Origin of the sequence: Streptomyces beijiangensis (assembly GCF_017315755.1) — a bacterium.
Classification (GTDB): domain Bacteria; phylum Actinomycetota; class Actinomycetes; order Streptomycetales; family Streptomycetaceae; genus Streptomyces; species Streptomyces beijiangensis.
In genome coordinates this window covers 1-46,249 of record NZ_JAFLRJ010000101.1, presented here as the reverse complement: position 1 = coordinate 46,249, position 46,249 = coordinate 1, and the positions used below count along the sequence as shown (strand labels likewise).

Sequence of the window (46,249 nt, the reverse complement as noted above, 5' to 3'; positions counted from 1 at the left end):
TACGCGGCCAGGAGCCCGCCACCAGCAGGGCGAGCGAAGCGGGCCCGGGCAGGCCGAAACGGAGCCGGGCCAGACGCCGGTCCTCCTCGTCGCCGGGTACGAAGCGCGGGTCGACGACCGGGCCGCAGACCTGCACGCCCGCCGCACCCAGCGCGTGCGCCTGTGCTGCCGGGACCGGGTGGACCGCGAGGTGGGCGTCGATGCCGGGCGCCACCCAGAGGCCGTGGACGGAGAAGTCGGTGAGATAGGTCAGCGCGAGTACGTCGAGGAGTCCGCGCAGCCGGAGCGCGCCGAGGACCTGGCTCGCACCGGGGTACGTGGAGATCACCGCGACCGCGCCGGGGCCGACCGCGCGGAGCGTGCGGCGTTCGGCGGCGCGCAGCAGGGCCCGGATCGCGGGGCCGGGGCGGTCGGCGGACTCCGTGGCCGCGTAGATCCGCTGGTAGATGGTGGGCGCCCAGGTCAGGAGGTGGTGGTAGCTGCCGGCGAGCAGGGCGCCGAGGCCGGCGGGGAGCAGGTCGAGGAAGTCGTGGCGGTCGACCTCGTAGCCGAACAGCCGCAGACGGTCGGTGAGTTGGTCGGCAGCGCCGTCGTGCCCCGCTCCCACGCTCGCCGAGATGATGACGATACGTCCGTGCACAGCCGATCAGCCTCCGGAGGGGTTTCGGCCTCGCACGCAGGGATCAGGCAGGAGCGTGGGCCGTCGGCCCGAAACTACTACACGTTGTAGAGCTTACGGAATACCGGACCGGCCGGCCCTGCCGGTGCGATCGGGGCGCACCCCCCGCCCAGTGCGCCGGGACTAGGCGGAATCACCTTGCTCACGGCGCGTAACTCTCCAAGTCGCCCTGTTCGATTCGTCGCCGTAGCGTCTGAAATGTCCTTATCCGCTCAACAGGGAGTTTGATCGTGAAGAAGACCCTCGCCCGCACCTTCGCCGTCGCCGCCCTTACGGCTGCCGCCGTGATCCCGCTGGCCGGCGCCGCAGAGGCTGCCACCCCCACGCACGCGACCGTGTCCGCCGCGAGCGCCCCGAGTGACGACGGCAACTGGGGCCACGACGGATACGGCGGCGGATACGGCGGCGGCGGCTACGGCGACGACGACGACGACGGATATGGCGGCGGATACGGCGGCGGATACGGCGGTATCGGCCTGAGTGTCGGCCTTGGCGTGCTGCTCTGAAAGCAGCAACAAACAGGCATGAAGATCAGCATTCCCCGCTGCCCGGGCACCGTCAACCGCCCCGGGCAGCGGTGCGGTGTCAGCGTCGCTCACGGTGCTCAGGTCCCAACCCGGCTTCAGCGGCGCCCGGTCCGCCCCGTCGCGGTCGGCCAGGCGGGCGATCCGGTTGCTCACCAGGTGGGACTTGCCGAGCCCGGACGGTCCCAGCAAGATCGGCCTCATGGACTACAGATATGCCCTTGCGGCGGACGCGCAAGTAATGGCCGACCTCTTCGCGGCCAATCACCACGACGCGCTCACGGAACAGGAGCGTGCACAGCAGGGCTTCGTGCAGGGTGCCCTCGACGTCGACACCCTCCGGTCGATGGCGGAGGACCGGAGCTTGCTCGTCGCGGACGACGAGGGGCGTCTCGCCGGACTGCTCGGGCTGGCCTCCCCGGAGAGCATGCCGAGTCCACCGCCGCCGGTCCAGGCAATGCTGGATGCACAGGACTCGCTTCGGTGGCGGGGACAGACACTCCGCTCAACGCCCTGGCTGCTCTACGGCCCGCTGGTGGTCGCTGCCGCATACCGCGGGAAGGGTGTGGCCCGGGGACTGTTCACCGCGGCACGTGAGGCGGCCTCCGTCCGCGCCGATGTGATGGTCGCCTTCATCGAACTGGCCAACCAGGCGTCCTGGAAAGTCCATGTCGACGGCTTCGGCATGACCCCGCTGGGAGAATTCACCCTCGGCGACCGCACCTACGGCGTCGTCGGCGGATCCACCACACCGTGACACCGGAAACCGGATCAAGCCCGGAATTCCGCTCCGGAGTGGGGCAGCACCTCGAAGAGTCCGCCACACCCGACCACCGCCTGCGCACTCCCCCGCCTCCCCGCCCGAGGGATCACCAGGTACGGAGCCTCCTGCTCCCTCGCCCTGATGCTGCTCCGGCTGGCGGGGCCCGTCCGGCCCACCCGGCGCGCACAATCTGCACGTGGCCAATCAGAGGACACCTCCCGAGGCAGGCATCTCTGTCCGTGAGGCCGAGGTCCTTGCCGCGCTCGGTGAACTTCTGACCACCGCCGAGATCGGCGCCCGGTTGTTCATCTCCATCCGCACCGTTGAGAGTCATGTCCCCTCGCTGCTCCGCATCCGGACGTGCTCCCCCGTCGTACGCCTCACACCGTTTTGATGCCGCCGCCGTCGATGACGTAATCGGCGCCGGTGATGCTCGCTGCGCGGTCCGAGGCGAGGAAGGTGACGACGGCTGCGACCTCGTCGGGTTCGACCATGCGTCCGGTGGTCATGCCCATCGCCGCGGGCACCCCGGCTATGAAGTCGCGGTGTCCGACGCCGTTCGCCTCGGCGAGGCGGGCGCCGAAGCCGTTCTCGTCCTCCCACATGCCGGTACGCGTCGGGCCGGGAGAGACGGTGTTCACGCGTACGCCCCGGGGGCCGAACTCCTCGGACAACGCCTTGCCGAACGCGTTGAGCCCCGCCTTCGCGGCGCCGTACTCGATCGGGCCGGTGCCCGGCAGGCGCGCGCTCATCGAGGAGATGTTCACCACCGAACCGCGGCGTTCCAGGATGCTCGGCAGCAGTCGGCGGGTGACCCGGACCGTGCCGAACAGGTTGACTTCGAAGCTATGCGCCCACAGGGCGTCATCGGTCGCGAGGAACCCCTGGAGGGTGAACGTGTCTCCGCCGCCCAGGTTGTTGACCAGGATGTCCACGCCCCCGAGTGCGGCGAGCGCCTGTGCCCCCAGCTCCTCGGCGCCTTCCGGGGTACTGAGGTCGGCCGCGACCGGATGGGCGCCGGTTTCCTTCAGTTCGGCCGTGATCGTTCGGGCCGCGCCGACTACGCGGACCCCCTCGGCGACCAGCTGTCGCACGATCGCCAGGCCGACGCCTCGGCTGGCTCCGGTGACGACCGCGGTCTTGCCGGCGAGATCGAGTTCCATGTCAGACTCCTTGGCATTTTTTTGAATTGCAGGTACAAAATGAGAGCGCAAAAAAGGGCCGACCGCCCACAGTGCTGACTACAACGACCCCATCGCCGCGTCCACGACCCGCCTCAACTGCGCGGCATCCACCGCGGTCTTGGCCAGTACGCGCATACCGATCACCGTCGCGAGCAACCAGGCCGCCACCGCAGCCGCGTCGCGGCCGGCGTCGATCTCACCGGCCCGCTGGCCCTGCTCGACGGTCGCCCGGAACGCACTCTCCGTACGCGCGAACATCTCGCGCACGGTGTCGGCCGTCCCGGCGTCCGAGGCAGCCAACTCGGCGGCGGTATTGACCGCCATGCAGCCGCGCCGGTCCTGGTCGCCCAAGTCGAGTTCCACCAGTGCCTCCAGCGCGCCCCGCAGCCGGTCCCTCGCCGAACCGGGATGGTCGAGGAGCTCCGCCAGCCATGCGGCCTGGGAGTCGCGGTAGCGTGCCAGCGCCCGTTCGAACAGCGCGTGCTTACTGCCGAAGGTGTTGTACAGGCTGCCCTTGCCGATGCCGATCTCGTCCACGAGGTCCTGAGGCGTCGTCGCCGCGTACCCCTTGCGCCAGAACACGCTCATCGCGCGCTCCACCGCGACGTCCGGATCGAACTGCTTCGGCCTGCCCATGGCGGTAACGTAACACCATTCTTGACCTTGGGGTCAAATAAATATGCTGTCCGCCAGGCGCCTGGTCGACGCCCGGCAAAGACCCTTTCACCACCTGGGGCCGTCCGCCATGAACACCCCGCCCCGTCCGACCGGCCCGAGGACGACCGGATAAAGTGCCCGACGGCAGCCTGGTTGCCCGAGGAGGGGAAGCGTGACCGATACCAGCGAAACCCGATCCGCCGACAGTGCGGCGCACGAGCCTCAGCAGAGCCGACTGCACCGCCTGATGCGCTACCTCCCTCTGATCGCCCCCGTCCTGCTGTGGACCGTGCCCTGCTGGCTGCTGCTGTACGCCGGCCAGCACTGGCCGCTCCCCGTGGCGCTGGGCGGCACCGCCCTGTTCGTCCTCGGCCTGATCACCATGCCGCTCGCGATGATGCGCGGTCACGGCCGGCGACAGCAGGACCGGGCGGCGATCGTCGGGGACACCCTCCTCGGGGCCGGCTGGGTGCTGTTCACCTGGTCCGTCCTGCTCGGCGTCCTGCTGCGGCTCACCCTGACCGTGACCGGCGTCGGCGACGGCCAGGACCGGGCCCGGATCGTCACCTGGGCGACCCTCGGCACCGCCGCCGTGCTGCTCGCCTGGGGGTACGCCGAGGCCCGCCGGGTACCACGGGTACGCCGGCTCGACGTACAACTCCCGCGCCTGGGTGCCGGGTTGGACGGCACGCGTGTCGTCCTCATCACCGACACCCACTACGGCCCGCTCGACCGCGCCCGCTGGTCGGCTCGCGTCTGCGAGACGGTGAACACCCTGGAGGCCGACCTGGTCTGCCACACGGGCGACATCGCGGACGGTACGGCCGAACGCCGCCGCGCCCAGGCCGCCCCGCTCGGCACCGTGCAGGCCACCCGGGCCCGGGTCTACGTCACCGGCAACCACGAGTACTACAGCGAGGCCCAGGGCTGGGTCGACCTGATGGACGAGCTGGGCTGGGAGCCCCTGCGCAACAGTCATCTGCTGCTCGAACGCGGTGGCGACACCCTCGTGGTCGCCGGCGTGGACGACGTCACCGCCGAGTCCTCCGGCCTCGCCGGCCACCGCGCCCACCTCGCCGGAGCCCTGCACGGCGCCGACCCCGACCACCCCGTCCTGCTCCTGGCGCACCAGCCCAAGTTCGTCGACCGGGCGGCGGCCGGCGGCGTCGACCTCCAGCTCTCCGGCCACACCCATGGCGGCCAGATCTGGCCCTTCCACCACCTGGTCCGCATCGACCAGCCAGCCGTCGCCGGCCTCAGCCGCCACGGCAGCCGCACTCTCCTCTACACCAGCCGCGGCACCGGCTTCTGGGGCCCGCCGTTCCGCGTCTTCGCCCCGAGCGAGATCACCCTGCTCGTACTCCGCTCCCCGCAGCGGCCCTCCACGCCGTAACGCTGGACGGTCCCGCGGTTCCGCCTCGGTGCGCGGGTCACAGTGCGGGCGGTACTCCGGCCTGAAGGCGGAGGCCCGCGAGAGTCAGCTCCAGCCCGGCGAGGAACTGGTCCTTGTCTTCATGTCCATCGAACTCGTCGACGATCTCGTGCACGAACGGAAACTCTTCGGGGTCGAGCGCACGCCAGGCCCGGGCGTAGCGGCCGAGGAATTCGTCGCGGCCCACCGTGCCGTCGAGCACCTCCTCGGGCGGCTCCTGCCCCAGGTCGGCAGCCGTACCGACGACCACGCCCACGATCGCCGACACGGCGTGGAAGCGCTGCCGTGGCGTGAGGTCGAGACGAAGCGTCTGCTGCCCCAGCTTCTCGTAGAGCCGCAGCGAGTTCTCCTGGACGTCGGTGTTGCGCATGAAGTACGTCGCCAGCCATGGCCGGTCCACGATCGCGTCGAACAGCGTCACGGCCATCCCGCGTAGGTCATCGATCGGGTCGTCACTGTCCGGCAGACCCTCGACGGTGGCCAGCACCGCACCGAGCACGTGGTCGGTGGCGCGGTCGTACAGCTCGTCCTTGCTCGCCACGTACCAGTAGATGCTGCCGACGCCGGTGCCGAGCCGGGCCGCGAGGGCACGGAACGTCAGCGCCGACTCGCCCGCTTCGTCGAGCAGGCCCACGGCCGCGGTGAGGACCGCCTCCAAGGAGTGCGAGGCACGGTGACGCCCCGGGGAAGGGCGATCGGCGGGTCGTGTTCGCGGGCGCGTCATGGCACATATCCAATCACAGCTTGCACATTTATCGAACGTCGTTCTATCGTAGAACGTCGTTCGATACTCGGCGGCATTCCGAAAGGAGGTCCACCATGACCGCCACCACTCCCCTTACGTCGCGCACCTACCCGTCCCTGCGCGCGGCATGGATTCCCCTGGCCGCACTCTGCTTGGCCTTCTTCGTCGAGATGGTCGACAACACGCTGCTGTCGATCGCGCTGCCCACGATCGGCCGCGACCTCGGCAGCGGCACGACCGCGCTGCAGTGGGTCACCGGCGCCTACTCGCTGACCTTCGGCGGTCTGTTGCTCACCTCAGGATCGATGGCCGACCGACTCGGACGCCGACGCGTGCTGCTGATCGGCCTCGCCGTGTTCGGCCTGCTGAGCCTGTGTGTCGTCGCGGTCACCACCACAGGGGAGCTCATCGCCCTGCGGGCCGGACTCGGCATCGCCGCTGCGGCGATGGCACCGATCACCAACTCGCTGGTCTTCCGGCTGTTCGACGACAAGGCACTGCGCATGCGCGCGATGACCCTGATGATCGTCGTCGGCATGTCCGGCTTCGTCCTCGGCCCTCTGCTGGGCGGCACCGCCCTGGCCCACGTGCGGTGGGAGTGGCTCCTGGTCGTCAACGCCCCGATCGCCCTGATCGCGGCCATCGGCGTCCGTCTCGGCGTCCCGGCCGACCGGCCGGAGGACCTGACCAAGGATGCGTTCGATCTGCCGGGCGCCGTACTGAGCGTCACCGCCATCGGCCTCGCCTGCTACTCGCTGACCAGCGGTGTCGAGCACGGCTGGCTCTCCACCACCACCCTCGCATCGGTCCTCGGCGCCGTGGCCGCGGGGATCGCGTTCGTATGGCACGAGCGCCGCAGCGCATCGCCCATGTTGGACCTCAGCCTCTTCTCCAACGGGACCGTCCGCGGCGCCGCCATCGCGCAGATCGGGACGTCCATCGCGATGGCCAGCGTGATGTTCGGGCTGATCCTCCACTTCCAGTACGCCTACGGGTGGAGCCCCGTACGGGCCGGCCTGGCGAACCTGCCGATCATCGTGACGATGATCGTCGCCACCCCCCTTTCCGAGTGGCTCGCGAAAAGGTTCGGCCACCGCATCGCCTGCCTGGTCGGCGCGGCCTGCCTGGCCGGCTCGCTGGTCGGCCTCTCCTGGGGCGTCGACCACGGGTACGCCGCCATCGCGGTCTGCATGGTCGTGATGACTGTCGGGCTGCGCACCGTCATGACGATCTGCGCCATCGCGCTCGTCGACGCGATGCCGAGCAACCGCACGTCGATCGGCACGGCGCTCAACGACACCGCGCAGGAGGTCGGGAGCAGCGTCGGCACCGCCGTGGTCGGCACCATGATCGCCGCGCTGGTCACCACGCAGCTGCCCGCAGGCACGTGGAGCAACGAACTCGTGGCCTCGTTCTTCCATGGCGAGCGGATCACCTACGCCGTGCTCGCGGTGATCGTCGGCCTGGTCGCGACGGCCGGTGCACTCACGCTCACCGACTCCCACGCCACCGAAGAGCCGGCCTGAGGACACCGGCCCCGGAGGCGGCGAGGGTCCGAACCTCCAGGCGAACAGGCGCAGCGCCCCGACGTCCATTCGTTCCGCTGCGATCTTGTGGGTACGGCTCACCCAAGCGGATCCGACCCACCCGCGCCGTCGAACAGGTCGCGGTCGCGTTCTTCGGGCGCGGCGAGCGAGTCGAGCAGCGTCAGATGCTCCCGGTCCTTGGCGGCGCTCGCGGAATCACTCGGCGAGAACGCCGGGAACAGCTCCGCGAGCCCCGCCGACACGGGCCCCTCCGGGGGCAGCATGCCCTGGCGCGCCTGCTCCAGAAGTACGCGCAGCTGTGCGCGCCGTTCCTCGATTGCGGCCTCCTGGCGGGCCGGATCCGCGTCCAGTTCCTCCAGGACCCCGGCCAGTTCACGACCCTCGTCGTCGACGAGCACATCGTGTACCTCGGGCAGCAGCCCGAGGTGGTGGTAGTGCCGCACGGCGGGGGGACCCCGGCGAGTGCGGCGATCTCACCGATTCGCATGAACCCAGCAGAAACCCTGACGCTGCGGCAAGGTCAAGCACCGCCCGCCTTCCTCGCGGGTCAGCCCTGGGCGAGTTCGGCCAAGGCGTTGAGACGGGTGGGCGTCCAACCGAGCTCGCGGCGCGCCCGGTCGCCACTGAACTGCTGGTCGAGGGCGAATGCCTCGGCGATCGGGCCCATCCGCTGCACGGCCTCCTCAAGGGTCAGCGAGTCGACCCGGCCTGGGCATCCGGCGGCATGGCTGAGGGCCCGGGTGACGTCCGCCAGCGGAACATTCTGGCCACTGGCCCCGGCGTAGACGGAACCGGCCGGGGCGTTCAGGGCCAGGACGTACAGCTCGGCGATGTCGTCGACGTGGACCAGCGCCCAGTGGTTGGAGCCGTCCCCGATGCAGGGCACTGCACCTGCTGTGCGCCCCGGTCCGACGAAGAACGACTGCGCCAGTCCGCCGGAGCGGCCGTAGACCAGCCCTGGCATCACCACCACCGGGCGCTCTCCGGTGACAGCCCGGGCGAGCACCCGCTTCTCGTTCTCCAGCCGCCAAGCGGTGATGTGCGGCGGGCTCAGCGGAGCGTTCTCGTCGGCGACCCCATCGGTGTCGCCGTACACCCACACCCCGCCCGTGTGCACATAGGCGCCGCTTCCCACGCCGTCCTGCAGTGCCTTGGCCGCCGCGCGGTCGGCATCCGCGGTGCCCTCGGCGTAGTCCACCCCGAGGTGGATGACTCCGTCGGCCCGGCCAGCGGCCTCATGCAGGACATCCGTGTCGCCGAGTTCCCCCGCGACCGGGGTGGCGCCCAGTTCCGACACGGTGCGCGCCGCGTGCTCGCTGCGCGCCAGCGCCGTCACGCCGATGCCGTGCCCGGTCAGTGCCCGGATGGTGGAGCGGCCGATGTAGCCGGAGCCGCCTGTGATGAAGATCTGCATCGCTCTCACGGTCCTTGTCGAGGGCGGCGGGGATTCCGCCGCTCCTCCACCCTGATCCCCGCGCCACGTGGGCGTCCAAGACCTCTTCTGTCAGCGGTGATGCCCCCAGGGCATCAGTGCTGGGCAGCGGCGATGTCAGCGAATTCCCGGAGCAGAGGAGAGCGGCGGACGGCGCTCCAGGCCAGACAGACCTCGCCGGGGCCGATGTCGTCGATGGGCACATGCGCGACATCGGTGTGGGTGTAATAGGCCGCGGTGGACAGCGGAAGGACGAGTACGCCCCCGGTCGTCGCGACGTGTTCCAGCTTCTCCTCGACGGTGGCGAACGAGGGCCGTGGCCCGGCACCCTCGCCGCCGGTCCGCTCGGGGAGGTCGCGCCACTCGGGGACGGCGTCGGGGTCCTGCAGCAGCCGTTCGGGCGCCAGATCCGCGATGACGATGGACTCCTTGCCCGCCAGCCGGTGATCCGCCGGCAGTACGGCGACGCGGGGCTCCCGGAAGAGCGGGCGCAGCTCCAGGCCGCGGCGGTCGACGGGCAACCGTACGAAACTCACGTCGAGAAGGCCCTCGTGGACCCCTTGGACCTGGTCGCTCCAGGAAGTGCGCACCACCTGCACACTCAGCTCGGGATGCCTGTCGGAGAACGCGCGCACCGCGCCGGTCACGGTGATCCCGGGCATGAAGCCGACCGTGAACACCGAAGACTCGTGGGCGGTCTGCTGGACCCGGCGGCACAGAGCCTGCGCGGCGGCCAGCAGGGGGCGAGCGTCCTCGAGCAGCTGACGGCCGGCGGCCGTCAGCTCGGTGGCCTGCTTGTTCCTGGTGAACAGCTGCACGCGCAGCTCCTGCTCCAGCGCGCGGATCTGCCGGGACAGCACCGGTTGCGTGATGTGCAGCCGCCCGGCGGCCCTGCCGAAGTGCAACTCCTCGGCCACAGCAACGAAGTAGCGCAACTTGCGCAGATCGACATCCACGACATCTCCCACCGTGCAGGCGCCGTGCGCCAGCCTAGTTCCTCCGGGCCGTGTCATCGGGTTGCTGTTTTCCTGCCGTCGCGGGACGGCAGCCAGGTATCGACCGCGGCCGCGAGCTCGCCGAGTCCGGTGAAGAGGTGTCCGTGCATACCGAGGGCCTGCGCTGCGCGGACGTTCTCCTCGCGGTCGTCCACGAACAGGACGTCGGCGGGGACGGCCTGCAGGGCGGCGAGGCAGTGCTGGAAGGCCGCCGGGTCCGGCTTCGCCGCCTTGATCTTTCCGGAGAAGGCGACGCAGTGCAGATTCCGCAGCCAGGGCTGTGCGGCGAGAAAGGCGTCCGCGTGGTCCGAGGGGATATTGGACAGCAGGGCAACCTCCGCGCGCTCGCGAAGGGACTGCGCGTAGACGACCATGCGCGCGTCCACACGGGACCAGCTCTCGATGTCGGCGAGCCGCAGTTCCTCGATCGTGTCGGCATCGGCGGGGCGGGACAGCCGTCGCAGTACGGCCGTCCAGTACTCGGGGGCGGAGTGCTGCGCGGCGTCGTAGGGCGGGCGGCAGGTCCAGTACGCCTCTACGAAAGCTTCGTCGGGGGCATCGCATCGGGCGGCCATCTCCGCCAGGGCACCGGGGCGTTGATGGAGGGCGATGACCCCGAAGAGGTCGAACAGCACGATGCGTCGTTCGGTGGACATTGCGGGAAGTTCTCCTGTTCAAGGGGTTTCCGGGTGTGGGGGCCTGTGCGGCACCGTGTCAGGGGCGGTGCCGCACAGGCAGTCAGTGGCTGATGCGGGCCGGCTCTCGAGGGCGGTCCGCATCGTGGGTGCGCAGGACACCGGCGGCGACGGCAGTGGTCGCGCACAGCACGGTCAGCAGCAGGAAGGTGTGGTTCAGCGCGGTGAGGTGGGTCAGCCAGCCGATGAGGGCGGGCCCGGCGAGCATCCCGAGGTAGCCCAGCCCGGCCACCCGGGAGACGTTGGCACCGGCGGCTGCGGGGTCGGCGTGGCCGGCCGCGCTGAACAGCTGGGGGACGCAGCCCGACAGGCCCAGGCCGAACAGTGCCAACCCGACGAACGCGCCCGCGATCCACGGGGTGAGGGCCACGATCGTGATGCCGACGGCGGCGGTGGCCGATCCGTAGCGCAGTACGGCCATGGCCCCGAACCGGGCGGAGACGCGGTCGGCCAGCAGGCGGCCGGCGGTCATCGCCGCTGCGAAGGTGCCGTATCCGAAGGCGGCGATGTCCGCCGGTGCCCCGAGGACGTCCTTGAGGTGCAGGGCGCTCCAGTCGTTGGCGGCTCCCTCGCACAGCATGGTCATCAACGCCAGGACGGCGAGGATCCGGATCTTCCGGGGAATGCTTCGCCGCTTGTCGGCAGGCGCGTGCGCAGTGTCCTTCGTCGTCGTGGCAGTGGCGTCGAGTGCCGGGGCGCCGGGCAGCAGGCCGCGTGCCGCGATCAGGGCGATCACGATGCCCGCTGCTCCTGAGGCGCCCAGGGTCACCGCCGTGCTCAGGCCGGCGCTCGTGGCCCCGGCGGCGACGAGCGAGGCGAGGACGCCGCCGACCGAGAAGGTGGCGTGGAAGGCCGACATGACGGGCCGCTGGTAGGCCTTCTCCACGTGCACGGCATGGGCGTTCATGCTCACATCCAGGCAGCCGTTGCAGAAGCCGAAGACCACCAGGGCACCGGCCAGCATCCAGGGACTGCGGGACAGGCCCGGCAACACCAGGGCGGCGCCGCACAGGACACCGGAGGCGGGGACCATGACGCGCGCCCCGAGACGGTCGGCCAGCCCACCGGCCACCTGCATCCCGATGAAGGCACCCAGGCCCAGCAGCACCAGCAGGCCCCCCAGCGTCGCGTGGCTGATGCCCACGCGCTCCTCGATGGCCGGGATGTGCACTACCCACGTGCCCATCAGGGTGCCGCAGAGGACGAAGTAGACGGAGGTCGCCACACGGGCGGATCGAAGCGAGTGGTCCATGCCAGTCACCATAACGAACATGAAGCATGTTTGAAAGTCGTCTTTACGAACAGACTTCTTGTTTACTTCGAGATGGTGTTCAATCGCGGTATGAGCAATGCAGACCGTCACGGGCTGATCGCGCAGGCCGTCCGGGACTCGGGCAGCGTCACGGTCCAGGAGCTCTCCGAGCTGACCGGCACCTCGGAGATGACCATCCGGCGCGACCTGGACGCACTGGCCGCACAAGGCGTCCTCGAACGCGTGCGCGGCGGCGCCCGCACCCTGCTGCTCAGGGGCGAGGAGCCGCCCTTCGGGCTGCGCGCCCATGAGGCCGTCGAAGCCAAGCGCCGGATCGCGGCCGAGGTGTCCGCGCTCGTCGCCGACGGCGAGACCGTTCTCCTGGACAGCGGCACCACCTGCCTGGAGGTCGCCCGCCTCCTGCGCGGGCGGCCGGTGACGGTGATGCCCCTCTCGCTCCAGGCCATCCACCTGCTCAGCGAGACACCCGGACCGACCACGCTGATGGTGCCCGGCGGACGGCCCCGCGCCGCCGAAGGAGCCCTGACCGGCCCCCTCGCCCTCGCCTCCCTGGCAGCCCTGCGCTTCGACACCGCGATCATCGGCTGCTGCGGCCTGAGTGCGGCCGAGGGCCTGACCGCCTACGACCTCGACGACGCGGCAGTGAAGAAGGCGGCCATCACCTCCAGTCGCCGCATCATCCTCGCCACGGACGGCAGCAAGCTCGGCCACACCGCCTACGCCTACGTCGGCCCTGCCTCACTCCTGCACACCGTCGTCACCGACACCACGGCACCGACCGACGAAGTGGCCGCTCTCGAAGTCACCGGAACCATCGTCAAGACGGCCTGACCGCCGGGTCGAACCGCGCCGCGCCCCCGACATCGTTGTCGAAGGTGCGGCGCGCACGGGTCGCGGCCCTACGGGATGCGGCTGGCCCTGAGGGAGCACCACACGCTGGGGCGTTCGGTCGCCTCAAGGCGTGTACGTGGCGTCACTGCCGTACAGCTCCCTGGTGAACGCGGAGACGTCGGTGCTGCGATCGGCGCCGTCGAGGTTGTACGTCAGATAGACGCCGTATCCCTCGCTGACTGTGCGGCGGGCGAGGTCGGCGACGGTGCTCTGCGGGGTCCCGCCGATCTCGACGGCCGCCGGCGACAGCTTCGACTTGGGCAGCGCCATGCCGGGGACCTGCCAGCTGCCGTAGTACGGGTTCCAGGCGTAGTCGAACGTGGACGTGACGTCGACGCCGCCGTAGGAGAGACGCGACGCGGCCGGGCCGATGTTGTACAGGCTGATGATCTTGCCCGGCATGTTCGCGCGCAAGGCCGTCACCAGGTGCACGAACGAGCTGTCGTTGGGCTGGCCGGTGCCGTTGTTGCCGTACTCGGCGTACTCGTCGTCGAAGTCGATGCCGTCGAGGCCGTACTTGGTCACGGTGTCCGACAGTTGCTTCGCGAACGCCGAAGCCGCTTGCTGGGACGGGAAGTTGGCGAAGCCCGCGCCCTGGTGGTTGCCGAGCACCGAGAGGACGACCTTGATGCCCTTCTGCTGCAACGGCCGTATCTGGGTGGCGGCGTCGTCGAGGACGCGCTGCACGTTCTCGTTGAAGTACAGCTGCGCCGTCTTCGTGCCCGTGTCGTAGTTGATGTTCGCCGCGAAGACCACAGCGACGTCGAAGACGTTGCCGCCGCCGTTGGCGAGGGCGTACTTGCCGACGTTCAGCATGCTGTTGTTGTTCACCTCGACGTACGCCACCGAGGTCGGCCCCTGTTTCGCGGGAGCAGGGGCGGGGGCCGCTACCGCGCCGGTCGTGGTGGTCGCGCCGAAGGCGAGTGCCGCGACGGCCGAGAGCGCGAGTGCGGCCGTCCGCACTCTGCTCCGTACCAGAGTGAACATCATCTATAGGTCTCCCATCGCATGGGTCGGCGCCCGACCTGTTCGAAAGCGCCGAGTGAGCCCTCCGAGTTTTCCGCTCCCGTGACCGAATCCCGAGAGCCGTACGCGAACTCCTCACAACTCCCACGCACGTCGCGCCACAACGCGAGGGACGGTGCCCCCACCCGCTGGACTCGGCAGTTCCTGCCAAGTGGTTGCGCCTGCGGGAACGGGAGCCACCGCATGGGCCATGGGCTACGTCGCGCACTTCCGTCGCGAGACCGGGGCGTTCGAAGCCGCAATCCGCAGGGCGTCGCACGTTGCGGGGAACGACGGGCCGGCTGGTGCCGTCGTGCCCCAGGTGGTCCGTGGCCGACCTGATGTTCCACCTCGCCGCAACCTACCTCCGCCTCCTGCACGCCCGCGGTCTGCACGATGTCCTCGTCGTGGGCTCCTCGCTCGGCGGCTGGGTCGCCTCCGAGATGGCCGTACGCGACACGGAGGGCCTCGTCACCGGGCTCGTCCTCATCGATGCCGTCGGCATCCACGTCGGCTCCGAGCCGATCCGGGACTTCTTCGCGCTCGACGCCCGGGGCATAGCCGAGTACGCCTGGCACGACCCGGCCCGCGGCTACCGCGACCCCGCCCTCGTCCCGCCCGAGCAACTCGCCGTCCAGCAGGCCAACATGGCCTCCCTGAAGATCCTCGCGGGCGAGCCGTACATGCACGACCCCGAACTGCACGGCCGTCTGCGCCATGTCGACGTTCCCGCCCTGCTGCTCTGGGGCGAGAGCGACCGCATCGTCACTCCCGCCTACGGCGCGGCCTACGCGGACGCCTTCGCCGCGGGCCGGCTCCACGTCATCCCCCAGGCCGGCCACCTGCCACACCTGGAACAGCCCGAAGCCACCTTCGCCCTGATCGACGCCCACCTCCGCGATGGGGCCGCCCGATCCTGAGGGCCGGCCGCCCGGAGCCGCGGTCCGGTCACACACCACACGGCCCGGGATCGGCCCAACTCCCCTTACGCGAAGATCCTCTTGGGCTCCGTCCCAGGTCCGAACCGGGATCCACGGGGCATCGCCAGGGCACGCAAGGGCCTGAAGGGCGCCTGAGAAGCCAGGCCGATCAGCCCGCGGAGTCGCCTTTTTCCCATGTACTGCAAGGAATTTGCGTGTGCCCATCTTGTATGTGCACATCGCTCTCTCTAGGTTGGCCTCGTACCGGAGGTCCCCCGGCGCAACACCGGTGACCGACCGCACACTTCAGGGCACCCCACACCCCCCTGCGAGGAACCTTGAGCATCTCCAGACGCACCGTCCTCCTCTCCGCGCTCGCCTCCGGCGCCGTCCTCGGTACGGGATCCCCGGCCGTCGCCGGAACGGCAGCCGCGTCCCCCGTCGGCGACGTGGTGGGCAAGATCACCGTTGGCTACCAGGGGTGGTTCGCCTGCACAGGCGACGGCGCACCCATCAACAGCTGGTGGCACTACAGCCGCGACGCCTCCCGCGCCCCGTCCCCCGACAACACCACCCTCGTCTCCTGGCCCGACACGAGGGAGTACACGCGCACTTACCCGACCGCCTATCCGCAGCTCGGCGACGGCCGCCCGGCAACGCTCTTCTCGTCCTGGGACCAGCAGACCGTCGACACGCACTTCCGGTGGATGCGCGAGTACGGATGCGACACCGCCGCACTCCAGCGCTTCAATCCGTTCGGCGCCGAGGGGCCCACCCGGGACGGCATGGCGCAGAAGGTCCGGCAGGCCGCGGAGTCGTACGGCCGGAAGTTCTACATCATGTACGACGTCACCGACTGGACGTCCATGCAGTCGCAGATCAAGGACGACTGGACGTCCAAGATGAAGGCGCACACCGCGTCGGGTGCCTACGCCCGGCAGAACGGCAAACCCGTCGTCTGCATCTGGGGTTTCGGCTTCAGCGATCCGGGCCGCCCCTTCGAGCCCGCCCCCTGCAGGGACGTCGTCGACTGGTTCAAGGCGCAGGGGTGTTACGTCATCGGGGGCGTGCCCACCCACTGGCGTACGGGGACCGACGACTCACGCCCCGGATTCCTCGATGTCTACCGCTCCTTCGACATGATCTCCCCCTGGATGGTGGGCCGGATCAGCAACACCGGGGGCGCCGACCAGTTCCTCCGCGACCTCAACCAGCCCGACCTCGCCGACTGCGCGGCCCACGGAATCGACTACCAGCCCTGCGTCATACCGGGCGACCTGCAGTCCGGTCATCGCGCCCACGGCGACCTGATGTGGCGGCAGTTCTACAACCTCACAGGCATCGGTGTGCAGGGCTTCTACATCTCGATGTTCGACGAGTTCAACGAGGGCAACCAGATCGCGAAGACCGCCGAGACGAGTGCAGGCGTGCCCTCCGGGTCCGGCATCCGCGCCCTCGACGAGGACGGCACCGCCTGCTCGTCCGACTATTATCTGCGCCTCACAGCGGACGGCGGGCGCATGCTCAAGGGACAGCTCGCCCTCACCCCCGTACGGCCCACGCCTCCCCTGTCCGGTACGGACCCGCCGCCGCCTCCGACGGGGGACCTGGCCCTGCGCCGGCCGTCGACCGCCAGTGGCCACACGCAGACGTACGGTCCCGGCAACGCGGTGGACGGGAACACCGATACGTACTGGGAGAGCACCAACAACGCCTTCCCCCAATGGATTCAGGTCGATCTCGGGGCCGCACAGCCGGTCAGGCGCCTCGTCCTGAACCTGCCGCCGAGCGCCGCGTGGGGCAGCCGCACCCAGACCCTGGCGGTCACCGGCAGCGTGGACGGGACGAACTTCTCCCCGCTCGCGGGCTCGGCCGGCCGGGTCTTCGACCCGGCGACGGGCAACAGCACCACCATCGTGCTGCCGGCTGCCGTCAGTGCCCGGTACGTCCGCATACAGTTCACCGCCAACACGGGCTGGCCCGCAGGCCAGTTGTCCGGGTTCAGCGTGTACGCCACCCCCTAGGCGGCGAACCGCCGCCCTCACCTGCTGACTATTCATCAGTTCTCTGCGATGCTGCGCGCCATGGCGGACGGACCGGGCACAACGGGCGAGGCGTCTCACGGTGTACCGGATGTGCTGGCGCCGGCCCGGCTGGGGCCGCTGAGGCTGCGTAACCGGGTGATCAAGGCCGCGACCTTCGAGGGCGTCACCCCCGAGGCGCAGGTGACCAAGGAGCTCATCGACTATCACCTGCGCCCCGCCGAGGGGGGCGTCGCCATGACCACCGTCGCCTACTGCGCGGTGTCCGCGGAGGGCCGCACCGAGCGCCGCCAGGTCTGGATGCGGCCCGAGGCCCTGCCGGGGCTGCGCGGACTGACCGATGCGGTGCACGCCACCGGAGCCGCCGTCTGCGCTCAACTGGGTCACGCCGGCCCGGTCGCCGACGGCCGGTCCAACGGGGCGCCCGCCCTGGCCCCGATGGGCGGCTTCAACCCGCTCAGCATGCGCCGCAACAAAGCGGCCACCGCCGACGACATCGCCCGTGTCATCCAAGCCCACGCGGATGCGGCGCTACTGGCGGCCGAGGCCGGCTTCGACGCCGTGGAGCTCCACCTCGGCCACAACTACCTGGCCAGCGCCTTCCTCAGCCCCCGGCTGAACCGCCGCACCGATGCCTACGGCGGCTCCCTGCGCGCCCGGGCCACGGTGGCGCTGGGCATCGCCCGGGCCGTACGCGACGCGCTGGGCGACCGCATCGCCATCACCGCCAAGCTGAACATGAAGGACGGTGTGCCCGGCGGACTCACTCTGGACGAGAGCCTCCAGGTCGCGCTCTGGCTGGAGTCCGACGGCACCGTCGACGCACTCGAACTGACCGCGGGCAGTTCCCTGCTCAACCCGATGTACCTCTTCCGCGGCGACGCCCCCGTCACCGAGTTCGCGGCCAACTTCCCTCTCCCCCAGCGCCTGGCGATCCGGGCACTCGGCCGTAACTTCTTCCGCACCTACCCCTACCAACCGCTGTATCTGCTGGACGCCGCCCGCGAGTTCCGCGCCGCACTGCGGCTGCCGCTGATCCTCCTCGGCGGGATCACCGACCGGGAGGGCATGGACCGCGCCATGGCGGAGGGCTTCGAATTCGTCGCGATGGCACGCGCCCTGCTGCGCGAGCCCGACTTGCTGCACCGCATCGAGCGCGACACCGCCACCCGCTCGCAGTGCATCCACTGCAACCGCTGCATGCCCACCATCTACTCGGGGACCCGCTGCCCGCTGATCGACGAACAGGCCCACTGAGCGGTTCGGTGCGGATGTCAGATCATGCGGGGCGTACCGGACTCAACTGCGTTACGCACGAGCGCCGTTGCCGCCCCCGGTGCGAGGATCTCCGCCACCGCAGCGGCCGCCGTCCGGTGCCACACTCCGTACCGGCGCAGCATCGCGTGGCCGTCGCCCGTCACGACGAGCGTCGCCGTGCGCGCTCCGTCGGTACGGGCCCGCCGCATCAACTCGATCGACGCGCGCGGATCGGTGATGCGGTCCCGGTCGCCGTGCAGGACGACCGCTGTCCTGTCGCGCAGTTGAACCGTCGGTTCGCGCTCGGGACACCAGGGGGCGAGTGCGACCACGCCCCGCACCCGGGGATCACCGGCGGCGCGCAGTGCGGCCCGACCGCCCATGGAGTGCCCCAGCAGCACCACAGGTACGTCGCCCACCCGGTCCGCGAGTTCGGCGAGGGCCCGTTCGGTGTCGCGCAGGGGATCGGCGCTGCTTCCGTTCCAGCCCCTGCAGCGGTAGCGGACGGTGCCGACGAGGAGTCGTTCGTACGGCGCCGCCTCGCGTACGGCGGCGAAGAAAGGGCGCATACGCAGGGCCGCCAGGTGCCAGGGCCGGGCCGGCTCACGCCCGGTCTCCCGCCCGCCGTGCAGCACCAGTACGGCGGCATCGGCATCAGCACCACCCGAGACGATCCGCAGGGCTGAAGGCCCTGCATGCCCCTCGCGCGTACCGTGCATCCCAGTCATCTCTTCTTCGTGCCCTTCCGAGTCGGTGGACTGGTGATCCGTAGCCGGTCCGGCCGCGGATTGGCCCCGGGAGGTCCGATGTACACGTTGAAGTGGGGCCTCCCGTCAACGGGAGGCCCCACTTCAACGTTTGTCAGTCTCTGTGCAGGATCTTAGAAGTAGTGCCTACGGCCACCGACCTGGCGACCACTCGCGCCGAGAATCCACAGGACCGCGCCGACGACGACAAGCACACCACCGACGGTTGTCAGCAGCGAGACGCCGACCAGCAGGCCGATTATGAGCAGAATAGCGCCAAGAACAATCATGTCAGTTCCGATCTTCAAGTCTCTTCGGTGCGTACGGATCCTCGCCTCACTCGGATCCGCTGCACCCTCGTCCTGCCCGCCACATGGCCCGGGCCGGGTGAAATCCCGACCGGCCTCGCGATCGGCGGCCGCAGGATCCCTGTCGTGCAATCTCCGTGTGCCCCCGTCTCGGCGGCTCATGCATGCGCAGTTTTCCGGACTCGGCGATCAGCGCCCGACAGGAAATGGGTGGGGCCACCAATGACCATTGGTGGCCCCACCCATGTGGATCGGAGGATCAGTCCTTGAAGACGTCCTTGATCTTCTCCTTGGCCTCACGCGCATCACCCTTGGCCTGATCAGTGCGGCCCTCGGCGGTCAGGCGCTCGTTGCCGACGGCGCTTCCCGCGACTTCCTTCATCTTGCCCTTGGCCTGTTCGGTCTTGGCCTGAGTCTTTTCGTTGTCGGACATAGCACTCAACTCCTGAGAATCGCTGTGCGGATTCTGACCCTGGGACTCCTCACCGCTGTCCGATATCCCAAACGGCATCACCGGAATTTCCTGGGGCCCGAAATTTTCCGGCGTACCCGAATGCGAGTCATCGAATCATCTCGATGAGTGAGCCATTTCACGAGTGAAAACATCCGGGGCTACCAGCCGACTTCCGGGCCTGAGTCAGAGCAGATCGCGGGGCACCGTCTCGTTCCAGGTGCGGGAGAACACCCGGCGGTCGTTCTCGTATCCGTCGAGCGTGGCGTCCACGAGGAAATCGGTCTCCGTGCATCGCAGTACCGTGCGGGTCTCCACCCGTACGTCCCAGCCCTTCCGGTGGAAGCGCATGGTCCAGGCGGCCTCCCCGCTGACCGACGTCAGGTCGTCGGCGACGGCCGCGTAGCGTTCGAAGGCGCGCAGCCCCACGTCCAGGTCGATGCCCTCGTACCGCACCAGACCGCGGTCCTTCACGATCTCCAGCGCCGAGTGGTAGCCGATCAGGTCGCGCCTGACCTCCCAGCGCTGTTCCGGTGCAGTGAGCTGCGTGGTCGTGAGCGGCGTGGTGCCCTCGGGCTCGCCGAAGGGTTTCCCTGGCAGGTGGTCGGGCGCGCCGACAGGGCGCACCGGCAGGGTCAGGCTGCTGGTCCCCTCGCGCACGCTCAGCAGGACCGGCTTGGGCGGGGGCCAGGCCAGCGGCCAGTAGGAGGTGGACAGGGAGAGCCGGATGCGGTGTCCGGGCGGGAATGCCTGGGCCACGCTGTTGAGGTGGACGGTCGCCCGGTACCGCTCACCGGGTACCAGTGGCCGCGGGTCCTTCGATGTCCCGCAGTGGGTGAGGTTGAGCAGCCCGTACGTGACCCGGGTGGCGCTCCCGTCCGGGGCCACGTCGGAGATCCTGGCCGCGACCATCGCCACCGGTTCGCTTGCGGACAGGTCGAGTTGGACCGTGGGGGATCCCAGGATCTCCAGCTGCTCGGTGAGCTCGTCGGTCTCGAAGACGAGGGAACCGCCGTCCTCCTCACGCTGGTCGTAAGGGAGGTCGGGCGGCGCGTTGTACGACGCCCACTTGCCGGCGAACTGCCCCACCGACAGGGGCGACCGTACGGTCAGGGTGTCCGTGGCCCCGGGCACTTCCCCGGGCCTGCCGATGCGGTGCCGGCTCAGCGGGTGCTCGGTCGGCTCGATGTGCGGGGAGGGCCAGTCCGGTTCGCCCACCCAGCGGCCGGGCCGCTGCTCGTACGACGTGGAGGGCGGCACGCTCTCCTGCATCCAGGTCTGGAGCATGGGACCGTCCATGATCCCGTTGTCGACGCCCTTCAGCCAGTGGTCCCACCAGGCCACGACCTCCTGGAGGTAGCCGATGGCCGGGCCCGGCTCCCCCAGGTGCGGGAACTTGTGGGACCACGGACCGATCAGGCCCTTGCGCGGTACGTCCAGATTGCCCAGCAGGCGGGTCACCGCGTTGGAGTAGCCGTCGGCCCAGCCGCTGGAGGCCAGGACCGGGCAGCGTACGCGGGAGTAGTCCTCGCAGACCGAGGCGTGCTCCCAGTAGGCGTCGCGGTGCTGATGGCGCAGCCATTCCAGGACCCAGGGGCGGGTGTGCTCCATCCGTTCCTGCCACATCGCGCGCCACCGCTCCCCCACGACAGCGGGGTCGGGCGGGCAGGTGGCGTAGGCGAACATGGTGCCGGACTCGGCGAGGTTGTCGGACAGCATCGCGCCGCCCATGTAGTGCATGTCGTCGGCGTAGCGGTCGTCGGTGAAGGAGGAGATGACGATCGCCCGCAGGCTCGGCGGCTGCCTGGCGGCGACCTGCAGGGCGGCGAAGGCGCCCCACGAGATGCCCATCATCCCGGTGCCGCCGTCGCACCAGGGCTGATCGGCCAGCCAGGCGAGCACCTCCTCGGCGTCGGCCTGTTCGCGCTCCAGGTACTCGTCCGCGAGCACGCCTTCGGAGTCGCCGGTCCCTCGGAGGTCGACGCGGGCACAGGCGTAGCCGTGCCCGGCCATGTAGGGGTGGTGCAGTGAGTCGCGTACCGAGGTCAGATCGCGCTTGCGGTAGGGGATGTACTCCAGGACCGCCGGCACCGGCTCCGCGTCCGACGACACGGGCCGCCAGATGCGCGCGGAGAGGTTCACGCCGTCGGACATGGGGATGGTGACGTGTTCTTCCTCCGTGGTCTCGCAGGGCAGATTGCTCACGGAACGCATAGGGGTGTCAGCCTCCTGGTGCTTGCGGCGCTGTTCTGTCGGTGTGTCTGTCAGCCGGTCCCGGTCAGGCCGTGGTGCTGTCCTGGCCGGCGGGAGGGATTCCGTCGAAGGCCAGGTGCAGTGAGGCGACACACCGGTCGAACTTCTCGCGCATTTCTTCCTCGCTGTCGCCGCCGGTGAAGATGTGGGCCACTTCGAAGCTGTAGCTGTCCTGTTCGGGCATCCGTGACAGTCGCTGCCCCTCCTCGGGGACCATGTCGACCCGCACGCCCGGGATCTCCCGTTCGATACGGCGTACGGCCTCCTGGTCCGGGACTCCGTGGACGACGCCGTCGGCGAACCACCGGTAGTACCACTTGGCGGCCACCCGGTACGGGCCCGCGCTCCGGGTCACACCCGGGTCCTTGTCGAGGGCGAGGCTGATCATGTGGTGGTGGTTGGGGACTCCGTCCACGTACTCGAAGAGTTCCGCGTGCGACTGCGAGTGCCGGGGGTTGATCTCCAGGAGGTTGAGTGCGTCGGCGCCGGGATCGTAGAAGTACTCGATGCTGAAGGTGGCGGAGTCCATGCCGATCTGCTTGATCACCCTCTGCGAGACGTCGTGCAGGCGCTGGACGACCGGAGCGGGCAGCGTGGAGGGGTACTGGTGGCGCAGGAACGAGGAGCTGTCCGGGTAGTTGATGGAATCCAGGACGCCGTAGACGGTCACCTCGCCGTTGTGGACGTACCCCTCCACCGCCACCTGGATGCCAGTGAGCGACTCCTCGGCGAGGCAGACCTGTCCTCCGACGCCTTCCATCTCGGGCGGCAGGTCGAGCTGGTCGAGGATGTGGTCGAAGGGGCGTCCGACCCGGCTGATGCCGTCGCGTATCTCCGCGACCGCGGCACCGAACTCCTCCTGGTTCTTCACGCCGAAGGCCAGCTCGGATGAGTACGACAGCGCGGGCTTGAGCCACATCGGAAACGACATCCCTTCCGGGGGACGCGGGTCGGACGCGGACAGATCGACCCTGCCGAAGCGCGGGTGCTCCTTCACCGCCTTCTCCTGCTCCAGCCTGCTCCAGTACTTGTGCTCGCATTTGACGATGGATTCGAGGCTCGTGCTCCGTGTGCCGTAGCGCTCGGCCAGGAGCGGGACGAGGGTGCTGACCGGGAAGTCCCAGTAGCCGACGATCGCGTCGATCGTGCCGTCGAACGCGTCGAGTACGTACTGGGCCTTCTCCAGCAGATCGGGCACCGACACCTCGCCGACCTGGAGTTCGTCCAAGGTCAGCAGAGGAAGGAAGCGGTACTGCACGGCGTCGGGGACGGTTTCCAGCGTGCGCAGATTGGCGTCGCTCAGGCCGATGACGAATATGTTGCGCTTGCTCACCGTGTCTCCTCCGTCTTGGGGGCGCACCGGACCGGTGGGCTGCCGTACGAGGCACGCGGTCCGGGGGTCCAGCCCGACTACCCCTCTCAGCCAGGGCCATGCCGGGACAAAGCCGGGACAAAGTCGGGAGCATCCCCCGGGCATTGCTTCCCGCGCCGGGGGCACCCGGGAGGGCATGGGTACTGGAGCGGCAACGGCACGTGGAAAAGGACAGGCCGAACGCGCGGCGAACAGCAAAGCGGTCGCGGCGGGCGCCCGTGCGGGTTTCGTCGCCCGCGGGGTCATCTACGCGCTGATCGGGGTTCTCGCCCTCCGGATCGCTTTCTCCGGAGGCGGAGGCGGAGGCGGGCAGGCAGACCGGGGCGGTGCGATCGCCGAGATCGCCCACAAGCCCTTCGGCACCGTCCTGCTGTGGCTGCTCGGGGTAGCACTCGTCGGGATGTCCCTGTGGCGGCTGTCGGAAGCGGCCTTCGGGCAGGCAGGTCCCGACGGGAAGAAGCCGGGCAAGAGGGCGATGGCCGCGGGCCGCTGCGTCTTCTACGGGTTCGTCGCGTACTCCGTGCTGGCCTACGCGGCCGGGGACAAGAGCAGCGGCAGCGGCAGCTCGGACCAGAGCTCGCAGGACGTCACGGCGAAGGCGCTCGACTGGCCCGGCGGGCAGTGGATCGTCGCCGTCGCCGGCGCCGCGGTGGCCGGTGCCGGTGTGTGGATCGCCGTCAGGGCCCTCATGCGCAAGTTCCGGAAGCGTCTGAAGATGTCCGAGATACCGGAGAAGATGCGTCAGGCCGTCACCTTCGTCGGGGTCTTCGGCGGTACGGCCCGCGGGGTCGTCTTCGCCGTCGCGGGCGGATTCGCCATTGCGGCGGCCGTCCAGCACAAGCCCGGCAAGGCCAAGGGCATGGACGACACCCTGCGGTCCTTCACCGACACCCCGGCCGGACCCTGGCTGCTGGCGCTGACAGCGGTCGGTCTTGTGGCCTTCGGGGTCTTCTCCTGGGCCAGTGCCCGCTGGCGTGAGGTCTGACGGGCGTGTGTCAGGGCTTGGTCGCCGAGACCACGTACACCATCGGGCTCGCCGGGTTCGTCACGTCGACCGTGATGTTCACCGTGGGCTGCGGGTCCTTCTGGACATAGGTGGTGCCGGCCCATTTGCGGTCGTCGGGGAAGGTCCAGCCGACGACCGCCGCGTCGCTCGCGCTGATGGTGACCGCTCCGGCCTTGAGGCCGGCGGCCCCGGTGCCGACGCCCTTCAGGAACTGCTCGAGCCCGGCCGCTGTCGTACGGAACTGCGTGTAGAGACGGCTGACCTTCCAGTTGCTGGTCTCGTAGTACCCCGTGCTGGTGGAGCCGGCAGGGACGGGGACGTCGTAGATGGAGCGCTGGACCGTGGAGGGCCGCCCCGGGAGCAGACCGGTGGCCGCCGCCTCCTTCTCCTTGTCGCGGCCGCTCTGGCGGCTCTGCTCGGCGGAGATCAGCAGATAGCCGGCCGGTACGCCGACCAGGAGCAGGATGATCAGGAGCGTGATCACCCGGCGGCGCACCACATGGCGCCGGTCCTCGGGAGGCTTGCGGCCGGGCTCGTCCGGGGCCGAGGACTGGCGCGGCACGGATGCGGTCATCACGGGGATCCCTGGGTGGTACGGGAGGAGCGGGCGTAGCGCTCGTTGCGCTCCACCCGCCTCCGGTTGGCGCGCCGGAAGCGGCGGGCGATCAGTCTGGACAGGTCGGCGGCCCCGACCATACCGGCCTCGGGACCGAGCTCCGCCTTCACGATCCTCGCCTCGGGGCGGTAGCCGCGGCCGGTCAGCTGGCGCTTGAAGGCGTCGCGGGCCGGGCCGATGAGGAGGTCGTCGGCGGCACTGACGCCACCTCCGATCACGAAGCAGGCGGGGTCGAGGGCGGCGGCCAGATTGGCGATGCCGACGCCCAGCCACTGGCCGATGTCCTGGAAGAGCTCGATGCACATCGCGTCGCCCTCACGGGCGAGCTCGGTGATGAGCGGTCCTGTGACGTCACCGACGTTGCCCTTGACGCGCTCGATGAGGTTGTACGCGACCGGGGAGTCGGCGGCTGCGAGCTCGCGGGCCTCGCGGACCAGGGCGTTGCCGGAGCTGTACTGCTCCCAGCAGCCGCGGTTCCCGCAGGGGCAGCGGTGGCCGCCGGGGACGACCTGCATATGGCCGAATTCGCCGGCGACCCCGTACTTGCCGCGCTTGACCCGGCCGTCCTCCAGGATCGCGCCGCCGATGCCGGTGCCGAGCGTGATCATGACGAGGTGGTCCTCGCCGCGTCCCGCGCCGAAGCGCCACTCCGCCCAGGCGGCGGTGTTGGCGTCGTTGTCGACCATCACGGGGACCGCGAGGCGGGCCTGGAGCGCGTCGCGCAGCGGCTCGTCGCGCCAGGCCAGGTGGGGGGCGAAGAGGACGCGGGAGCGGTCGGCGTCGACCCAGCCTGCGGCTCCGATGCCCACCGCGTGGACGTCGTGGCGGTCGGAGAGGTCCAGTACGAGCTCGGTGATGACGTCCTCGACGACCTTGGCGCTCTTGGACTTGTCGGGCGTCTCGGTCTTGATCTTCTCCAGGATCACGCCGTCGGCGTCGACGACGCCGGCCATCACCTTCGTACCGCCGATGTCGATGCCGACCGTCGGCACCCGGGGTGCCGTGAGGTGGGATCGGCGCTCGCGGGTGCCGACGGTTCTCAGGACGGTGGCGCGGGCGGAGCCCCGGTTCGCGAAGTCGCGGTACGTACTCATCGGGCCGATTCTGCCATCCGCGACTTCAAGAGGCGTCCGGGAGCTCCCCGGGGAGCACCTGGGCGCGCTGCAGTTCGTGGCTGAGCTCCTCCAGCTCGCTGCCGCCCGCCATCTGGCGCGTCAGCTCGTCGAGGGTGATCTCGTCCTTGGTGTAGCTGCCGAACATGGCGCCGCGCTTGAGGAGGACGAACCGGTCGCCGACCAGGTGGGCGTGGTGCGGGTTGTGCGTGATCAGCACCACTCCGAGGCCCTGGTCGCGTGCCGCGGCGACGTATTTCAGTACGACGCCGGACTGCTTGACGCCGAGGGCCGCGGTCGGCTCGTCCAGGACGAGGACCTTGGCGCCGAAGTGGACGGCGCGGGCGATGGCCACGCACTGCCGTTCGCCGCCCGAGAGGGTGCCGATGGGCTGGTCGACGTCGCGCAGGTCGATGCCCATGCGCAGGAGCTCGGCGCGGGTCGTCTCGCGCATCTGCTGCACATCGAGGCGCTTGAGCGGGCCTGCGCCCTTCGTCGGCTCGGAACCGAGGAAGAAGTTCCGCCAGACCGGCATCAGCGGGACGACGGCGAGGTCCTGGTAGACCGTGGCGATGCCCTTGTCGAGGGCCTCGCGGGGCTTGGTGAGGGTGGTTTCCTCGCCCTCGATCCGGAAGGTGCCCGCGTCGTGCTGGTGCAGGCCCGAGATGATCTTGATGAGGGTGGACTTGCCCGCGCCGTTGTCGCCCAGCACGCAGGTGATCTCGCCCGCGTTGACGAGGAGGGAGACGTCTTCGAGGGCCTTGATGTTGCCGTAGAACTTGCTGACGCCGTCGAGTTCGACGAGTGCGGTCTGCTGGGTCGTCGTCTCCGTCATCGGGAAGCCTCCGCTCGCTTGCGTACCCAGGCGTTGAGCAGCGTGGCCAGGAGCAGCATCGCCCCCAGGAAGAACTTGAACCAGTCCGGGTTCCACTCCGCGTACACGATGCCCTTGCTGGTCATGCCGAAGATGAAGGCACCGACCGCCGAGCCGACCGCGGAGCCGTAACCGCCGGTGATCAGGCAGCCGCCGATGACGGCCGCGATGATGTACGTCAGCTCGTTGCCGACGCCCTCGCCGGACTGCACGACGTCGTAGCTGAAGAGCAGGTGCTGGCCGGAGATCCAGGCCGCGAAGGCCACACCCATATAGAGGCCGATACGGGTCTTGACCACGGGGACGCCGACCGCGCGGGCCGCGTCCGCGTTGCCGCCGACCGCGAAGATCCAGTTCCCGGCCTTCGTGCGCAGCAGGATCCAGGTGGCCACGACGATCAGCGCCGCCCACCACAGGATGGTCACCTTGAGGTTGACCGAGCCGATGGTGAGCTGTGAGGCGAAGAGCTCCTTCGCCGAGTCGAAGCCCTGCATGTTGCTGATGGACTTCGTGGAGACCGTGCCGCTGATGAGCTTGGTGAAGCCCAGGTTGAGGCCGGTCAGCATCAGGAAGGTGCCCAGCGTGATGATGAAGCTGGGGAGCTTGGTGCGGGTCAGCATGAAGCCGTTGAAGGCGCCGATGGCGAGCGTGACGAGGAGGGAGACGAAGACTCCCACCCAGACGTTCGCCGTCATCTGGTAGCTGAACATCGAGGAGATCAGCGCGGAGCTGGTCACCAGGACGCCGGCGGAGAGGTCGAACTCCCCGCCGATCATCAGCAGCGCGACGGGGACCGCCATGATGCCGATGGTCGATGCCGCGTACAGCACCGTGGAGAGGCTGGAGAGCTGCAGGAAGTTGTCCGCGACGATCGAGAAGAAGATGAAGACGGCGATCGCGCCGACGACCGAGCCGAGCTCCGGGCGGCCGAGGAACCTGCGCAGCGGGGAGGCCTTGATCAGCCGTTCGTCCGCCGGTGCGGCTGCTGTGCTCATCGGGTCCCCCGATCCGTGTACTTCTGCAGGGTTCCGGCGTCGTCCTTGGTGATGATCTGGGGTCCGGTGAGGACGGGCAGTCCGCCGCCGAGCACGTTCAGGTTGTACTTGTAGAGCCAGATGAGGTCCACGGCCTCGTACCCCTGGAGGTACGGCTGCTGGTCCACGGCGAAGCCGAGGGTGCCCGCGGAGAGCGCGGTGGCGACCTTGGAGTTGAGGTCGAAGGTGTCCACCTCGGCCGAGGAGTCCGCGGTCTGCTTGGCCTGGACGGCGGCGTCCGCGAAGGGCGCCCCGAGGGTCACCACGGAGTCGATGCCGTGGTCGGCCTGGAGCTTGGCCTCGATGGAGGCCTGGACGTCGGGCATGTTGGTGCCGTCGACGTACAGGTTCTGCATCGTGCCCTTGAACGTCTTCTTCGCCCCGGCGCAGCGCTGCTCGTGGCCGACGTTGCCCTGCTCGTGCAGGACGCAGAGCGCCCTCTTCTTGCCGCGCTCGTTGAGCTCGGTGCCGACGGCCTCGCCGGCGATCGTCTCGTCCTGGCCGATGTGGGTGATCGCGCCGAAGGCCTTGGACACCTCGGAGCCCGAGTTCACGGTCATCACCGGGATGCCGGCCTTCTCCGCCTTGGCGACGACGTCCTTCATCGCGTCGGGCTTGGCGAGCGTCACGATCAGCCCGTCGACGCCCTTGGAGATGTAGGAGTCGACGAGCTGCGCCTGCTCCTGCGCCTGGTCGCTGTGCGCGTACAGGAAGTCGATGTTGTCCTTGACGGCGGCCTGCTTGGCGCCCTTCTGGACGATGTCCCAGAAGGTGTCGCCATCGCCCGAGTGGGTGACCATGGCGACCTTCCAGCGGGGTGTGTCCACCGCCGCCTTGCCCGATGCGGCCTGCGCGGCCCGCTCCTCGGCGCGCTTGCCGCCCGTACTGCTGCATCCCGCGAGGGACGCCCCGAGCACCGCCGCCAGCACCGCGCTCACTGCGCGTACCCCTGTCCGAACCCTTGCCACGACGTGGTGCCCTTCTTGGTCTTCCGTACATCTCGTGCGGGCCAAGTATGGGTCACGTGAGGTCGCGGGGCCGTCATCGGGTACCGGCGGCGGTGTACTTCTCCAGTGCGGGTACGTCCTTCTTGGTGAGGATCGCGGGTCCGGTGAGGACCGGCTTTCCGCCGCCGATGACGTTGAGGTTGGTCTTGTAGAGCCACAGTTCGTCGATGGCGAGGTAGCCCTGGAGATAGGGCTGCTGGTCGACGGCGATGCCGATCGCGCCGGACTTCATGGAGGCGACGACCTTGGCATTGAGGTCGAAGGTGACCACCTCGGCCGTCGAGCCCGCGTCGCCCTTCGCCTTCACGGCGGCGTCCGCGACGGGCGCGCCGAGGGTGACCACGGCATCCGTGTCCTTCTCGGCCTGGAGCTTGGCCGTGATCGAGGACGTGACCGCGGGCGTGTTGGTGCCGTCGACGCTGAGGTTGGAGACCGTGCCCTTGAAGGTCTTCTTCACGCCCGCGCAGCGCGCTTCGAGGGAGACGTTGCCCTGCTCGTGGATGACACAGACGGCCTTCTTCTTCCCCTCGGTGTTGAGCTGCTCGCCGACCGCCTCGCCCGCGACGGACTCGTCCTGGCCTATGTGGCCGAGCGCGCCGACCTCGTGGGAGAACTCGGCGCCGGAGTTGATGGAGATGACGGGGATGCCGGCCTGGACCGCCTTCTTCACCACGTCCTTGACCGCTTGGGGCTTGGCGAGGGTGACGACGATCCCGTCGACCTTCTGGTCGATGGCTGCCTGGATCAGCTGGGCCTGCTGGCCGCCGTCCTTGTTGGCGGAGTACAGGAACTGCACGTTGTCCTTGGCGGCCGCCTGCTTCGCCCCGCTCTGGACGATGTCCCAGAACGTGTCGCCCTCGCCCGAGTGGGTGACCATCGCGATCTTCAGCCGGGGTGTCGACACCCCCTTGCCGCTGCCCGATCCGGACGGTTTCGGCTCGGAGTCCTTGCCGCCCGAGCCGCTGCACCCGGCGGCGGCGAGTGTGAGTGCGGCGACAAGGAGTGCTGCTGCTGTACGGGTCGTACGCATGGGGTCCGCCTTCGCTCCCGGCCGCCGGGTTGCGGCAGAGGAGTTCTAGCGGCGGGCGCGCTGCCCCGTCAATGGTTTGTCAGAACATTCTTACGACCCAGTACGGTCCTACGGGCGGACCAGGAGCTGGAACTCGAAGGCGTATCGCGAGGCCCGGTAGGCGTGGGTGCCGTATTCGACGGCCCGTCCCGTGGAGTCGAAGGTGGTGCGCTGCATGGTGAGCAGCGGCGCCCCGTCCGCCTCTTCGAGGCGTACGGCCTCCGCGGCCGAGGCGGCGCGGGCGCCCACCGACTGGCGGGCGCTGTGCAGGGTGATGCCTGCCGCGCGCATCATCCGGTAGAGCCCCGTCGCCTCCAACCGGTCGGTGTCCAGGGCGAGAAGGCCGGCGGGGAGGTAGTTGCACAGGTGCGCCATGGGCTCGTCGTAGGCGAGCCTCAGCCGCTCGATGTGCTGGACCTCGCTGCCCTCGGGGACCGCGAGCGCCGCGGCGATCCCGGCGGTCGCAGGGACGGTGTCGTTGCACAGGACGCGGGTGGTGGGGCGCTGTCCGGCGGCGAGGAGGTCGTCGTACAGGCTGCTCAGTTCGAGCGGGCGCTTGACCTGGCTGTGCACGACCTGGGTGCCGACGCCTCTGCGGCGTACCAGCAGACCCTTGTCGACGAGGGACTGGATGGCCTGGCGGACGGTGGGACGGGACAGCCCCAGACGGCCCGCGAGGTCGATCTCGTTGCCGAGGAGGGAGCCGGGGGTGAGCCTGCCGCGCTCGATGGCCGCCTCCAGCTGCTGGGCGAGCTGGAAGTAGAGCGGGACCGGGCTGGTGCGGTCCACACCGAGTTCAAGACTGAGGGCGGGATCGGCCATGGGTTTGGACACGGGGCGAGCGTAGCCCTCGTCCGGTTGTCCGGACAAAGGGTTGTCATTTCGTCGCCCCCCGGGTGAAGCCGTTGTAGATGTAGCGCTGCAGGAAGAGGAAGACGGCGAGGGTCGGCAGGATGACCAGCACCGCGCCGGCCGAGATGGTCTCCCAGTGCGCTCCGAAGGGGCCCTTGAAGCGGAAGAGCGAGGTGGAGATCGTGCCCAGGTTCTCGGACGGCATATAGAGGAACGGGATGTAGAAGTCGTTGTAGACGGTGATGCCCTTGATGATCACGACGGTGGCGATCGCCGGCTTGAGCAGCGGGAAGATGATCTTCCGGTAGATCGTGAAGGCGTTGGCGCCGTCCAGGCGGGCCGACTCGTCCAGGGAGATCGGGATCCCCCTGATGAACTGCAGGAAGATGTAGATCGAGACGATGTCGGTGCCGGTGTAGAGCGCGATCGGCGCCCAGCGGGAGTCGAAGAGGCCGAAACTGTTGACGATCTGGAAGGTCGCGACCTGGGTGGTCACTCCCGGCACGAGGGTGGCGACCAGGAAGAGTCCCACCACCAGCTTCTTGAAGCGGAACGTGAACCGGTCGATGGCGTAGGCCGTCATGGAGCCGATGACGACGGTACCGGTGATGGCGAAGAGCAGGATGAAGGCCGTGTTGCCGAAGGCCGTCAGCATGTGGCCGTCGCTGAAGGCCGTCGCGTAGTTGGAGAAGTTGAGCCAGTCGTGCGGCAGGGCGAGCGCCCCGCTTCCGTCCGCCATCTCCTTCGAGCTCTTCAGCGAGGTCAGGAGGATCCCGGCCAGGGGCAGCAGCACCACCAGCGCGGCGACGACCAGGGAGAGGTACGCCAGCGTCGGCGCGGTGGAGCGGCGCAGTCGGATGCTCATACGAGGTCCACCTTGTCGTCGGGTACGAGGCGGCGCTGCACCCAGGTCGCCGCCAGGATGATCAGCAGCAGGACGACCGCGGCCGCCGACGCCAGCCCCGTCTTGTTGAACTGGAAGGCGAGCTTCACCGTCTGGATCACAAAGGTCTCGGTGCCGGTCGCGCCGCCGGTCATGATGTACGGGATCTCGAAGACGGAGAGCGATCCCGAGATCGCCAGGATCACGCTGAGGCTGATCACGGGCTTGATGCCGGGCGCGATGATGTGGCGGAACTGCTGCCATCGGGTGGCGCCGTCGAGTTCGGCCGCTTCGTACAACTCGCCGGGTATGGACTGGATCGCGCCGAGGAAGAGCACGAAGTTCAGGCCCATGAAGCGCCAGATGGAGACCCCCGCGAGGGAGACGTTGGCGGAGGCGGGGGTGCCGAGCCAGGCGCGGTCGGTGGAGGCGCCGAAGAGTTTCAGTACGGAGTCCAGGGTGCCGCCGTCCTGGAAGAAGTAGAGGAAGACGAAGCCGATGGCGACCCCGTTGATCAGGTAGGGGAAGAAGAGGATCCCCTTGAAGAGGTTGCGGAAGCGGACGTTGAAGCTGAGGAGGGTCGCGAAGTAGAGCGCGACGGCGATCTGCACGACCGAGGCCGCGAGGTAGTAGACCGAGACGTAGAAGACCTGGAACAGCTCGGGACGGGTGAAGAGTTCGGTGTAGTTCTCGAAGCCGGTGTACTTCAGGTCCGGGCTCAGGCCGTCCCAGTCGGTGAAGGAGTACGCGATCATGTTGGCCACCGGCGCGTAGGTGAAGGTCACCAGGAGCGCCAGCGGCACCGCCATGAAGAGCCAGGGCGTGACGCCCCGCCACAGCCGCGCCCGCGAGGGGCGCGGCGCGGGGCGTTCCCGTACGGGGGCCGGGGCGCCGGTGCGCGGCGCCTTGTCGGCGATCTGGACCATCAGTTGCCCGCGCTCTTCTCGGCCGCGGACCAGCGCTTGGACAGGCCCGCCAGGAAGCCGTCCAGGGTGCCCTTCTTGGCGCCGCGCGCCAGATCGATCAGCTCCTGGCGGTAGTCCGGCTTCTGCAGGCCGATCTCCGACTCGTTGTCGATCTCGTTGACCTGGGCGGTCTTGTCCTGGTTCAGCTCGATGAACTTCGCACCCGCGTCCTCGTACGGCTTCAGGATGGCGGGCAGCGGTGCGCCCTTGACCGGTGAGAGGGCCAGATTGGTCACGGAGTAACCGGACTTGTCGGTGAACCAGTCGATCCAGGCGCGGGCCGCGTCCTTGTGCGCGGAGTGGATGTTGACGGCCTGGTTGTAGTCGGGGGCCGAGATCGCGCAGAACTTCCCGTCGACCTGGGCAGGGAAGGGCATGAAGCCGATGTCGTCCGGGCTGGTGCCTGCCGCCGTGGCGGCCTGCTGCATCTGGATGACCGCCCAGGAGCCGAGCCACATGGTGGCGATCTCGCCCTTGGCCAACTTGGGCTTGGACCCTTCCCAGTTGGTGGTGGTCGGGTCCTTCTCGGCGAGGTTCTCGTGCACGATGTCGTAGACGAGGGTGTCGATGGTGCGCAGGTCGCTGCCCTCGGCCCAGGGGTCGGTGGTGGTGAACTTGTTCTGGGCCTGGGTGTCACAGCTGACGGAGCCGTTCGCGGCGGTCCATGAGGTCAGCGGCCACATGTCCTTGAAGTTGGTGTAGTACGGCGTCGCCTTCGTCTTCGACTTGATCGCCTTGAGGTCGGCGATGAACCCGGCGGGTGTGGTGGGCCAGGCGGTGATGCCGGCCTCCTTCCACACCTTCTTGTTGTAGACGAAGCCGGGTGTGGTGCCGATCGGGCTCTGACCGTAGACCTTGCCGTCCACCGTGGTGAAGGCGGTGTAGTTGTACTTCTTGCTGCGCTCGGCCGAAGTGCCCAGCGAGGCGAAGAACTTGGGGTAGTCGTTCTTCTTCACCACCGAGGGGATCATGAGGACGTCGCCGTAGTTCTCCGTATTCATACGGATCTTGACCTCGCCCTCGTAGTCGGTGATGCCCTCGAACTTCACGTCGACGCCGGGGTAGATCTTCTTGAACTCGGCGGCGTACTTCTTGAGCGTGCCGTCCTGCGCGAGGTCGGTCCGCTGGGTGAGGACGGTGATGGCCCCCGAGACCTTCTTCGCGTCCGTGGGCGCCTTCGCGTCCGCGCCCTTGGTGCTGCCCCCGCTGCCGGTGCAGCCCGCGGTCAGCAGCGCGGTGGCGATCAGCGCTCCGGCGAACGCCGTTGTCCGTGTCCGTATCCGTATGTGCACCATGGCTGTCCCTAGCTCGTCGTGGCACGGATGGAGGGCCGAACGGTGGTCCGCGCACCGTCGGTGCCGTGAAATTAAGGGTGTGCGAAAGGCTGAGTCAATGCCGGTGCATTGCTTTTCTGCTGAGCGGTGTCCGACGATGTAAAAAATCAAACCGCCCCTCTAGCTGAACCGGATTAGTCGAAATGAATCGAACTCCCAGGTCCTGCCCGTGAAGCGGCCCACGATGGCGGACATCGCCCGCCGCGCCGGAGTCACCAAGGGCGCGGTGTCCTTCGCGCTCAACAACCGTCCCGGCGTCTCCGAGCCGACCCGCCACCGCATCCTCGCCATCGCGGAAGAACTCGGCTGGCAGCCCAACAGCGCCGCCCGCGCGCTCTCCGACGGCCGGGCCGGCGCGTTCGGTCTGGTCATCGACAGGCCCGCGCGCACGCTCGGCCTCGAACCCTTCTTCATGCAGCTGATCTCCGGCATCCAGTCCGAGCTGACCAGGGACGCCACACCGCTGATGCTGACCATGGCGGAGGACCAGGCGGCGGAGGTCGCGCTCTACAAGTCGTGGTGGGCGCAGCGCCGGGTGGACGGTGTGTTCCTGGTGGATCTGCAGGCCGACGACGCCCGGGTGACCGTGCTCGAACAGCTCGGGATGCCGGCCGTGGTGATCGGCGCGCCGGTCGGCACCGGGGCACTGCCCGCGGTCTGGAGCGACGACGCGGCCGCCGTGCGGGCGGTGGTACGCCACCTCGCCGACCTGGGGCATCGGCGGCTCGCACGGGTGGGCGGGCCCGCGCGACTGCGGCACACCGTGATCCGTGCGACCGCGTTCCACGCCTGTGTACGGGAGTTGGGTCTCACCGGCGTGACGGTGGAGACCGACTACAGCGGTGAGGCAGGGGCGGCCGCCACCCGGAAGCTGCTCTCGGGGCGTGCGGACGCGCCCACGGCGATCATCTACGACAACGATGTGATGGCCGTCTCCGGCCTCGCCGCCGTCCAGTCGATGGGGCTGCGCGTGCCCGCCGACATCTCCCTGCTGGCCTGGGACGACTCCGCACTCTGCGAGCTGGTGCACCCGCCGCTGACCGCCCTCAGCCGGGACATCGCCGGGTACGGGGCCCATGCGGCACGGCTGCTGCGGGCGGCGGCGGGCGGCCTGCCGGTGGCGGACAGGGAGGACCCGGCACCTCGGCTGACGCTGCGCGGGAGCGTGGCGGCACCGATCAAGTAAACCGGTTTACCGAGGGGTTGACGCTAAACCGGTACAGCGGTTCACTGATGCGGAAAGCGCGGCACGCCCGTCCGCAACGGGCCGCACACGTCATGCCAGCTGCCCTCAGTGTCCTCAGGGAGAATTCGCCGATGGAGCGTCCTGCTGCCCGCCTTTCCTCCGACCACTCCCCCGCCACCTGGCTCGGCGCCAATTTCTGGTCACGCAACGGCGGCCCGCTGATGTGGCGCTCGTACGACGGGGAGACCGTCGGCGATGAGCTGCGCGTCCTGCGCGAGCACGGGCTGAACATGACCCGGTCGTTCTTCTACTGGCCGGACTTCCACCCCGAGCCGCACCGCGTCGACGAGGTGCTCTGCGACCGCTACCGGGACTTCCTGGACCGCCACCAGGAGCTCGCCATGACCACCGTGCCGACGTTCATCGTCGGCCATATGTCCGGCGAGAACTGGGATCCCGCCTGGCGGGGCGGCCGCGACCTCTACACCGATGTGTGGCTGGTGGCCCGACAGGCCTGGTTCGCCCGCGAGATGACCCGCCGCTTCAAGGACCACCCGGCCGTGGCCGGCTGGCTGATCTCCAACGAGATGCCGATCTACGGAGCCGAGGGCGCCACCCGCGAATCGGTCGCCTCCTGGGCCCAGATCCTGGTGGACGCGGTACGGGCGGGCGGCGCCACGCAGCCCGTCTCTCTCGGCGACGGCGCCTGGGGCCTGGAGAATTCCGGCCACGACAACGGCTTCTCGCTGCGCGACACCGCCGCCCTCACCGACTGGCTCGGCCCGCACGTCTACCGCATGGAGGACGACGTGGTGCGCCAGCACTACGCGGCCGCCTGGGTCTGCGAGCTGACCGGGACCTATCGCCGGCCCGTGGTCCTTGAGGAGTTCGGGCTGACCTCCGCGTTCGCCTCGGGCGCGCATGCCGCGCGCTACTACCGCCAGGCCCTGCACAACTCCCTGCTGGCCGGGGCGACAGGCTGGGTCGCCTGGAACAACACCGACTACGACACGCTGCGCGAGCAGCCGCCGTACAACCATCACCCCTTCGAGATGCACTTCGGGCTCACCGACTCCGCAGGCACCCCCAAGCCCCAGCTGCGCGAACTCCGTGATTTCGCCGGGGTGCTGGAGGCGGTGGACTTCGAGCGGTGCACCCGCGCGGACACGGACACGGCCCTGGTGATCTCCTCGTACCTGGACACGCTCTACCCCTTCACCCGCCCCGAGGACCGCAGCCACGTGGAGCAGACCGGCCGGCAGGCGTGGATCGCGGCCCGGCTCGCGGACGCCCCCGCGGCGGTCGTGCGCGAGAGCAACGGGCTGCCGGAGGGGCACCGGCTGTATCTGGTGCCCGCCACCAAGCAGCTGCTCGCCTCCGGCTGGTACCGGCTGGAGGAGCTGGCGCGCGGCGGAGCGACGGTCTATGTCTCGTACTGTGCGGGCAGCCATGACGAACAGCGCGGTCCCTGGTACGCCCACCTCGACGAACTCTTCGGTGTGCGGCACCAGTTGGAGTACGGGATGGTCAATCCGATCGAGGACGAGGAGACCGTGCTGACCTTCCGGCAGTCCTTCGGGAACCTCCCCGAAGGCGCCACCCTGGCCTTCCGCACCGCGGGCACCGACAGCAGCAGGTCCTTCCTTCCCGTGGAGCCGGACGGGGCCGAGGTGCTCGCGACCGACGGGCGCGGGCGGCCCGCACTGCTGCACCGCAGCGTCGGCGCCGGCGGCATCGTGCTGTGCACTTATCCGCTGGAGCACATGGCGGCCGTCACTCCGAGGGTCAATCCGGAGGCGACGAGCAGGCTGTACGACGCGCTCGCCGCGCATGCGGGCGTACGGCGGCCCGTGACCGTCGACGATCCGCGCGTCGCCGTGGACCTGCTGGTCCATGAGGACGGGCACCGTTTCGTCTGGCTGGTCAGCCAGTGCCCCGACGAGCTCACGGTGAAGCCGGCGATCACGCCGGGGCACCGCCTTTCGGAGCCCGCGGGCGGCGAGGTGGACACGGTGGTGCTGCCGCCGTACGGGGTGACGGTGCTGCGCCTCGATGCGGTGGACGCCGTGTAGTTCATCGTTCATCGGGAGTTTGTCAGGACATACCGTTGACAGGACCGGGCGGGCGACGGCACGTTGGGGCCATGCGTATCGGACTTGTCGGCACAGGACGGATCGGCTCCTTCCACGCGGGGGTGCTGGGCGGCCACCCCGGCGTGGACGCCCTGGTGGTCGCGGACGCCGACGGGGCGCGGGCGGCGGAGGTGGCGCTGCGGACCGGTGCGACGGCCGCGCCCTCGGTGGACGAGCTGTTCGCCCGGGACCTCGACGCCCTCGTCATCGCCTCGGCCACCTCCTCGCACGCGGAGCTGATCGGCCGGGCGGCGGGCGCCGCGCTCCCCGTCTTCTGCGAGAAGCCCATCGCCCTCGACCTGACAGGGACCCTGGCCGCGCTGCGGGAGGTCGAGGCGGCAGGGACCGTGCTCCAGCTGGGCTTCATGCGGCGCTTCGACGCGGGCTACGCGGCGGCGCGCAGGCTCGTGAGGTCCGGGGCGCTGGGGCGGCTGCACACCGTACGGGCCATGACGTCCGATCCCGCGCCGCCGCCCGCCGCGTATCTGCCGCTGTCGGGCGGCCTCTACCGCGACTGCCTGGTGCACGACTTCGACATGCTGCGGTGGGTGACAGGTCGGGAGGTCGTGGAGGTGTACGCGACGGGCTCGGACGCGGGGCCCGCCATGTTCCGCTCCGCCCAGGACATCGACACGGCGGCAGCCGTGCTCACCCTGGACGACGGGGTGCTCGCCACGGCCACCGCGACCCGGTGCAACGGGGCGGGTTACGACGTCCGCATGGAGCTGGCCGGGGAGTTGGACCAGATCGCGGCCGGGCTCGATGACCGTACGCCGCTCACCTCGGCCGAACCTCAGGGCCCGCCGCCCGCCGCCAAGCCGTGGGCCGGCTTCCTGGAGCGCTTCGCACCCGCCTACGAAGCCGAGCTCGACGCCTTCCTGAAGGTCGTACGGGGAGAGCTCGCCAACCCCTGCGACGGCCGGGAGGCGCTGCACGCCCTGCGCATCGCCGAGGCGTGCGAGCTCTCACGGCGTGAGCACCGCCCGGTCCGGGTGGACGAGATCCCGGGGCTGTCTACCAGCTGACGGGGAGGGTGTGCGGGCCGCGGATGAGCATGCCCGTACGCCAGGAGATCGCCGCCGGGTCTATCTCCAGGGCGAGTTCGGGGCAGCGCTCCAGGAGGGACCGGACCGCGATACGGGCCTCCAGGCGGGCCAGCGGCGCACCCAGGCAGTAGTGGATGCCGTGGCCGAAGGAGAGATGGCCGCGTGCGTCGCGCCGGATGTCGAAGCGGTCGGGGTCCTCGTAACGCGCCGGATCGCGGTTGGCGTCGGAGAGCGCGACCAGGACCAGTTCGCCGCCGCCCGGGACGAGGGTGCCGCCAATGTCGAGCGGTTCGGTGGTGAAGCGGTAGGTCGGGGTCTCCACCGGACCCTCGTAGCGGAGCATCTCCTCCACGGCCTGGTCCATGAGACCGGAGTCGGCGCGCAGGGCCGCCAGTTGGTCGGGGTGGGTGAGCAGGGCAAGCACCCCGTTGGAGATGAGATTGACGGTCGTCTCGTGGCCGGCGACCAGCAGCAGCCAGGCCATGCCGAGGAGTTCCTCGGACGAGAGCCGGTCGCCCTCCTCGTCCGATGCGGTGATGAGCGCGCTCATCAGGTCCTCGCCGGACTGTTCGCGCTTGGAGGCGACCAGACCGGCGAGATAGGCGGGCATCGCCTTGGCCGCGGCGGCCCGCTCCCCGGGGTCGGTCGAGGAGATCGCGGTATTGGAGAGCTCGCGGAACTGCGCCCGGTCGAGGAAGGGGACGCCGAGCAGTTCGCAGATCACGCCCATCGGGAGCGGAAAGGCGAGGGACTCGACGAGATCGGCGTCGCGGCCGGGGGCTGTGAGCATCGCGTCGAGCAGTCCGTCGGTCATCTCCTGGATGCGCGGGGCGAGTTGGTCGATGCGGCGGGGCGTGAACTCGCGGGTGACGAGCCCGCGCAGGCGGGCGTGCAGCGGCGGGTCCGAGCTGAGCATGGTCCGGCCCGACGACACCTGGGCGACGCCCAGCGCGGGCGAGGCGCTGCGCCACTCCTTGGAGAGCCGCGAGTCGGCGAGGACGGCACGCCCGGCCTCGTACCCGACGACCAGCCAGGCGTCGGCGCCCTCGGGCATCCGGATGCGGTGGACGGGCCCGGCCTCGCGCAGTTTCGCGTAGACGGGGTACGGGTCGCGGGTGAAGTCCTCGCCGAGCGCGGCGAGATCGACTATCGGATCGGCTGTCGGACCGGCTGTCGGACCGGTTGTGGCATCGGCGGTCACGGGCGTCCTCTCAAGACGGCTGTGCGGACAGTACGGTGCCTTGCGCGACGGCGCACAGTGCCTCGGCGCCGTCCTCCTTCACGGTGAACAGGTCGCAGCGGACGACTGCCTGACGGCGCCCGCCGTGCACGACCTCGGCGCGGGCCACGAGGCTGCGGCCGGTCGCGGGCCGTACGTACTGGATGGTGAATCCGCTGGTCAGGACGGCGGAGCCGAGGGCCGTACCGGCGGCGAAAGTGAGGGCGTTGTCGGCCGCGTACGCCAGGACCCCGCCGTGCAGAAAGCCGTTCTGCTGGTGGAGCTCCTCGCGGATGCCGATCTCCAGGACGGCCTTCCCGTCGCCGAAGGCGGTGATCCGCGCCTGGAGCAGACGGCTGAACGGCTGGCTTTCGAGGACCTTGCAGGCCATTTCGAGATCGAGCTCCGGCATGGACGAACCCTCCCGCATGATCGGATGGACCACCCTAACTCCCCCGCGGTCCCGCGCACTTCTACTCTTGAGCAGGGAGGTGAGGCCAGGTGTTCAAGCGGTGGTGGTTCGTCGGACAGCTGCGTACGGACCGAGGTGCGGGCCCGGTCCGGCGCAAGGGGCTGAGCAGGGAGGCGCAGCACCTGGTCATCGCCGAGTGGGAGGCCGCGTACGAGCGGCTGCAGCGGATCGCCGCCGAGCGGGTCGCCGCGGTGGGGGACGTCCTGCGCGAGGCCGAACTCCCGGTCGGGGACGCCGCCTTGGATTCCGCGGCCCGGCGCGACTACCAGTGGGCGCTCGATGCCTTCGGCGCTGCGGGGAAGGTCCTCGACGAGGCGGGTGACCTGCCGGACCTGGCAGCGGCGGCGGTGCTCGCCGAGCGGGCGCTGGAGCGGTTCGCGGCCGTCCACGCGCGCCTCGCCGGGGCGGCGCATCCGCCGAAGCCGGCCGAGCGCTGCTACTACAACCCGCTGCACGCGGCGGCCGAGCGCCCGCACCGCCCGGAGAAGCGGAGTGCCAAGCGCCGGGTGCGGCCGCGGGAGGCGGCGGCCGACCGCAGACCCGGGTGCGCGTCGTGCCGGAGGGCGATCCTGGCGGGGCAGGCCCCCGATGTGCTGCCCGCCCTGATCCCGGTGAGGGTTTCGCGGCTGCGCAAGGCCAGGGTGCTGGTCCCGTACTACTCCGTACCGCAGAAGTGGTCGCTCTGGTCGCTCTCGGCCTGTGGGGCGTACGGGGACGAATGGCCGGCCCTGGTGCTGCGCGGCGAGCACCGGCGCCGCTCGGTCACCAGCGCACCGGCAGGCGGCGCACGCCGCGCATGAGCAGGCCGGGGATCCAGTCGTAGGCGCCGCCGTCGGGGTCGAGGGCGAGATCGGGGCAGCGCTCCAGGAGGGCGCGGACGGCGATCCTGCCCTCCAGCCGGGCGAGCGGTGCGCCCAGGCAGTAGTGGATGCCGTGACCGAAGGCGAGGTGGCCCTGCGCCTCGCGGCGGATGTCGAAGCGGTCGGATTCAGGAAAGCGGGCCGGGTCGCGGTCGGCTGCGGCGAGGACGACCAGAACGGACTCGCCTGCCTCGATGACGGTGCCCGCGACCTCGACGGGTTCGACGGTGAACCGATAGGTGGCGGCCTCGACCGGGCCGTCGTAGCGGAGCATCTCCTCCACGGCGTTGTCCAGGAGGCTCATGTCGGCCCGCAGGGCGGCCAGTTGGTCCGGATGGTCCAGCAGGGCGCGCACACCGTTGGCGATCAGATTGACCGTCGTCTCATGTCCCGCGACGAGCAACAGGAAAGCCATACCGATGAGTTCGTCGCGCGAGAGGCGGTCGCCGTCCTCGTGACGTGTACGGATGAGGGCGCTCATGAGGTCGTCGCCGGGGGCTGTACTGCGCTTGTCCTCGATGAGTTCGGCGAGGTAGTCGCTCATCGCTCCCATCGCCTCACTGTGGACGGTCGGTTCGGTCGGGGCGACGATCTCGTTGGACCACTTGCGGAAGATGTCGCGGTCCAGGTCGGGCACGCCGAGCAGTTCACAGATGACGGTCATGGGCAACGGGAAGGCGAACGCGTCGATGAGGTCACCGGCACCGTGCGGGGAGTCGAGCATCGTGTCGAGCAGTTCGTCGGTGATCTGCTGGACGCGGGGCCCGAGCGCCTCGATGCGGCGCGGGGTGAACTCCCGTACCACCAGCTTGCGGAGCCGGGTGTGGTGGGGCGGGTCGGACTCCAGCATGTTGGCGTTGACGGGGTTGCCGGAGAACTCCCAGTCGCCGTGGGTGCGCCAGTCCTTGGAGAACCGCGGGTCGGCGAGCGCGGCCCGCGCCTCCTCGTGGCCCACGATCATCCGGAGCCGATTCCCGTTGGGGTGGATCGCCAGGTGAACGGGCCCTGTTGCGCGCAGTTTTGCGTAGTACGGATACGGATCGGCGACGAAGTCGTCACCCCACGCGGCAAAATCGATGTCGGCCATCGGCTCAGCGTACGTCGCCGCCCCCGTCGAGGATTCCCGCGTCGTGCACCAGGAGCGCGATCTGGACACGGTTGTTGAGCCCGAGGCGGGACAGGATGCGCGAGACGTGCGTCTTCACGGTCGGCAGGCTCAGGTACAGGGCGGCCGCGATCTCCGCGTTGGACTGTCCGCGCCCGACCGCGACGGCCACCTCCCGCTCCCGTTCGGCGAGTTGGGAGAGCCGCCCGCGCGCCTTCCCCTGCCGGTCGTCGGGGACGGCGCCCGCCACGTGCGACATCAACTGCCGTGTCACGGCGGGGGAAAGGACCGGGTCGCCGCCCGCCACGCGCCGTACCGCCGCGACGATCTCGGCCGGCGGGGTGTCCTTCAGTACGAATCCAGCGGCCCCGGCCCGGAGCGCCCGCAGCACCTGTTCATCGGCGTGGAAGGTGGTGAGGACGATGACCTCGGGTGCGCCTGCGCAGGCGCGCAGGCGTTCGGTGGCCGTCAGCCCGTCGACGCCCGGCATCCGGATGTCCATGAGGACCACATCGGGGCGGAGGCAGCCGACCGCGTCCGCCACCTCGCTGCCGTCGGCCGCCTCCCCCACGATGTCGATGTCCTCGGCGCCGCCGAGCATGAGCGCGAGTCCGGCGCGTACCAGCGGGTCGTCGTCGACGATGAGCAACTTGATGGTCATGCGGGCCACGGTAGCCAGGCGCCGACGAGGAAGCCGCCCTCCCCCGTCGTCCCGTGGTCGAGACGGCCGCCCGCGAGGGTGGCGCGTTCGGTGAGACCGATCAGGCCCTGGCCCGATCCGGGGACCTTGGGCACCTCGCCGCCGGGCGCCGGATTGTGCACCTCGATGGTGAGACCGTTCCCCGGGCTGCCCTCCACGGTGACGGTGACCTCCGTTCCCGGCGCGTGTTTGCGGGCGTTGGTCAGCCCTTCCTGGGCGATCCGGTACGCGGTACGTCCGGTGGCCGCGGGGACCGTCTCCGGGTCGGTGACGCGCAGTTCGACGGCGACCTTCATCCCGGCCTGCCGCGATTCGGCGACCAGCGCTTCGAGGGTGGCCAGGGTGGGCTGCGGGCGGTGTTCGTCGCCCTCGCCGGGCGCCCGCAGCACCCCGATGATCTCGCGGAGGTCCTGGAGCGCCTCGTGGGCGCTGTCACGGATGACACCTGCTGCTCTGGCGACCTCGGCGGGCGGTGCGTCAGGACGGAATTCGAGGGCGCCGGCATGCACGCTCAGCAGCGTCAGCCGGTGTGCAAGGACGTCGTGCATCTCGCGGGCGATGGCCTCGCGGGCGAGCCGCTGGGCCTGCTCGGCGCGCAGGTCGGCCTCGGCCTCGGCGCGCAGGGCGCGTTCCCGCAGTACGACGAGGAGCTGGCGCCGGGAGCGTACGAACATCCCCCACGCGATCACCAGCAGCACCAGCAGCGCCCCGGTCAGCGTCGAGGCGAGCCAGCCCGTCGTGGGGTCGGGCCGCAGCCAGGTGCTCACCGCCCCGCTGACCACCGCGACGGCGCCGATGACCGCGACCGGCTTGAACGGCCGGTGCACGGCCAGGCTGAACAGCGCCACGAGCAGCGCGCCCGCGGCCAGTGGCGCCACCAGATTGAGGACGACGAGCCCCACCGCGAGCCCGACGGGCCACCGCCTGCGCACCCACAGGGCGCAGCAGGCGACCGCGCCCGCCAGCTGGTCGGCGAAGGTGACGAGGTCGGAGTTGTTGGCCTCGGACAGGGAGTCGAGCGCCAGGATGCCGATTCCCGCCGCGATCAGGAAGGCCGTGATGTCGACGGCCCAGTCGCGCGGGGTACGGCGGGGCCGCTCCCGGTCGGTCGACAGCGCCGGATCGGCGAGGGCCGAAGGGAGCAGCCAGGGGTATTCCGCACGCGTCATATCGACAAAGCTACGCAGGCGGGGACGGGAATGCGGCCACTGATCCCCGAGTACAGACCAAAGTTTCCCCGGCTCAGACTTTCGGACCGCCGGAGCAGTCCGACGGCCGATACCGGTGCGGGCGCGCCGCCGACACGCTTGCCCCATGAAGAAGATCTTCGAAGTGGCCGGGGTGCTCCTGCTGATCCAGGGTGTGGGCGGACTGCTCCATGAAGCGTTCGACTGGTTCCCGCTGACGGGCCTGGTCACCCGGCTGGGTTTCCTGGACGGCTACGAGATCTTCTCCGACATCGTCCTCACCGTGACCGGTCTCGCCGTACTGATCGCCTCGGACCGGGTCAGCGTCCGGTAGCGCGCCGGCCCCAGGCGGTCCCTGCCAGGACGAGTACGCCGCCCAGCAGCCCCAGGGCGCCCAGACGCTCACCGCCGATCGTAATGCCGACCGCCGCCGCCCACACCGGTTCCGTGCCGAGCAGCAGGCTGACCCGGGAGGGCGAGGTGCGGCGGACGGCCCACATCTGCACGAAGAAGGCGAAGAGCGTGCAGAAGGCCGAGAGGAAGAGCAGCCCGGCCCAGTCCTGCGCATCGAACGCGGCCGCCGCGGTCCAGGGGGCCGCCCCGGTTCCGGGTACCGCGGCGAGCACCGCGAACACCGCCACCGCCGAGCCCAGTTGGACCGTGGTCAGCGAGAGCGCGTCGGCCGACTGGACGGCCTTGATCCGCGACATCGCCAGGACGTGGACGGTACGGGCGAGCGCGGCGAGCAGCATCAGGAGGTCGCCCGTGGAGGGGGCGGTGAAGCCGCCGCCCTGGGTGAGCAGGACGACGCCGAGCACGGAGAGCCCGGCCGCCCCGAGGAAGGCCCGGGACGGCGGGGTTCTGGTGACCGCCGCCTCCGCGAGGGGCGTGAAGATCATGGTGAGGCTGATGATGAGCCCGGCGTTGGTGGCGGAGGTGTGCACGACTCCGTATGTCTCGAGCAGGAAGATCCCGCTGAGGATCGCACCGAGGATCCCGGCGCCGCGCCACTGCGCCGCGGTCAGCTCGCGCAGTCCGCGGCGTCCTGCGACGACGAGGGCCGGCAGGACGATGCCGAAGCGCAGCACCAGGACGGCGAGCACGGTCGACTGGGTGGTGATGCCCTTGGCGGCGAGGTAGCTGGAGCCCCAGACGGCGGCCACCACGAGCACGGGCAGGTCGGTGTGCCAGGCCCTGCGGGGTGCGGGGGTGGCGGCGGGCAGGGCCAGGGACGACATGGGCACGGACTCCAGCGGGTGAGGTATCGGTGGAGGCGTCGTCGGCTCGCACGGGGCGATCACCGTACCCGCGCCATGATCGCTGTGACTACTGGTCGTTGGCATGACTCCCGTGCTGGAGGAGGCCGTCCGATTCCCGCCGGTGCCGTGAGGGCCACGCCGGTTTCATTGATCCCGCAACCACTTCTGCGAATCAATGCGAACTGAGGGGCACGACATGTCTTCACTGAACGGCAGGACGGCACTGGTCACGGGCGGCAGCCGGGGCATCGGCGCGGCGGTCGCGCTGCGGCTGGCCCAGGAGGGCGCCGATGTGGCGATCACCTACGTACGGAACGAGGAGGCGGCCCGGGAGGTCGTACAGAAGATCGAGTCGACCGGACGGCGGGGGCTCGCGCTGCGGATGGACGCGGCCGGGGCCGTGGAGCGGACCGCGGAGGAGTTCGGGGGGCTCGACATCCTGGTCAACAACGCCGGCATCGGTGTGCTCGGCCCGATCGGGGACCTGTCCGTGGAGGACGTGGACCGCACACTCGACGTCAATGTGCGGGAGGTCTTCCTGGGCTCGCGGGCGGCGGCGGGTGTGCTGCGGGACGGCGGGCGGATCATCTCGACGGGTTCGGGGCTCACGCAGTACGCGGGCGGTCCCGGCGGCACGCTGTACGCGATGAGCAAGTCGGCGCTGACGGGGCTGACGAAGTCCCTGGCGAGGGAGCTGGGCGGCCGGGGCATCACGGTCAACCTGATCCACCCGGGCCCGATCGACACGGACCTGAACCCGGCGGACGGCCCGTACGCGGAGCCGCAGCGGGCGGGGACGGCGCTGGGCCGGTTCGGCACCAGGGACGAGGTCGCTTCGCTGGTGGCGTACCTGGTCAGCGAGGACGCGGGTTATGTGACGGGGGCGGAGATCGGGGTGGACGGGGGCCACGCCGCGTAACCCTCCGGGGCCGTCCTCAATCGCCGGACGGGCTATTGACAGCCCGTCCGGCGATTGAGGACCGGGGGTCTGGGGGCGGAGCCCCCAGGGAGGAGATCAGGCGGCGGCGAGTTCGCGCTCGTCTGCCGGAGCCGCCTCCGCCGCGGCCTTGCTGCGGCGCGGAATCAGCAGAGCGGCAAGCGCCGCGAGGGCGACCGTACCGGCGCCGATCCACAGAGCGGGGACGGTGCCGTCGGTGAAG

Annotated in this window: 46 protein-coding genes and 1 pseudogene; 16 read left to right on the top strand and 31 right to left on the bottom strand. The window is 69.7% G+C overall.

What is annotated here, in order from left to right; all coding sequences use genetic code 11:
* Positions 1–640 (bottom strand): MGDG synthase family glycosyltransferase (locus tag J0695_RS11905; protein WP_443726325.1); only part of this gene is annotated, 640 nt, incomplete at its 3' end.
* Between the two features lie 269 nt (positions 641–909).
* Here J0695_RS11905 and J0695_RS11900 point away from each other — a divergent pair.
* The 3 genes from J0695_RS11900 to J0695_RS11890 all read left to right on the top strand — a co-directional run bounded on the left by J0695_RS11900 (position 910) and on the right by J0695_RS11890 (position 2,360).
* Positions 910–1,185 (top strand): hypothetical protein, encoded by a 276-nt coding sequence (locus tag J0695_RS11900; RefSeq protein WP_206961911.1) that lies wholly within the window; start codon positions 910–912, stop codon positions 1,183–1,185.
* 220 nt (positions 1,186–1,405) lie between these two features.
* Complete coding sequence (locus J0695_RS11895; protein ID WP_206961909.1) at positions 1,406–1,960, top strand: GNAT family N-acetyltransferase; 555 nt, start codon at positions 1,406–1,408, stop codon at positions 1,958–1,960.
* Between the two features lie 202 nt (positions 1,961–2,162).
* Positions 2,163–2,360: a helix-turn-helix domain-containing protein gene (locus tag J0695_RS11890; protein ID WP_242552529.1), complete on the top strand. Its 198-nt coding sequence runs from the start codon at positions 2,163–2,165 to the stop codon at positions 2,358–2,360.
* Here the strand turns inward: J0695_RS11890 and J0695_RS11885 are convergent.
* Both J0695_RS11885 and J0695_RS11880 read right to left on the bottom strand, forming a co-directional pair.
* Positions 2,347–3,129 carry an oxidoreductase gene (locus J0695_RS11885; RefSeq protein WP_206961908.1) on the bottom strand — a complete coding sequence of 261 codons (783 nt, stop codon included), beginning with the start codon at positions 3,127–3,129 and terminating at the stop codon, positions 2,347–2,349. The genes J0695_RS11890 and J0695_RS11885 overlap by 14 nt on opposite strands.
* 78 nt (positions 3,130–3,207) lie before the next feature.
* Positions 3,208–3,786: a TetR/AcrR family transcriptional regulator gene (locus J0695_RS11880; protein ID WP_206961906.1), complete on the bottom strand. Its 579-nt coding sequence runs from the start codon at positions 3,784–3,786 to the stop codon at positions 3,208–3,210.
* A gap of 193 nt (positions 3,787–3,979) precedes the next feature.
* Here J0695_RS11880 and J0695_RS11875 point away from each other — a divergent pair, with 193 nt between their 5' ends.
* Positions 3,980–5,200 carry a metallophosphoesterase gene (locus J0695_RS11875; protein WP_206961905.1) on the top strand — a complete coding sequence of 407 codons (1,221 nt, stop codon included), beginning with the start codon at positions 3,980–3,982 and terminating at the stop codon, positions 5,198–5,200.
* A gap of 37 nt (positions 5,201–5,237) precedes the next feature.
* On the opposite strand, the gene J0695_RS11870 is transcribed toward J0695_RS11875, so the two are convergent.
* Entirely contained in the window at positions 5,238–5,897 is a 660-nt protein-coding gene (locus J0695_RS11870) for a TetR/AcrR family transcriptional regulator (RefSeq protein ID WP_206961903.1), read from the bottom strand.
* 161 nt (positions 5,898–6,058) lie between these two features.
* On the opposite strand from J0695_RS11870, the gene J0695_RS11865 reads away from it, so the two are divergent.
* Positions 6,059–7,510 carry an MFS transporter gene (locus J0695_RS11865; protein WP_206961901.1) on the top strand — a complete coding sequence of 484 codons (1,452 nt, stop codon included), beginning with the start codon at positions 6,059–6,061 and terminating at the stop codon, positions 7,508–7,510.
* Positions 7,511–7,650: 140 nt separating this feature from the next.
* On the opposite strand, the pseudogene J0695_RS11860 reads toward J0695_RS11865, so the two are convergent.
* From J0695_RS11860 to J0695_RS11840, 5 genes and pseudogenes are all read right to left on the bottom strand, one after another.
* Positions 7,651–8,018 (bottom strand): annotated as a pseudogene (locus tag J0695_RS11860) (MerR family transcriptional regulator); the annotation flags it as partial.
* Between the two features lie 60 nt (positions 8,019–8,078).
* On the bottom strand, positions 8,079–8,945 hold the full coding sequence (locus J0695_RS11855; protein WP_206961898.1) for an NAD-dependent epimerase/dehydratase family protein: 867 nt from the start codon (positions 8,943–8,945) through the stop codon (positions 8,079–8,081).
* 113 nt (positions 8,946–9,058) lie between these two features.
* The gene (locus J0695_RS11850) at positions 9,059–9,919 is read right to left on the bottom strand and encodes a LysR family transcriptional regulator (protein ID WP_206961896.1); all 861 of its coding nucleotides are present in this window, start codon (positions 9,917–9,919) and stop codon (positions 9,059–9,061) included.
* 53 nt (positions 9,920–9,972) lie between these two features.
* Positions 9,973–10,614: an HAD family hydrolase gene (locus tag J0695_RS11845; protein WP_206961895.1), complete on the bottom strand. Its 642-nt coding sequence runs from the start codon at positions 10,612–10,614 to the stop codon at positions 9,973–9,975.
* A gap of 82 nt (positions 10,615–10,696) precedes the next feature.
* Positions 10,697–11,905, bottom strand: a complete 1,209-nt coding sequence (locus J0695_RS11840) for an MFS transporter (RefSeq protein WP_242552528.1) — start codon at positions 11,903–11,905, stop codon at positions 10,697–10,699.
* 90 nt (positions 11,906–11,995) lie between these two features.
* Here J0695_RS11840 and J0695_RS11835 point away from each other — a divergent pair, with 90 nt between their 5' ends.
* The gene (locus J0695_RS11835; RefSeq protein ID WP_206961892.1) at positions 11,996–12,757 is read left to right on the top strand and encodes a DeoR/GlpR family DNA-binding transcription regulator; all 762 of its coding nucleotides are present in this window, start codon (positions 11,996–11,998) and stop codon (positions 12,755–12,757) included.
* 123 nt (positions 12,758–12,880) lie between these two features.
* Here the strand turns inward: J0695_RS11835 and J0695_RS11830 are convergent, their stop codons facing one another.
* Positions 12,881–13,804 carry an endo-beta-N-acetylglucosaminidase H gene (locus tag J0695_RS11830; protein WP_206961915.1) on the bottom strand — a complete coding sequence of 308 codons (924 nt, stop codon included), beginning with the start codon at positions 13,802–13,804 and terminating at the stop codon, positions 12,881–12,883.
* Positions 13,805–13,998: 194 nt separating this feature from the next.
* Here J0695_RS11830 and J0695_RS11825 point away from each other — a divergent pair, with 194 nt between their 5' ends.
* The 3 genes from J0695_RS11825 (at position 13,999) to J0695_RS11815 (ending at position 18,041) form a co-directional block, all read left to right on the top strand.
* A complete protein-coding gene (locus J0695_RS11825) occupies positions 13,999–14,742 on the top strand; it encodes an alpha/beta fold hydrolase (protein WP_206961891.1) in 744 nt (247 codons plus the stop codon).
* A 338-nt stretch (positions 14,743–15,080) separates the two neighbouring features.
* Entirely contained in the window at positions 15,081–16,766 is a 1,686-nt protein-coding gene (locus J0695_RS11820; protein ID WP_206961889.1) for a glycoside hydrolase family 99 protein, read from the top strand.
* A 60-nt stretch (positions 16,767–16,826) separates the two neighbouring features.
* Positions 16,827–18,041 (top strand): NADH:flavin oxidoreductase, encoded by a 1,215-nt coding sequence (locus J0695_RS11815; protein ID WP_206961887.1) that lies wholly within the window; start codon positions 16,827–16,829, stop codon positions 18,039–18,041.
* A gap of 17 nt (positions 18,042–18,058) precedes the next feature.
* Here the strand turns inward: J0695_RS11815 and J0695_RS11810 are convergent, their stop codons facing one another.
* The 5 genes from J0695_RS11810 to J0695_RS11790 form a co-directional block, all read right to left on the bottom strand.
* Positions 18,059–18,769, bottom strand: a complete 711-nt coding sequence (locus J0695_RS11810) for an alpha/beta hydrolase (RefSeq protein WP_206961886.1) — start codon at positions 18,767–18,769, stop codon at positions 18,059–18,061.
* A 152-nt stretch (positions 18,770–18,921) separates the two neighbouring features.
* Positions 18,922–19,095, bottom strand: a complete 174-nt coding sequence (locus J0695_RS11805; RefSeq protein WP_206961917.1) for a hypothetical protein — start codon at positions 19,093–19,095, stop codon at positions 18,922–18,924.
* A 259-nt stretch (positions 19,096–19,354) separates the two neighbouring features.
* A complete protein-coding gene (locus tag J0695_RS11800; protein WP_206961884.1) occupies positions 19,355–19,528 on the bottom strand; it encodes a CsbD family protein in 174 nt (57 codons plus the stop codon).
* Between the two features lie 204 nt (positions 19,529–19,732).
* Positions 19,733–21,760 (bottom strand): CocE/NonD family hydrolase, encoded by a 2,028-nt coding sequence (locus J0695_RS11795; RefSeq protein ID WP_206961882.1) that lies wholly within the window; start codon positions 21,758–21,760, stop codon positions 19,733–19,735.
* 64 nt (positions 21,761–21,824) lie between these two features.
* The gene (locus tag J0695_RS11790) at positions 21,825–23,132 is read right to left on the bottom strand and encodes an ATP-grasp domain-containing protein (RefSeq protein WP_307798568.1); all 1,308 of its coding nucleotides are present in this window, start codon (positions 23,130–23,132) and stop codon (positions 21,825–21,827) included.
* A 175-nt stretch (positions 23,133–23,307) separates the two neighbouring features.
* On the opposite strand from J0695_RS11790, the gene J0695_RS11785 reads away from it, so the two are divergent.
* Positions 23,308–24,156, top strand: a complete 849-nt coding sequence (locus tag J0695_RS11785; RefSeq protein ID WP_206961879.1) for a DUF1206 domain-containing protein — start codon at positions 23,308–23,310, stop codon at positions 24,154–24,156.
* A gap of 10 nt (positions 24,157–24,166) precedes the next feature.
* On the opposite strand, the gene J0695_RS11780 is transcribed toward J0695_RS11785, so the two are convergent.
* From J0695_RS11780 to J0695_RS11735, 10 genes are all read right to left on the bottom strand, one after another.
* Positions 24,167–24,751 (bottom strand): hypothetical protein, encoded by a 585-nt coding sequence (locus J0695_RS11780; protein ID WP_206961878.1) that lies wholly within the window; start codon positions 24,749–24,751, stop codon positions 24,167–24,169.
* Positions 24,751–25,887 (bottom strand): ROK family glucokinase, encoded by a 1,137-nt coding sequence (locus tag J0695_RS11775; protein ID WP_206961876.1) that lies wholly within the window; start codon positions 25,885–25,887, stop codon positions 24,751–24,753. Before J0695_RS11775 ends, J0695_RS11780 begins: the two co-directional genes overlap by 1 nt.
* Before the next feature lie 25 nt (positions 25,888–25,912).
* Complete coding sequence (locus J0695_RS11770) at positions 25,913–26,740, bottom strand: ATP-binding cassette domain-containing protein (RefSeq protein ID WP_206961874.1); 828 nt, start codon at positions 26,738–26,740, stop codon at positions 25,913–25,915.
* The gene (locus tag J0695_RS11765) at positions 26,737–27,774 is read right to left on the bottom strand and encodes an ABC transporter permease (protein WP_206961873.1); all 1,038 of its coding nucleotides are present in this window, start codon (positions 27,772–27,774) and stop codon (positions 26,737–26,739) included. The genes J0695_RS11770 and J0695_RS11765 overlap by 4 nt, the downstream gene beginning before the upstream one ends.
* The gene (locus J0695_RS11760) at positions 27,771–28,781 is read right to left on the bottom strand and encodes a sugar ABC transporter substrate-binding protein (protein ID WP_206961872.1); all 1,011 of its coding nucleotides are present in this window, start codon (positions 28,779–28,781) and stop codon (positions 27,771–27,773) included. The genes J0695_RS11765 and J0695_RS11760 overlap by 4 nt, the downstream gene beginning before the upstream one ends.
* A 73-nt stretch (positions 28,782–28,854) precedes the next feature.
* The gene (locus J0695_RS11755) at positions 28,855–29,850 is read right to left on the bottom strand and encodes a sugar ABC transporter substrate-binding protein (RefSeq protein ID WP_206961871.1); all 996 of its coding nucleotides are present in this window, start codon (positions 29,848–29,850) and stop codon (positions 28,855–28,857) included.
* Positions 29,851–29,958: 108 nt separating this feature from the next.
* Positions 29,959–30,711 carry a GntR family transcriptional regulator gene (locus tag J0695_RS11750; protein WP_206961914.1) on the bottom strand — a complete coding sequence of 251 codons (753 nt, stop codon included), beginning with the start codon at positions 30,709–30,711 and terminating at the stop codon, positions 29,959–29,961.
* 55 nt (positions 30,712–30,766) lie between these two features.
* Complete coding sequence (locus J0695_RS11745) at positions 30,767–31,606, bottom strand: carbohydrate ABC transporter permease (RefSeq protein ID WP_206961870.1); 840 nt, start codon at positions 31,604–31,606, stop codon at positions 30,767–30,769.
* Positions 31,603–32,550, bottom strand: a complete 948-nt coding sequence (locus tag J0695_RS11740; protein ID WP_206961869.1) for a carbohydrate ABC transporter permease — start codon at positions 32,548–32,550, stop codon at positions 31,603–31,605. The genes J0695_RS11745 and J0695_RS11740 overlap by 4 nt, the downstream gene beginning before the upstream one ends.
* A complete protein-coding gene (locus J0695_RS11735) occupies positions 32,550–33,884 on the bottom strand; it encodes an ABC transporter substrate-binding protein (protein ID WP_206961868.1) in 1,335 nt (444 codons plus the stop codon). The genes J0695_RS11740 and J0695_RS11735 overlap by 1 nt, the downstream gene beginning before the upstream one ends.
* A gap of 208 nt (positions 33,885–34,092) precedes the next feature.
* Between J0695_RS11735 and J0695_RS11730 the strand changes: the two genes are divergently transcribed.
* From J0695_RS11730 to J0695_RS11720, 3 genes are all read left to right on the top strand, one after another.
* Positions 34,093–35,109 carry a LacI family DNA-binding transcriptional regulator gene (locus tag J0695_RS11730; RefSeq protein ID WP_307798564.1) on the top strand — a complete coding sequence of 339 codons (1,017 nt, stop codon included), beginning with the start codon at positions 34,093–34,095 and terminating at the stop codon, positions 35,107–35,109.
* A gap of 131 nt (positions 35,110–35,240) precedes the next feature.
* Positions 35,241–37,181: a cellulase family glycosylhydrolase gene (locus J0695_RS11725; RefSeq protein ID WP_206961867.1), complete on the top strand. Its 1,941-nt coding sequence runs from the start codon at positions 35,241–35,243 to the stop codon at positions 37,179–37,181.
* A 71-nt stretch (positions 37,182–37,252) separates the two neighbouring features.
* A complete protein-coding gene (locus tag J0695_RS11720; RefSeq protein WP_206961866.1) occupies positions 37,253–38,266 on the top strand; it encodes a Gfo/Idh/MocA family protein in 1,014 nt (337 codons plus the stop codon).
* On the opposite strand, the gene J0695_RS11715 is transcribed toward J0695_RS11720, so the two are convergent.
* Both J0695_RS11715 and J0695_RS11710 read right to left on the bottom strand, forming a co-directional pair.
* Positions 38,256–39,488 carry a cytochrome P450 family protein gene (locus J0695_RS11715; protein WP_206961865.1) on the bottom strand — a complete coding sequence of 411 codons (1,233 nt, stop codon included), beginning with the start codon at positions 39,486–39,488 and terminating at the stop codon, positions 38,256–38,258. The two genes, J0695_RS11720 and J0695_RS11715, sit on opposite strands and share 11 nt — an antisense overlap.
* 10 nt (positions 39,489–39,498) lie before the next feature.
* A complete protein-coding gene (locus J0695_RS11710; protein WP_206961864.1) occupies positions 39,499–39,918 on the bottom strand; it encodes a PaaI family thioesterase in 420 nt (139 codons plus the stop codon).
* Between the two features lie 89 nt (positions 39,919–40,007).
* On the opposite strand from J0695_RS11710, the gene J0695_RS11705 reads away from it, so the two are divergent.
* On the top strand, positions 40,008–40,778 hold the full coding sequence (locus tag J0695_RS11705; RefSeq protein ID WP_206961863.1) for a hypothetical protein: 771 nt from the start codon (positions 40,008–40,010) through the stop codon (positions 40,776–40,778).
* On the opposite strand, the gene J0695_RS11700 is transcribed toward J0695_RS11705, so the two are convergent.
* From J0695_RS11700 to J0695_RS11690, 3 genes are read right to left on the bottom strand one after another with little or no spacing between them, the layout of a single operon-like run.
* Positions 40,741–41,925 carry a cytochrome P450 family protein gene (locus J0695_RS11700; RefSeq protein WP_206961862.1) on the bottom strand — a complete coding sequence of 395 codons (1,185 nt, stop codon included), beginning with the start codon at positions 41,923–41,925 and terminating at the stop codon, positions 40,741–40,743. The two genes, J0695_RS11705 and J0695_RS11700, sit on opposite strands and share 38 nt — an antisense overlap.
* Positions 41,926–41,929: 4 nt before the next feature.
* Positions 41,930–42,604 carry a response regulator gene (locus tag J0695_RS11695; protein WP_206961861.1) on the bottom strand — a complete coding sequence of 225 codons (675 nt, stop codon included), beginning with the start codon at positions 42,602–42,604 and terminating at the stop codon, positions 41,930–41,932.
* Positions 42,601–43,812, bottom strand: a complete 1,212-nt coding sequence (locus J0695_RS11690) for a sensor histidine kinase (protein ID WP_206961860.1) — start codon at positions 43,810–43,812, stop codon at positions 42,601–42,603. Before J0695_RS11690 ends, J0695_RS11695 begins: the two co-directional genes overlap by 4 nt.
* 145 nt (positions 43,813–43,957) lie before the next feature.
* Here J0695_RS11690 and J0695_RS11685 point away from each other — a divergent pair, with 145 nt between their 5' ends.
* Complete coding sequence (locus J0695_RS11685; RefSeq protein ID WP_206961859.1) at positions 43,958–44,164, top strand: hypothetical protein; 207 nt, start codon at positions 43,958–43,960, stop codon at positions 44,162–44,164.
* Here the strand turns inward: J0695_RS11685 and J0695_RS11680 are convergent.
* Positions 44,151–45,068, bottom strand: a complete 918-nt coding sequence (locus J0695_RS11680) for a DMT family transporter (RefSeq protein ID WP_206961858.1) — start codon at positions 45,066–45,068, stop codon at positions 44,151–44,153. The genes J0695_RS11685 and J0695_RS11680 overlap by 14 nt on opposite strands.
* A 217-nt stretch (positions 45,069–45,285) precedes the next feature.
* Between J0695_RS11680 and J0695_RS11675 the strand changes: the two genes are divergently transcribed.
* On the top strand, positions 45,286–46,008 hold the full coding sequence (locus tag J0695_RS11675; protein WP_206961857.1) for an SDR family NAD(P)-dependent oxidoreductase: 723 nt from the start codon (positions 45,286–45,288) through the stop codon (positions 46,006–46,008).
* Positions 46,009–46,249: the final 241 nt, after the last annotated feature.

Coding starts and splice junctions, on each gene's coding strand:
- J0695_RS11700 (WP_206961862.1), bottom strand. CDS start 41,925: ATGGCCGACATCGATTTTGCCGCGTGGGGTGACGACTTCGTCGCCGAT.
- J0695_RS11725 (WP_206961867.1), top strand. CDS start 35,241: ATGGAGCGTCCTGCTGCCCGCCTTTCCTCCGACCACTCCCCCGCCACC.
- J0695_RS11775 (WP_206961876.1), bottom strand. CDS start 25,887: ATGAGTACGTACCGCGACTTCGCGAACCGGGGCTCCGCCCGCGCCACC.
- J0695_RS11735 (WP_206961868.1), bottom strand. CDS start 33,884: ATGGTGCACATACGGATACGGACACGGACAACGGCGTTCGCCGGAGCG.
- J0695_RS11770 (WP_206961874.1), bottom strand. CDS start 26,740: ATGACGGAGACGACGACCCAGCAGACCGCACTCGTCGAACTCGACGGC.
- J0695_RS11800 (WP_206961884.1), bottom strand. CDS start 19,528: ATGTCCGACAACGAAAAGACTCAGGCCAAGACCGAACAGGCCAAGGGC.
- J0695_RS11795 (WP_206961882.1), bottom strand. CDS start 21,760: ATGCGTTCCGTGAGCAATCTGCCCTGCGAGACCACGGAGGAAGAACAC.
- J0695_RS11880 (WP_206961906.1), bottom strand. CDS start 3,786: ATGGGCAGGCCGAAGCAGTTCGATCCGGACGTCGCGGTGGAGCGCGCG.
- J0695_RS11680 (WP_206961858.1), bottom strand. CDS start 45,068: ATGTCGTCCCTGGCCCTGCCCGCCGCCACCCCCGCACCCCGCAGGGCC.
- J0695_RS11720 (WP_206961866.1), top strand. CDS start 37,253: ATGCGTATCGGACTTGTCGGCACAGGACGGATCGGCTCCTTCCACGCG.
- J0695_RS11740 (WP_206961869.1), bottom strand. CDS start 32,550: ATGGTCCAGATCGCCGACAAGGCGCCGCGCACCGGCGCCCCGGCCCCC.
- J0695_RS11835 (WP_206961892.1), top strand. CDS start 11,996: ATGAGCAATGCAGACCGTCACGGGCTGATCGCGCAGGCCGTCCGGGAC.
- J0695_RS11675 (WP_206961857.1), top strand. CDS start 45,286: ATGTCTTCACTGAACGGCAGGACGGCACTGGTCACGGGCGGCAGCCGG.
- J0695_RS11815 (WP_206961887.1), top strand. CDS start 16,827: ATGGCGGACGGACCGGGCACAACGGGCGAGGCGTCTCACGGTGTACCG.
- J0695_RS11865 (WP_206961901.1), top strand. CDS start 6,059: ATGACCGCCACCACTCCCCTTACGTCGCGCACCTACCCGTCCCTGCGC.
- J0695_RS11765 (WP_206961873.1), bottom strand. CDS start 27,774: ATGAGCACAGCAGCCGCACCGGCGGACGAACGGCTGATCAAGGCCTCC.
- J0695_RS11695 (WP_206961861.1), bottom strand. CDS start 42,604: ATGACCATCAAGTTGCTCATCGTCGACGACGACCCGCTGGTACGCGCC.
- J0695_RS11745 (WP_206961870.1), bottom strand. CDS start 31,606: ATGAGCATCCGACTGCGCCGCTCCACCGCGCCGACGCTGGCGTACCTC.
- J0695_RS11780 (WP_206961878.1), bottom strand. CDS start 24,751: ATGACCGCATCCGTGCCGCGCCAGTCCTCGGCCCCGGACGAGCCCGGC.
- J0695_RS11830 (WP_206961915.1), bottom strand. CDS start 13,804: ATGTTCACTCTGGTACGGAGCAGAGTGCGGACGGCCGCACTCGCGCTC.
- J0695_RS11855 (WP_206961898.1), bottom strand. CDS start 8,945: ATGCAGATCTTCATCACAGGCGGCTCCGGCTACATCGGCCGCTCCACC.
- J0695_RS11840 (WP_242552528.1), bottom strand. CDS start 11,905: ATGGACCACTCGCTTCGATCCGCCCGTGTGGCGACCTCCGTCTACTTC.
- J0695_RS11710 (WP_206961864.1), bottom strand. CDS start 39,918: ATGCCGGAGCTCGATCTCGAAATGGCCTGCAAGGTCCTCGAAAGCCAG.
- J0695_RS11885 (WP_206961908.1), bottom strand. CDS start 3,129: ATGGAACTCGATCTCGCCGGCAAGACCGCGGTCGTCACCGGAGCCAGC.
- J0695_RS11685 (WP_206961859.1), top strand. CDS start 43,958: ATGAAGAAGATCTTCGAAGTGGCCGGGGTGCTCCTGCTGATCCAGGGT.
- J0695_RS11750 (WP_206961914.1), bottom strand. CDS start 30,711: ATGGCCGATCCCGCCCTCAGTCTTGAACTCGGTGTGGACCGCACCAGC.
- J0695_RS11810 (WP_206961886.1), bottom strand. CDS start 18,769: ATGACTGGGATGCACGGTACGCGCGAGGGGCATGCAGGGCCTTCAGCC.
- J0695_RS11895 (WP_206961909.1), top strand. CDS start 1,406: ATGGACTACAGATATGCCCTTGCGGCGGACGCGCAAGTAATGGCCGAC.
- J0695_RS11785 (WP_206961879.1), top strand. CDS start 23,308: ATGGGTACTGGAGCGGCAACGGCACGTGGAAAAGGACAGGCCGAACGC.
- J0695_RS11755 (WP_206961871.1), bottom strand. CDS start 29,850: ATGCGTACGACCCGTACAGCAGCAGCACTCCTTGTCGCCGCACTCACA.
- J0695_RS11690 (WP_206961860.1), bottom strand. CDS start 43,812: ATGACGCGTGCGGAATACCCCTGGCTGCTCCCTTCGGCCCTCGCCGAT.
- J0695_RS11845 (WP_206961895.1), bottom strand. CDS start 10,614: ATGTCCACCGAACGACGCATCGTGCTGTTCGACCTCTTCGGGGTCATC.